Annotated in this window: 61 protein-coding genes and 1 tRNA gene (2 of these 62 only partly in view); 45 read left to right on the top strand and 17 right to left on the bottom strand. The window is 61.7% G+C overall.

Annotated elements, in window-relative coordinates; translation table 11 throughout:
• On the top strand, positions 1-351 hold the 3' portion of the coding sequence (nth, locus tag L5849_RS08755; protein ID WP_115415338.1) for an endonuclease III. Its footprint begins 312 nt before the window's first position; only the last 351 of its 663 coding nucleotides appear in the window; its start codon lies beyond the left edge, outside the window; its stop codon occupies positions 349-351.
• Positions 352-408: 57 nt separating this feature from the next.
• On the opposite strand, the gene L5849_RS08750 is transcribed toward nth, so the two are convergent.
• The 3 genes from L5849_RS08750 to L5849_RS08740 are packed head-to-tail and all read right to left on the bottom strand — an operon-like array spanning position 409 to position 2,612.
• Positions 409-819 (bottom strand): hypothetical protein, encoded by a 411-nt coding sequence (locus tag L5849_RS08750; protein WP_236925278.1) that lies wholly within the window; start codon positions 817-819, stop codon positions 409-411.
• Between the two features lie 58 nt (positions 820-877).
• Entirely contained in the window at positions 878-2,299 is a 1,422-nt protein-coding gene (tldD, locus tag L5849_RS08745) for a metalloprotease TldD (protein ID WP_236925277.1), read from the bottom strand.
• Positions 2,300-2,351: 52 nt separating this feature from the next.
• Complete coding sequence (locus tag L5849_RS08740; protein ID WP_236925276.1) at positions 2,352-2,612, bottom strand: zinc-finger domain-containing protein; 261 nt, start codon at positions 2,610-2,612, stop codon at positions 2,352-2,354.
• A gap of 55 nt (positions 2,613-2,667) precedes the next feature.
• Here L5849_RS08740 and L5849_RS08735 point away from each other — a divergent pair, with 55 nt between their 5' ends.
• Positions 2,668-3,606 carry an ABC transporter ATP-binding protein gene (locus tag L5849_RS08735; protein ID WP_236925275.1) on the top strand — a complete coding sequence of 313 codons (939 nt, stop codon included), beginning with the start codon at positions 2,668-2,670 and terminating at the stop codon, positions 3,604-3,606.
• 4 nt (positions 3,607-3,610) lie between these two features.
• Here L5849_RS08735 and L5849_RS08730 read toward each other — a convergent pair whose 3' ends face one another.
• On the bottom strand, positions 3,611-4,129 hold the full coding sequence (locus L5849_RS08730) for a hypothetical protein (protein WP_236925274.1): 519 nt from the start codon (positions 4,127-4,129) through the stop codon (positions 3,611-3,613).
• A 382-nt stretch (positions 4,130-4,511) separates the two neighbouring features.
• Here L5849_RS08730 and nadB point away from each other — a divergent pair, with 382 nt between their 5' ends.
• Positions 4,512-6,110, top strand: coding sequence for an L-aspartate oxidase (gene nadB, locus L5849_RS08725; protein ID WP_236925273.1), 1,599 nt, complete (start codon positions 4,512-4,514; stop codon positions 6,108-6,110).
• Positions 6,111-6,138: 28 nt separating this feature from the next.
• Here the strand turns inward: nadB and L5849_RS08720 are convergent, their stop codons facing one another.
• Positions 6,139-6,501: a PilZ domain-containing protein gene (locus tag L5849_RS08720; RefSeq protein ID WP_236925272.1), complete on the bottom strand. Its 363-nt coding sequence runs from the start codon at positions 6,499-6,501 to the stop codon at positions 6,139-6,141.
• 121 nt (positions 6,502-6,622) lie between these two features.
• Positions 6,623-6,958 (bottom strand): PilZ domain-containing protein, encoded by a 336-nt coding sequence (locus tag L5849_RS08715; RefSeq protein WP_236925271.1) that lies wholly within the window; start codon positions 6,956-6,958, stop codon positions 6,623-6,625.
• 206 nt (positions 6,959-7,164) lie between these two features.
• On the opposite strand from L5849_RS08715, the gene L5849_RS08710 reads away from it, so the two are divergent.
• On the top strand, positions 7,165-8,046 hold the full coding sequence (locus L5849_RS08710; protein WP_368735732.1) for an alpha/beta fold hydrolase: 882 nt from the start codon (positions 7,165-7,167) through the stop codon (positions 8,044-8,046).
• A gap of 510 nt (positions 8,047-8,556) precedes the next feature.
• Positions 8,557-10,578, top strand: a complete 2,022-nt coding sequence (locus tag L5849_RS08705; RefSeq protein ID WP_115415328.1) for a ribonucleoside-diphosphate reductase subunit alpha — start codon at positions 8,557-8,559, stop codon at positions 10,576-10,578.
• Positions 10,579-10,768: 190 nt separating this feature from the next.
• Here the strand turns inward: L5849_RS08705 and L5849_RS08700 are convergent, their stop codons facing one another.
• The gene (locus L5849_RS08700; RefSeq protein ID WP_236925269.1) at positions 10,769-11,965 is read right to left on the bottom strand and encodes a GGDEF domain-containing protein; all 1,197 of its coding nucleotides are present in this window, start codon (positions 11,963-11,965) and stop codon (positions 10,769-10,771) included.
• Between the two features lie 672 nt (positions 11,966-12,637).
• On the opposite strand from L5849_RS08700, the gene L5849_RS08695 reads away from it, so the two are divergent.
• From L5849_RS08695 to L5849_RS08680, 4 genes are all read left to right on the top strand, one after another.
• The gene (locus L5849_RS08695) at positions 12,638-13,696 is read left to right on the top strand and encodes a ribonucleotide-diphosphate reductase subunit beta (RefSeq protein WP_236925268.1); all 1,059 of its coding nucleotides are present in this window, start codon (positions 12,638-12,640) and stop codon (positions 13,694-13,696) included.
• A 12-nt stretch (positions 13,697-13,708) separates the two neighbouring features.
• On the top strand, positions 13,709-14,314 hold the full coding sequence (locus tag L5849_RS08690) for a hypothetical protein (protein WP_236925267.1): 606 nt from the start codon (positions 13,709-13,711) through the stop codon (positions 14,312-14,314).
• A gap of 308 nt (positions 14,315-14,622) precedes the next feature.
• The gene (locus tag L5849_RS08685) at positions 14,623-14,877 is read left to right on the top strand and encodes a YdcH family protein (protein WP_115415324.1); all 255 of its coding nucleotides are present in this window, start codon (positions 14,623-14,625) and stop codon (positions 14,875-14,877) included.
• A gap of 68 nt (positions 14,878-14,945) precedes the next feature.
• The gene (locus L5849_RS08680; RefSeq protein WP_236925266.1) at positions 14,946-15,185 is read left to right on the top strand and encodes a hypothetical protein; all 240 of its coding nucleotides are present in this window, start codon (positions 14,946-14,948) and stop codon (positions 15,183-15,185) included.
• Between the two features lie 242 nt (positions 15,186-15,427).
• Here L5849_RS08680 and L5849_RS08675 read toward each other — a convergent pair whose 3' ends face one another.
• Complete coding sequence (locus L5849_RS08675; protein WP_236925265.1) at positions 15,428-16,090, bottom strand: hypothetical protein; 663 nt, start codon at positions 16,088-16,090, stop codon at positions 15,428-15,430.
• 99 nt (positions 16,091-16,189) lie between these two features.
• Between L5849_RS08675 and L5849_RS08670 the strand changes: the two genes are divergently transcribed.
• From L5849_RS08670 to L5849_RS08640, 7 genes are all read left to right on the top strand, one after another.
• Positions 16,190-16,759, top strand: a complete 570-nt coding sequence (locus tag L5849_RS08670) for a DUF4440 domain-containing protein (RefSeq protein WP_236925264.1) — start codon at positions 16,190-16,192, stop codon at positions 16,757-16,759.
• A gap of 90 nt (positions 16,760-16,849) precedes the next feature.
• Positions 16,850-17,746 carry an acetylglutamate kinase gene (argB, locus tag L5849_RS08665; protein ID WP_236925263.1) on the top strand — a complete coding sequence of 299 codons (897 nt, stop codon included), beginning with the start codon at positions 16,850-16,852 and terminating at the stop codon, positions 17,744-17,746.
• A gap of 48 nt (positions 17,747-17,794) precedes the next feature.
• Positions 17,795-18,118 (top strand): YggT family protein, encoded by a 324-nt coding sequence (locus L5849_RS08660; RefSeq protein WP_234041501.1) that lies wholly within the window; start codon positions 17,795-17,797, stop codon positions 18,116-18,118.
• The gene (gene folD, locus L5849_RS08655; protein ID WP_115415319.1) at positions 18,118-19,014 is read left to right on the top strand and encodes a bifunctional methylenetetrahydrofolate dehydrogenase/methenyltetrahydrofolate cyclohydrolase FolD; all 897 of its coding nucleotides are present in this window, start codon (positions 18,118-18,120) and stop codon (positions 19,012-19,014) included. The genes L5849_RS08660 and folD overlap by 1 nt, the downstream gene beginning before the upstream one ends.
• A complete protein-coding gene (locus tag L5849_RS08650; RefSeq protein WP_236925262.1) occupies positions 19,011-19,712 on the top strand; it encodes a hypothetical protein in 702 nt (233 codons plus the stop codon). The genes folD and L5849_RS08650 overlap by 4 nt, the downstream gene beginning before the upstream one ends.
• 1 nt (position 19,713) lies before the next feature.
• A complete protein-coding gene (locus tag L5849_RS08645) occupies positions 19,714-20,337 on the top strand; it encodes a MarC family protein (protein ID WP_115415317.1) in 624 nt (207 codons plus the stop codon).
• Between the two features lie 64 nt (positions 20,338-20,401).
• Positions 20,402-21,439 (top strand): serine hydrolase, encoded by a 1,038-nt coding sequence (locus L5849_RS08640; protein ID WP_236925261.1) that lies wholly within the window; start codon positions 20,402-20,404, stop codon positions 21,437-21,439.
• On the opposite strand, the gene L5849_RS08635 is transcribed toward L5849_RS08640, so the two are convergent.
• Both L5849_RS08635 and L5849_RS08630 read right to left on the bottom strand, forming a co-directional pair.
• Positions 21,426-22,037 (bottom strand): LON peptidase substrate-binding domain-containing protein, encoded by a 612-nt coding sequence (locus L5849_RS08635; RefSeq protein WP_236925260.1) that lies wholly within the window; start codon positions 22,035-22,037, stop codon positions 21,426-21,428. The genes L5849_RS08640 and L5849_RS08635 overlap by 14 nt on opposite strands.
• A gap of 8 nt (positions 22,038-22,045) precedes the next feature.
• Positions 22,046-22,972 (bottom strand): tetratricopeptide repeat protein, encoded by a 927-nt coding sequence (locus L5849_RS08630; protein WP_236925483.1) that lies wholly within the window; start codon positions 22,970-22,972, stop codon positions 22,046-22,048.
• 196 nt (positions 22,973-23,168) lie between these two features.
• Between L5849_RS08630 and L5849_RS08625 the strand changes: the two genes are divergently transcribed.
• From L5849_RS08625 to L5849_RS08595, 7 genes are all read left to right on the top strand, one after another.
• Positions 23,169-23,243: transfer RNA gene (locus L5849_RS08625), tRNA-Gly, on the top strand.
• A gap of 758 nt (positions 23,244-24,001) precedes the next feature.
• On the top strand, positions 24,002-24,979 hold the full coding sequence (locus L5849_RS08620; protein WP_236925259.1) for an ArdC family protein: 978 nt from the start codon (positions 24,002-24,004) through the stop codon (positions 24,977-24,979).
• Positions 24,976-25,194 carry a hypothetical protein gene (locus L5849_RS08615; RefSeq protein WP_236925258.1) on the top strand — a complete coding sequence of 73 codons (219 nt, stop codon included), beginning with the start codon at positions 24,976-24,978 and terminating at the stop codon, positions 25,192-25,194. The genes L5849_RS08620 and L5849_RS08615 overlap by 4 nt, the downstream gene beginning before the upstream one ends.
• A 14-nt stretch (positions 25,195-25,208) precedes the next feature.
• On the top strand, positions 25,209-25,610 hold the full coding sequence (locus L5849_RS08610) for a DUF2958 domain-containing protein (protein ID WP_236925257.1): 402 nt from the start codon (positions 25,209-25,211) through the stop codon (positions 25,608-25,610).
• Between the two features lie 136 nt (positions 25,611-25,746).
• Positions 25,747-27,540: a ParB/RepB/Spo0J family partition protein gene (locus L5849_RS08605; RefSeq protein ID WP_236925256.1), complete on the top strand. Its 1,794-nt coding sequence runs from the start codon at positions 25,747-25,749 to the stop codon at positions 27,538-27,540.
• A 151-nt stretch (positions 27,541-27,691) separates the two neighbouring features.
• Positions 27,692-28,132, top strand: coding sequence for a hypothetical protein (locus tag L5849_RS08600; protein ID WP_236925255.1), 441 nt, complete (start codon positions 27,692-27,694; stop codon positions 28,130-28,132).
• 525 nt (positions 28,133-28,657) lie between these two features.
• A complete protein-coding gene (locus L5849_RS08595) occupies positions 28,658-28,981 on the top strand; it encodes a DUF736 domain-containing protein (protein ID WP_236925254.1) in 324 nt (107 codons plus the stop codon).
• A 741-nt stretch (positions 28,982-29,722) separates the two neighbouring features.
• On the opposite strand, the gene L5849_RS08590 is transcribed toward L5849_RS08595, so the two are convergent.
• Positions 29,723-29,953, bottom strand: coding sequence for a helix-turn-helix domain-containing protein (locus L5849_RS08590; RefSeq protein ID WP_236925253.1), 231 nt, complete (start codon positions 29,951-29,953; stop codon positions 29,723-29,725).
• A gap of 272 nt (positions 29,954-30,225) precedes the next feature.
• Here L5849_RS08590 and L5849_RS08585 point away from each other — a divergent pair, with 272 nt between their 5' ends.
• The 14 genes from L5849_RS08585 to L5849_RS08520 all read left to right on the top strand — a co-directional run bounded on the left by L5849_RS08585 (position 30,226) and on the right by L5849_RS08520 (position 40,715).
• Positions 30,226-30,486, top strand: a complete 261-nt coding sequence (locus tag L5849_RS08585; RefSeq protein ID WP_236925252.1) for a DNA -binding domain-containing protein — start codon at positions 30,226-30,228, stop codon at positions 30,484-30,486.
• Positions 30,487-30,646: 160 nt separating this feature from the next.
• Complete coding sequence (locus tag L5849_RS08580) at positions 30,647-30,883, top strand: transcriptional regulator domain-containing protein (RefSeq protein WP_236925251.1); 237 nt, start codon at positions 30,647-30,649, stop codon at positions 30,881-30,883.
• Between the two features lie 22 nt (positions 30,884-30,905).
• A complete protein-coding gene (locus tag L5849_RS08575; RefSeq protein ID WP_236925250.1) occupies positions 30,906-31,433 on the top strand; it encodes a DUF2285 domain-containing protein in 528 nt (175 codons plus the stop codon).
• 121 nt (positions 31,434-31,554) lie between these two features.
• The gene (locus L5849_RS08570) at positions 31,555-31,827 is read left to right on the top strand and encodes an AlpA family transcriptional regulator (protein ID WP_236925249.1); all 273 of its coding nucleotides are present in this window, start codon (positions 31,555-31,557) and stop codon (positions 31,825-31,827) included.
• Between the two features lie 11 nt (positions 31,828-31,838).
• Entirely contained in the window at positions 31,839-32,732 is an 894-nt protein-coding gene (locus tag L5849_RS08565) for a replication initiator protein A (RefSeq protein WP_236925248.1), read from the top strand.
• A 260-nt stretch (positions 32,733-32,992) separates the two neighbouring features.
• The gene (locus tag L5849_RS08560; protein WP_236925247.1) at positions 32,993-33,415 is read left to right on the top strand and encodes a DUF2840 domain-containing protein; all 423 of its coding nucleotides are present in this window, start codon (positions 32,993-32,995) and stop codon (positions 33,413-33,415) included.
• Positions 33,385-34,005, top strand: a complete 621-nt coding sequence (gene traF, locus L5849_RS08555; protein WP_236925246.1) for a conjugative transfer signal peptidase TraF — start codon at positions 33,385-33,387, stop codon at positions 34,003-34,005. The genes L5849_RS08560 and traF overlap by 31 nt, the downstream gene beginning before the upstream one ends.
• Complete coding sequence (locus L5849_RS08550) at positions 34,002-34,334, top strand: DUF736 domain-containing protein (RefSeq protein WP_236925245.1); 333 nt, start codon at positions 34,002-34,004, stop codon at positions 34,332-34,334. The genes traF and L5849_RS08550 overlap by 4 nt, the downstream gene beginning before the upstream one ends.
• Positions 34,335-34,337: 3 nt before the next feature.
• Positions 34,338-35,018, top strand: a complete 681-nt coding sequence (locus L5849_RS08545) for a lytic transglycosylase domain-containing protein (protein WP_236925244.1) — start codon at positions 34,338-34,340, stop codon at positions 35,016-35,018.
• 240 nt (positions 35,019-35,258) lie between these two features.
• Positions 35,259-37,010, top strand: coding sequence for a DUF3363 domain-containing protein (locus L5849_RS08540; RefSeq protein WP_236925243.1), 1,752 nt, complete (start codon positions 35,259-35,261; stop codon positions 37,008-37,010).
• Positions 37,011-37,082: 72 nt separating this feature from the next.
• Positions 37,083-37,514, top strand: a complete 432-nt coding sequence (locus tag L5849_RS08535; protein ID WP_236925242.1) for an antitoxin Xre-like helix-turn-helix domain-containing protein — start codon at positions 37,083-37,085, stop codon at positions 37,512-37,514.
• Between the two features lie 100 nt (positions 37,515-37,614).
• On the top strand, positions 37,615-38,217 hold the full coding sequence (locus tag L5849_RS08530) for an RES family NAD+ phosphorylase (RefSeq protein ID WP_236925241.1): 603 nt from the start codon (positions 37,615-37,617) through the stop codon (positions 38,215-38,217).
• Positions 38,218-38,313: 96 nt separating this feature from the next.
• Positions 38,314-40,305, top strand: a complete 1,992-nt coding sequence (locus L5849_RS08525; protein WP_236925240.1) for a conjugal transfer protein TraG — start codon at positions 38,314-38,316, stop codon at positions 40,303-40,305.
• Positions 40,302-40,715 carry a CopG family transcriptional regulator gene (locus L5849_RS08520; protein ID WP_236925239.1) on the top strand — a complete coding sequence of 138 codons (414 nt, stop codon included), beginning with the start codon at positions 40,302-40,304 and terminating at the stop codon, positions 40,713-40,715. The genes L5849_RS08525 and L5849_RS08520 overlap by 4 nt, the downstream gene beginning before the upstream one ends.
• Positions 40,716-40,791: 76 nt before the next feature.
• Here the strand turns inward: L5849_RS08520 and L5849_RS08515 are convergent, their stop codons facing one another.
• Positions 40,792-41,136, bottom strand: a complete 345-nt coding sequence (locus L5849_RS08515) for a hypothetical protein (RefSeq protein ID WP_236925238.1) — start codon at positions 41,134-41,136, stop codon at positions 40,792-40,794.
• A 47-nt stretch (positions 41,137-41,183) separates the two neighbouring features.
• Here L5849_RS08515 and L5849_RS08510 point away from each other — a divergent pair, with 47 nt between their 5' ends.
• A complete protein-coding gene (locus L5849_RS08510; protein ID WP_236925237.1) occupies positions 41,184-41,675 on the top strand; it encodes an NADAR family protein in 492 nt (163 codons plus the stop codon).
• Between the two features lie 10 nt (positions 41,676-41,685).
• On the opposite strand, the gene L5849_RS08505 is transcribed toward L5849_RS08510, so the two are convergent.
• Genes L5849_RS08505 through L5849_RS08485 form a run of 5 tightly spaced genes read right to left on the bottom strand, consistent with a single transcriptional unit; the run spans position 41,686 to position 48,735 of the window.
• Positions 41,686-42,621, bottom strand: coding sequence for a PfkB family carbohydrate kinase (locus L5849_RS08505; protein ID WP_236925236.1), 936 nt, complete (start codon positions 42,619-42,621; stop codon positions 41,686-41,688).
• 18 nt (positions 42,622-42,639) lie between these two features.
• Positions 42,640-44,580 (bottom strand): HAD hydrolase family protein, encoded by a 1,941-nt coding sequence (locus L5849_RS08500; RefSeq protein WP_236925235.1) that lies wholly within the window; start codon positions 44,578-44,580, stop codon positions 42,640-42,642.
• A complete protein-coding gene (locus tag L5849_RS08495; protein WP_236925234.1) occupies positions 44,577-45,710 on the bottom strand; it encodes a hypothetical protein in 1,134 nt (377 codons plus the stop codon). The genes L5849_RS08500 and L5849_RS08495 overlap by 4 nt, the downstream gene beginning before the upstream one ends.
• Positions 45,707-47,614, bottom strand: coding sequence for a hypothetical protein (locus L5849_RS08490; protein WP_236925233.1), 1,908 nt, complete (start codon positions 47,612-47,614; stop codon positions 45,707-45,709). Before L5849_RS08490 ends, L5849_RS08495 begins: the two co-directional genes overlap by 4 nt.
• 2 nt (positions 47,615-47,616) lie before the next feature.
• On the bottom strand, positions 47,617-48,735 hold the full coding sequence (locus L5849_RS08485; protein WP_236925232.1) for a hypothetical protein: 1,119 nt from the start codon (positions 48,733-48,735) through the stop codon (positions 47,617-47,619).
• Positions 48,736-49,130: 395 nt separating this feature from the next.
• Between L5849_RS08485 and trbB the strand changes: the two genes are divergently transcribed.
• The 7 genes in view from trbB to trbL are tightly spaced (at most 8 nt apart) and all read left to right on the top strand, a layout consistent with a single transcriptional unit that may run on beyond the window.
• Positions 49,131-50,111, top strand: coding sequence for a P-type conjugative transfer ATPase TrbB (trbB, locus tag L5849_RS08480; RefSeq protein ID WP_236925231.1), 981 nt, complete (start codon positions 49,131-49,133; stop codon positions 50,109-50,111).
• An 8-nt stretch (positions 50,112-50,119) separates the two neighbouring features.
• Positions 50,120-50,440, top strand: coding sequence for a TrbC/VirB2 family protein (locus L5849_RS08475; protein ID WP_221227504.1), 321 nt, complete (start codon positions 50,120-50,122; stop codon positions 50,438-50,440).
• Positions 50,440-50,715, top strand: a complete 276-nt coding sequence (locus L5849_RS08470) for a VirB3 family type IV secretion system protein (protein WP_236925230.1) — start codon at positions 50,440-50,442, stop codon at positions 50,713-50,715. Before L5849_RS08475 ends, L5849_RS08470 begins: the two co-directional genes overlap by 1 nt.
• A 3-nt stretch (positions 50,716-50,718) precedes the next feature.
• Positions 50,719-53,181, top strand: a complete 2,463-nt coding sequence (gene trbE / locus L5849_RS08465) for a conjugal transfer protein TrbE (RefSeq protein ID WP_236925229.1) — start codon at positions 50,719-50,721, stop codon at positions 53,179-53,181.
• Positions 53,178-53,924, top strand: a complete 747-nt coding sequence (trbJ, locus tag L5849_RS08460; protein ID WP_236925228.1) for a P-type conjugative transfer protein TrbJ — start codon at positions 53,178-53,180, stop codon at positions 53,922-53,924. Before trbE ends, trbJ begins: the two co-directional genes overlap by 4 nt.
• A gap of 6 nt (positions 53,925-53,930) precedes the next feature.
• Complete coding sequence (trbK-alt, locus tag L5849_RS08455) at positions 53,931-54,278, top strand: putative entry exclusion protein TrbK-alt (RefSeq protein WP_236925227.1); 348 nt, start codon at positions 53,931-53,933, stop codon at positions 54,276-54,278.
• Between the two features lies 1 nt (position 54,279).
• Positions 54,280-55,259: the 5' portion of a P-type conjugative transfer protein TrbL gene (gene trbL, locus L5849_RS08450; RefSeq protein WP_236925226.1), read on the top strand. Its footprint extends 334 nt past the window's final position; 980 of the gene's 1,314 nt are visible here — the first part of the coding sequence; its start codon is at positions 54,280-54,282; its stop codon lies off the right edge, out of view.

Raw genomic sequence — 55,259 nt, 5'->3', positions numbered from 1 at the left:
CTGGCGGACCGTGGCGGGGTGGTGCCCGACACGCGCCAGGGGCTGATGGCGCTGCCCGGCATCGGGCGCAAATGCGCGGATATCGTGCTGAGCTTCACCTTCGGCAAGGACGTGATCGCGGTCGACACCCATGTGCACCGCGTGTGCAACCGGATCGGCCTGACCGACGCCAAAACTGCCGATAAAACGGCTGCGCAGCTCGAACAGCGCTCCCCGCGCTGGACACTTCGCGACGGACATTTCTGGCTGATCCAGTTCGGCAAGCGCATCTGCACTGCGCGCGCGCCGAAATGCGAGACATGCCCCGTCTCGGATATGTGCCTCTCCTACCGCGCAGGGCAGAAGGGCTGAGCCCGGAAGGTTGGCTTGCCGGTGCCGAGGAGGCCCCGCACCGCGACGTCGCGACGCTTAACCTTCGGCATCGACCTTGGTGTAGGGTATGAAGTCGTCGAGCAGGAGCACACCGCTGAAGAATCCGCCCACGCGGTCGACCAGTTCGATCGTGTCTGTGCGGCAAAGCGAGCTGCCGCTAAACCGCTTCAGCACCATCACATCGCTATCGTCGATGCTGTCCGGATTGCGGGTATAATTGACCCAGATCGTCTTGCCGTCGCGATAGACCAGCGCGGTATTGTCGATCTGCATCAGGTTGCGGCTGCCGAACGTGTTGATGCAGCTTTGCGGCTCGCCCGCCACACGCCCTTCGAGCATTTCGGCAAGCTTCTTCTCGCCGCGTGTCATCTCTTCGGATTCTTCCGCCAGAGCGGGAGCGGCCAACAGACCGAGCGCGGCAGTTGCGAGAGCTAGAGGCTTGAGCATGGCGAATCTCCTGTTGAGCGCAGGACTACTAAACCATGATGGCTGAACCTGCGATGAGTTATGCGGTGCCGCCTACCGTGATGCCGTCGATCAGCAGGGTGGGCTGGCCGACGCCCGCTGGCACGCTCTGCCCGCCCTTGCCGCACATGCCGATACCTTCGTCGAGCGCCATGTCGTTACCGATACCGCGAACCTTGGTAAGCACGGTCGGGCCGTCGCCGATCAGTGTCGCGCCCTTGATCGGGGCCACCACTTTGCCCTTTTCGACCTTGTAGGCCTCTGTGCAGGCGAAAACGAATTTGCCCGACACGATATCGACCTGCCCGCCGCCGAAACTGGTGGCATAGATGCCGTCGTCGACGCGGCTGAGCAGCTCCTCCGGATCGTCATGGCCGCCCTGCATGAAAGTGTTGGTCATCCGCGGCATGGGCGCGTGTTCATAGGATTCCCGGCGACCATTGCCGGTCGCCTCGACTCCCATCAGCCGGGCGTTGAGGCGGTCCTGCATGTATCCCTTCAGGATACCGTCCTCGATCAGCACCGTCTCGCGCGTGGGCGTGCCCTCGTCGTCAATGCTCAGCGAGCCGCGACGGTTGGCGATGCTCCCATCGTCGATCACGGTGACTCCGGGCGCGGCCACGCGTTCGCCGATACGTCCGGCAAAGGCGCTGGTGCCCTTGCGGTTGAAATCGCCTTCCAGCCCGTGGCCGACCGCTTCGTGCAGCAAGACGCCGGGCCAGCCGGGGCCGAGCAGCACGGTTTTTTCGCCGGCAGGCGCCTCGATGCTTTCGAGATTCACCAGCGCCTGGCGGACCGCCTCGTCGACCGCATTCATCCAGCGGCCCTCGTCGAACAGATCGTCGTAGAGATAGCGTCCGCCGAAGCCGAAGCTGCCGGTTTCGCGGCGGCCGTTGCTCTCGGCGACGATGCTTACGTTGAGGCGCACCAGCGGGCGGATGTCGCGCGCGGTAAACCCGTCGGCGCGAATGATGTCGATCGCGCTCCAGCTTCCCGCAAGGCTGGCACTGACCTGCGCCACGCGCGGGTCCCTGGCACGCGCGATGGCATCGATCTTCTCGAGCAGGCCGACCTTTTCGGCGAAGGGCATGAGGTCGAGCGGGCTGGCGTCGGTATAGAGATGGCGGTTGGTGCGCTCGGGCGGGGCGGCGTGCGGCGATGTGGTCGCATCGAGCAATTGCAGTGTTTCGCCTGCGCGCGCGATTGCCCTCGCGCTGATCTCATTGGCGTGGGCGAAGCCCGTGGTTTCGCCCGATACCCCGCGCAGGCCGAAGCCCGAATCGCGGCTGTAATCGGCGGTCTTCAGCCGTCCGTCGTCGAAGGCGAAACTCTCGGTCGCCATGAATTGCAGGTAAAGCTCGCCATCGTCGCACGGCGCCAGCAGGCGCGCGGTCAGCGCCTTGGCTTCCTCGGGATCGAGCTGGCTGTGGAGCAGGGCGTGCGGGTCGGTCGCTTGCGTCATGCCCTGCTATGTAGGGGCTGGCAGGTGCGATGGCGAGGGGCCGTGGCAGCCTTTACCGGTGCCCGGGGTCGCCGCCCTCGGAAATATCCATCAGGGTCGATTGGTCGACACCATCTGCGGGGCCGCCTTCGAGCACGAAGCGCCGATCGCAATAGCCGCAATCGACATAGCCATGCTCGTCGATCTCGAGATAGATCTTCGGATGGCCGAGCGCGGCCGCGCGGTAGTTCTTACCCGTGCGGATATCGGTCGCACCGTCGCACCACACGCGGCGGGTGGTGACCATGGACACTTCGGGAGGTGGCAGACTCATGGGAAGGGCCGATAATGGGTTTTTATCCGGCCCTCAAGCGCCTAGGTCACCCGCCATGACAACGCCTCCTGCGATCCGCATCGACAACCTCGTCAAGGAATATGCCTCTCCAGGTCCGGGCGAGCCGCCCAAGCTGGCCCTGAAAGGCGTCAGTTTCGACGTGCCGCAAGGTGGTATCTTCGGCCTGCTTGGTCCGAACGGTGCTGGCAAGTCGACGCTCATCAACATCCTTGCAGGACTTGTGCGCAAGACCGGCGGCAGCGCGGAGCTCTGGGGCTTCGACATCGGCGAAAATCCGCGCAATGCGAAGCGTTCGATCGGGATCGTGCCGCAGGAAATCGTTTTCGACCCGTTCTTTACACCGTTCGAGGTGCTCGAGAATCAGGCAGGTTTCTACGGCATCCCCAAGGCCGAGCGCCGCAGCGAAGAACTGCTCAAGGCGGTGCATCTGTGGGACAAGAAGGACGCCTATGCGCGCACGCTGTCGGGGGGAATGAAGCGCCGCCTGCTGATTGCCAAGGCCATGGTCCATTCGCCCCCGATCCTCGTGCTCGACGAGCCGACGGCGGGCGTCGATGTGGAACTGCGCCGCCAGCTCTGGGAACTCGTCACCGAACTCAATCGCGAAGGCGTGACCGTTGTGCTGACCACGCATTATCTCGAGGAGGCCGAGCAGCTCTGCGACCGGATCGCGATTATCAACCATGGCGAGCTGATCGCCGACAAGCCGACCCGCGAACTGGTCGGCATGGCGCGGGAGAAGATCGTCGCGGTCACCGTCGACAAAGATCTGGGAGGTCCGATCATGGAAGAGGCCTTCACCAAGGCCGAGGTGATCGAACCGCGGCGGCTCGAAATCACCTATGATCGCGACAAGGCGAGCGCGGGTCAGGTGCTCGCGATCGTCCAATCGCATGGCTACGCGATAGAGGATGTCACCACGCGGGAAGCCGATCTGGAAGACGTCTTCGTCCAGCTGACGGGCGCGGGGTAATCCGTCAGGCGAGACCTGCGCGTTCCAGATCGCGGCGCATCTGGCTCTTGCGGAAACCACGACCCGAAAACAGCCGCGTGAAATCGGCCCAGTGGTCGAAATGCTGCAATTGGCGGTGATAGTAATTCACATATTCCAGGGCCGCCAACAGAGCGGCTGCGAAGGCGACCCAGAAATCGCCGCGCGACCGGGCGATGCCGGGCTCGATCAGTGCGCCGATCACTCCCAGAACGGCAAGAATCGTGGCGATGAACAGCGGACGGCGCCATTTTTTCACGGTCCGCAATGTAGGGCGCAGGGTGTCCTGCCCTTGCAACTGGGCCAGCTTGGCGCGCCAGTAGAGCGTGCCGACCAAAAGCAGACCGCACATCGGAACGAGGGCGAAAAGCGCAAGCGGCCCCACCTGCCCGCCCGCGAGCGCAACCATGATCACGGGCAGGATGACGACATTCGCGCCTTCCATTTTCCAATAGCTCGACAAGCGCTTGGCGAGATCGCCCTTGCTGGCGGGATTTTCGACCATCGCCGCGTTCAAGCAAAGCGGACATGAATAGGCAAGGGATTGCCTCGCGGAATCCGGGTTAGAGGAAACCGCGCGGCCCAAGACCTGCATCGTGCACCTGAAGCAATTGCCAATGATGCGGTTCGATTTCTTCCATCGGTGCCTTGCAATTGCGGCAGCGCCCAACCTGCTGGCCGCTAACGCGCTTCACGTTTTTCTCATCTATACGGTGCCTGCCGACAGCGCAGGCAATTCGTCCCAGTCCCATTGACGACCCTTAATTCCCGGTTTTCGTTATCCCCTGCCGATTCGGGCGGTAATGTGGCGAAGCAAAAACCTTAACCGTGCTGCGCCGGAGCGTTCCCTGCTTGCCGCGTAACGATTGCCTCGGCATGACGCGCGCATGACAGACACATCTCACGACGTCCTCGTCATCGGATCGGGCGCTGCCGGACTAACCGCGGCGCTGGCGCTGGCAGAAACCAAAAAAGTGTTGGTACTGGCGAAGGGGCGGCTCGACAGCGGCTCGACTGCCTGGGCGCAGGGCGGGATCGCCGCCGTGCTCGATGCGGGCGATACGTTCGAGAATCACGTTCGCGACACAATGGTCGCCGGTGCCGGTCTCAACGATATCGAGACGGTCGAGTTCGTGATCGAACGCGCGCCGGCCTCGATCGACCGGTTGTGTGAACTTGGCGTGCCTTTCAATCGCGAGGCCATGGATGAAGGGGGCGACCTCCACCTCACGCGCGAGGGCGGTCATTCGCACCGCCGGATCGTCCATGTGAACGACGCGACCGGCTGGGCGGTGCAGGCCGCGCTGCTCAAGGCGGCGGAGGAGAATCCGAACATTACCCTGTTGCCGGGCCAGAGCTGCATCGATCTCGTGACGGGCCGCAACCAGGCCGACTATTCGGGTTCGGGACGGGTGTGGGGCGCCTATGCGCTGGACGAGGAAAGCGGCAAGGTTGTGACCCACCTGGCGCGCGCCACAGTGCTCGCGGCGGGCGGCGCGGGGCGCGTCTATCTGTTCAGCACCTCTCCCCGCGGCGCGACGGGCGACGGGATCGCCATGGCCTGGCGTGCCGGGGCGCGGGTGTCGAACATGGAGATGATGCAGTTCCACCCGACTTGCCTCTACAATCTCGAGGTCAAGAACTTCCTCATTACCGAGGCGGTGCGCGGCGAAGGCGGGCGGCTGTTCAATCCCGTCACCGGCGAGCGCTACATGGAGCAATACGATCCCGAGCGCATGGAGCTGGCGCCGCGCGATATCGTCGCGCGTGCGAATGACGATCAGATCAAGCGATACGGGCTGGACTATGTCCATCTCGACATCAGCCATCGATCGCCCGAATTCGTGGTCGAGCATTTCCCGACAATTCACGAGAAACTTCTCGGGCTCGGGATCGACATGACCAAAGATCCCATCCCAGTCGTCCCCGCACAGCACTACACATGCGGCGGGGTGAAGATCGGGCTCGACGCGAAGACCGATTTACCCGGTCTGTGGGCGGCAGGCGAATGCACCGAAAGCGGCCTGCACGGGGCCAACAGGCTGGCGTCGAACAGCCTGCTCGAATGCTTCGTTTTCGGCGAAGCGGCGGCCAAGGACATTCTCGAATGCTGGGACCAGCTCGACGATCCACCCGCAATCCTGCCATGGGACGAGAGCAGGGTCACCGATTCCGACGAAGAGGTGGTCATCAAGCAGAACTGGACCGAGATCCGGCGGTTCATGTGGAATTATGTCGGCATCGTGCGCACGACCAAGCGGCTCGAACGCGCGGGCAATCGGATCGAGATGCTTCGGCAGGAAGTGGAAGACTATTACGGCAGCTTCCGGGTCACCACCGATCTGATCGAGCTACGCAATCTGCTCGAATGCGCTGCCCTGATCGTGAGGAGCGCGCTGAAGCGGCACGAAAGCCGGGGGCTGCATTTCATCATGGATTATCCGCAGACCGACCCTGTCGCGCGCGATACCGTGCTCGTCCCCTGAGGGCGGTTAGCGTTCGACACGGTTAGGCTTAATCGAAATCTCGGTCGGGCCGCATCGGAGGCATATCGCGCCCGAATTGGTCTGCAAGGGGCTGGCTGTCGCCGAGTGCGATATTGTCGATTTGAAAATAGCGAACGGTCACCGCATCGAGCTTGCGATAGAATGTAACGCCGATCCTGCGATTATTGGCCCATATGATCTCGCCTTCGACACAAACCCTGTCGATCAGCGTGACCGTCACTTTCCGGCCCCTCGATGCGCTCTTGCTGTCGCAAGCGATCATGCAGCCGTCATCCGAAAGGTTCAGCATCCGGCCCCGCATCACGGCATCGTTCACCGAGACCAGAATTTCCTTATTCGTATTGAAGCGTTTGTGCCTACGCCGTTCCATTTGTTGATGACCCCAGCGACCCGAGCATTATGCCCGGTTATCAGGGTCCTCCGGTCACGAGGCTTCGTATTGTAAAAATGCGTCAAATCCGGCCGGGAAAGACGGATTTCCCGCGTGGAACCTAACTTCTCGGCAAGGCCCATCCGCCGAAAGACCAGTCGCCGCGCGGCAACCATTGATCGGATGCGTAATGGCGGACGACATGGGCGTCGATCGGTTCGAGAAAAAAGATGCCGATGCTTTCGCCCAATTGCCAAGCGACTTGGCCCTGAGCGATGTATTCCGGCAGAAGCGCCAGTTCGACCGGCGCCCCGATCCTGGGTGTGAGATCGGGGCATTCGACCATGCAGCCGGACGGCGATAGATTGCGCATGGCGCAGCGCAGGCCGATACCGGCGATGGTGATGCGCACGAATTCCTGTGTGAGCGTGCGCCCTTCGCGTCTACGATCGACCATGGCGTGTCCCGTTGCTGTCGGTTTGCGACCGCAATGAAGATGGACCGCGAACGCCAGGCGCGCTTGTATCCGAACGACATATTCGCGCGCGCTTTTACCCGGCGGTTACCATAGTTTTACCCTTCTCCCGATTCCGCGATGGACAATCCTCGGCAATTCCGGTGAGTTTGCGGGAAACGGGTAGAGGGAGATGCGGTTTGCCCAAGGTGACAGCGAACGGAATCGAGATTCATTACGAGGCCCATGGCGACGAGGCCAATCCGCCGATATTGCTAATCATGGGCTTCGGCGCGCAATTGACATTATGGCCCGACGAGCTGGTGGAGGCGCTTGCCAACCACGGCTTTCGTGTCATTCGCTACGACAATCGCGATATCGGACTCAGTCACAAGTTCGACGGTGTGAAGGCGCCCGGCCTCGTCAAGATGACTCTGCTGTCCAAGATCGGCCTCACGCCCAAAGTGCCTTATACGCTAGCCGATATGGCCGATGACGGGGCGGGCCTGCTCGACGCGCTGGGAATCGCCAAGGCCCATATCGTCGGGGCGAGCATGGGGGGAATGATCGCGCAGCATTTCGCCTCGCGCCACGCGGACAAATGCCTCTCGCTCACCTCGATTTTTTCGTCCACCGGCAATCCCAAGCTGCCGCCCGCGAAACCCGAAGCGCTGAAGGCCCTGGTCACACGGCCCAAAACCACCGAGGAAGAGGCGCTGGTCGAACATGGCATCATGCTCGCCCGCACCATCGGTTCGCCCGGCTATCCAACCGCGGATGAACGCCTGCGCGAACGGACCAGGGCGAGCGTGCGGCGCAGTTTCTATCCCGAAGGGCCGACTCGGCATTTGTCGGCCATCGTCGCCGATGGCGACCGGCGCGACATGCTCGAAACCATTTCCGTGCCGACTTTGGTTCTGCATGGCGAGGACGATCCACTGGTCCCTTGCGAAGGCGGCCGCGATACCGCTGCCTCGATTCGCGGAGCGAAGCTGAAGACGATCCCGGGATGGGGGCATGATCTCCCGCTCGAACTGGTCGACGAGCTTGCCGATGCAATCGCCGACCATGCAAAGGCGAATGCGGGCTAGGTGGGTTCGTCTTCGAGCCGCGACCGAGCGCGGCAGCCTACACCCGCTTCCGGATTCCAAAATTGCGCGTCCGGATTCGAACGAATCTCAACCCGGCACGATCATTTTTGCCCGCAAAATTTTTTTCCCGGATTCATTTTCGCCCTTGCGCTCGCCGCGAGTCCAGCTTCGTCCACGCGTCGCGGCGTTGCAACAAGATAAGTCACCATGCTCCGACCCTGCGTGTCCGCGGTAAATCGCCGCCAACCCCCTTGCGCTGGAGTCCCGGCTGATTCAGTATCTAGTGGTAGAGCGGCTGGGGGTACCCACAAGACCTAGCGATTTGCGGCGGACTTCCCATATTGGAAGATTGGCGCGACCAAGCGGGCCTGTGGGAAAAAAGGGACAAGTTTTTGCCCCGGAGCCGCAAGGAATTGGTAGGCGAGGGCGATGCCCCGGCGAATCGAACACAAGCGGAACATGCGGGGCCTGGAATCAGGCACGCGAATGATACGGACAGCGGGGCAGACGATGGATTTTAAGAGCGGGGACGATACGGCGATGGCACTGGATCTGGATAGGCAGGACACCGTCGAGGAGCCCACTACCGGCAAGAAAGCGGTTGCGATGGACAAGATTGACAAAGGCAGCGAAGAACTCGTCCAGGAAGCGGCGGGCGAGGCGCTGGCCGGTGCTGTGGCGAGTGCGGCTGCAGCAGCAGCCAAGGAAGACAGCAAGAAAGTGCTCGACCGGCGTTTCGACGTGCAGATCGACGAGAGCCGAGACGCCCTGCTGACCGAATTCGGCAAGGAAACGCTAACCGATCGCTACCTGCTGCCGGGTGAGAAATATCAGGACCTGTTCGCGCGTGTCGCTGATTATTTTGCCGACGATGCGGACCATGCGCAGCGCCTCTACGATTATATTTCCAGGCTGTGGTTCATGCCGGCGACGCCGGTTCTGTCGAATGGCGGCACCACGCGCGGCCTGCCGATTTCGTGCTATCTCAACAGCGTGGCCGACAGCCTCGACGGGATCGTCAATACCTGGAACGAGAATGTCTGGCTGGCTTCGAAGGGTGGCGGCATTGGCACCTATTGGGGCAATGTCCGCGGCATCGGCGAACCCGTGGGCCTCAACGGCAAGACCAGCGGCATCATTCCTTTCGTCCGCGTGATGGACAGCCTTACACTGGCAATTAGCCAGGGTTCGCTGCGCCGCGGTTCGGCTGCCTGCTACATCGACGTCTCGCACCCCGAGATCGAGGAGTTCCTCGAAATCCGCAAGCCGAGCGGCGACTTCAACCGCAAGGCGCTGAACTTGCATCACGGCGTGCTGGTCACCGACGCCTTCATGGAGGCGGTTCGCAACGGCGAGGAATTCGATCTTCTAAGCCCCAAGGACGGTTCGGTCCGCAAGACGGTCGACGCGCGTTCGCTGTTTCAGAAGCTGGTCGAAACCCGCCTTGCGACCGGCGAGCCCTATATCGTGTTCTCGGACACGGTGAACCGGATGATGCCCAAGCATCACCGCGAGCTTGGGCTCAAGGTTTCGACCTCGAACCTGTGCGCCGAAATCACGCTGCCGACCGGGATCGACCATCTCGGCAACGATCGCACGGCGGTCTGCTGCCTGTCCTCGCTCAATCTCGAGAAATGGGACGAATGGAACGAGGACAAGACCTTCATCGAGGATGTCATGCGCTTCCTCGACAATGTGCTGCAGGACTATATCGATCGCGCACCCGACGAAATGGCCCGGGCGAAATATTCGGCCATGCGCGAACGCAGCGTCGGCATGGGCGTGATGGGCTTCCACTCCTTCCTCCAGTCCAAGGGCATCGGCTTCGAAAGCCCGATGGCCAAGGTGTGGAACCTCAAGATGTTCAAACATGTCAGCGCCAAGGCCGAAGAGGCTTCGCTGGTGCTCGCTCAGGAACGCGGCCCATGCCCCGATGCCGCCGAAACCGGCGCGATGGAGCGCTTCAGTTGCAAGATGGCGATCGCGCCGACCGCGTCGATCAGCATCATCTGCGGCGGCACCAGCGCCTGCATCGAACCGATCCCGGCCAATATCTACACGCACAAGACGCTGTCGGGCTCGTTCATCGTCAAGAACCCCTATCTCGAGAAGATCCTCGACAAGAAGAGCAAGAATTCGACCAATGTCTGGAACTCGATCCTCGAGCAGGGCGGCAGCGTCCAGCATCTCGATTTCCTGACGGCGGAAGAAAAGGCCGCCTTCAAGACCAGCTTCGAGATCGACCAGCGCTGGCTGCTCGAATTCGCGGCCGACCGCGCGCCCTTTATCGATCAGGCGCAATCGCTGAACCTGTTCATTCCGGCCGATGTCGACAAATGGGACCTGATGATGCTGCACTTCCAGGCGTGGGAGAAGGGCATCAAATCGCTCTATTACTTGCGCTCGAAGAGCGTGCAGCGCGCCGGTTTTGCAGGCGGTGTGGAAGCCGACAATACCGCGGATGCGGCCAAATACGAACTGGCCGCCGGCGGTGAGCAGACCGATTACGAGGAATGCCTCGCCTGCCAGTAAGCGAACGAAAGCCCGCATAAGACGCCCCGAGGCCGCCGACCGTCAGGATCGGCGGCCTCGAGCTTGCGTTATCGCGCGCTCGATCGTCCTCTGGCTTACCGGAATGGCACCGATTGAAGGACATTCGGCCATCGACCGATGGCCACGGGTCCGGGCTCCGTCGCAAGCCGTGCCGCGCGCAGAAGAGGTTTCAGGCGGCCATCAAGCTGCGGTTCCGCCCTTCGGCCTTGGCGCGATAGAGCGCGGCATCGGCTCTTGCCAGCATATCGGCGAGTTCCGGCACATTGGGGCCTTTGTGCAGCGCGATACCGATACTGGTGGTGCAGCTTACGGTGGTGGCGCTGGCAGGGTGATCGATCTCTATCCGCTCTATCGCAACGCGCAATTCCTCGGCGATCGCATGGGCCTGGGTGGCATCGTCGGCGCGCAGGAAGACCACGAACTCTTCGCCGCCGAAGCGCGCGGCAAGCCCGCCATGACGGCTGGCCGAATGCCGCATCACTTCGGCCACCGCGCGCAGGCAGGCGTCACCCGCCTGATGGCCCCAGTGATCGTTGAACGCCTTGAAATGGTCCAGATCGACCATGAACAGCGCGGTACCGGCCTGCCCCACCGTCACCGGAGTCGCATAATGCTCGGCGAAAGTGTCTTCCGCCCGGCGACGGTTCGCGAGCCCGGTGAGCGGGTCGTTCATCGACAGCTCGGTCAGTCGCGCGTTGCTTTCCTCCAGAGCCTTGGCGCGTTCGTCCGCCTGGAGTGTCAGCAACAGGTTCCGCCGTTCGATCCAGTGGATGCGGTGGGCCAGAACGGTGGCCGCGCCCATGGTGAGCATCATGATCGGGATGAATGTCTTGGCGTAATCGACAATGGCCCCATGGAGGAGCAGGAACCCTCCCACCGCCAGCCCATACAGCAAGGCGAAACCGATCATCTGCCACCGGCGAAACGGTAGCACCGGCAGGGCAAGCCCGAACAATGTCACGACCCCGAGAGCCAGGAGGGCATTGTCAGGCGAGGGAACGAAGGCGCTTGCATAGGCCATACTCACCCCGAAGCCGATGAGCGACAGGCCCATCAACAGCTTTTGCAGGGCGAGCAGCCGTCGGGGAAGCAGCAGCGCGGATAGGGTGAAGGGCAGTACCGCCCCCAACCTGACCGCGGCGATTTTCGTGAAATGATCGGACGCGATCAGCGCGTCCACCGCCAGCGATAAAACGGCCACCACCGTGCCGAGCGCCATGAGGAACCGCCCTTCGCGATAGTGCAGATCGCCGAGCGATTCCGCGATCGCGGCATGCAGTCTGTGGTCCCACCCGCGCGGGGGCTTTTTGCCGGCCAGGGCGGCATGCGCCGCAGCGGCGAGGTCGAAGTCTTGCGCCCGGTCCATTTGCACTCGCGACTGTACCGGAATACCGCAATCTTGCAACGACTTGCACATTATCCCACGCCTTATATACCAAGCCGGCTTCGGGCTTCCCCGGGGCGGGCTGTGTGCGATCCGCGGCGGGACCGCAAGCGATGGATGCGCATATGCGTTTTCTGTCACAGCTTTGGTGCCGAGGCTCGTGGAATGCGCGCACCGTCTTCCAGACAGCCGGGCCGGTGCCGACTTTCCCAATAGGCGGATCTTCTCCGGTCGCAGGTTGCAGGTGCGCCTCGCTGCGAACCTTCTCGACCGCGTGGAGTGCCTTTATTTTGCGTGGCTTACGCCTTGTCGGCGGAGGATCGGGAAAGTCGGTCCATGCTTCGTGGAAGGCCCGGGCTGCGGAACCGATGGCGCCCCGCCCTCGATGTCGAGGAGCGGGGCGCCGGGGTTTACGGACATCGCCCGCAAAAGGGGAAACCGGACGATGCCGCTGTTCCCCGTGTTGCATATCGAATATCCTACCAACGGATTTTGCCTCGAGCGTGTTCCGCAGTTCGTCGCACAGGTGAAGCGGCGAGGCGCAGGGCGGGCCTTTTTCCATCTTATCCCCGCCGAATCATTGCCGCTTGCCTTCGAATCCAAGCTCTGATTCACTATATGAGTCGTTCACGCGAAAAACCGGAGATCCACAACATGTCGTTGCTCGAAGCCCGCAAGACCTACAAGCCCTTCGAGTACCCCTGGGCCTACGATTTCTGGAAGCGGCAGCAGCAGGTGCACTGGCTGCCGGAAGAAGTGCCGCTGGGCGAGGACTGCCGCGACTGGGCGCAGAAGCTCACCGATCACGAGCGCAATCTGCTCACCCAGATCTTCCGCTTCTTCACCCAGGCCGATGTCGAGGTGCAGGATTGCTACCACGACAAATATGGCCGCGTGTTCAAGCCGACCGAGATCAAGATGATGCTGACCGCGTTCAGCAATATGGAGACGGTGCACATCGCCGCCTACAGCCATCTGCTCGACACGATCGGCATGCCCGAAAGCGAATATGGCATGTTCCTCGAATATGAGGAAATGAAGGACAAGCACGACTATTTGCAGGAATTCGGGGTCGACACGGACGAGGATATCGCCCGCACACTGGCCATGTTCGGCGGCTTCACCGAAGGTCTGCAACTGTTCGCCAGCTTCGCCATGCTGATGAATTTCCCGCGCTTCAACAAGATGAAGGGCATGGGCCAGATCGTTAGCTGGTCGGTCCGCGACGAAAGCCTGCATTGCGAAGGCATTACCCGCCTGTTCCATGAATTCGCTCGCGAGCGCGACTGCCTGACCAAGGCGGTCAAGGAAGACATCATGGATATGTGCCAGAAGACGGTGCGGCTGGAAGATGCCTTCATCGACCTCGCCTTCGAGGATGGCCCGGTGCCGGGCATGACCGCGAAGGAAATCAAGAAGTATATCCGCTACATCGCCGACTGGCGCCTCAGTCAGCTTGGCCTGCAGCCGATCTACATGGTCGACGACCACCCGCTGCCCTGGCTCGCCCCGCTGCTTAACGGCGTGGAGCACGCCAACTTCTTCGAAACCCGCGCGACCGAATATTCGAAGGGCGCCACCCGCGGCGACTGGAACACCGTCTGGTCGAGCTTCGACAAGCGCAACAAGGCCAAGGCCGCGAACGAGGAAGAAGCCGAGGATGACGGCCCGGGCCTGTTCGGCGAGGAAAGTGGGAGCGTGGCGGCGGAGTGATTTGAAGCGACAATGAACGGGGACCAGTTGCTTGCGCTGACAATCTCAGGCTTGGCGCTTGCGGTTTCCGTGGCGACGCTCTGGTTGACCTACTTTCGTAAAGGGTCAGTCCGGATGACACGGCCCACGCAGGTTTTCCTTGGCTCCGATGGCTCTCCGTCTTCCGGCCCAAATGGTCGGCCAAAGGTATTCTTGCGAGCGTTGTTGCTAGCAGAGGCGAAGCGCGGTCGAGTGATCGAAACCCTTTACGCAACACTGACACGAGACGAGTCCCGACAGAATTTCAATATCTGGGTCCACGGCGACGATCAGCTTGTGAGAGGGGGTGGCCTTTTTGTCGGTGATACCGGGGTGGTCGTTAATCATCATTTTTTGCTGCCCGCTGATCATTCCGAATTCCGCTGGAAGGGCGGGAATTACAAACTTGAGGTTTTTGCAAATATTCTAGGTGACACCAAGCCAGTCAGGCTTATCTCACTGGACCTCATGATGAGCGAGGCAGAAGCCAGCAGCGTCAATACGATGATGTGCGGAATGTACTATGATTGGGGTCCGCAAGCTGGGCGTTATATCTCGCACTTAGAGGCTCCCGGATTGCCTGCGGAGGCGAGCGGTTAATGATCCTTCGTGGGAGGCTTAGTCTAAAGACCTGTCGCAGATTTAGTCGCATTGATTTCTAAGCTGTTCTGTTTGTTGACCTTCCACTGCCCCGTCCCTCGCGGCAGAAGCAGCCGCGATAATCTTCGGGCGCTGAACCCGAGGCGCAGGCTGCTACCGTGCAGGTCGTGTGTAGCCACTCTGACTATTGCCGGTGGATAGGCCCACTCGTGCGCGGCCCACCGCCCTCCGCCGCAAATTTGATCCAGCTCAATGATTGTTCGGCCGCCCCTGCTAGGGTTGTCGCCAACATTACGGAAAGGACCCGCATGTCGCAGCACACGCCCAATGAACTGACTCAAATCTTCGCCCGAGATCGCGAACTGATTACGCGGCTCAAGCAGGACGATGCGCATTACGCGCGGCTCGCCGACGAATATCACGAGGTGAACCGCGAAGTGCACCGGATCGAGGCGGAGACCGAGGCGGCGAGCGACGAGCGCACCGAAGAGCTCAAGAGGAAGCGCCTCACCCTGCTCGACGAAATTACCGCCATCGTCGCCAAGGCGCGCGAAGCGGCCTGATCGCTTGCCGGGGGATCGCCGCTCTCGTGCGGGCCTCCCGGCATAGGTCTCACCACAGGAGAATTGCCATGAACAGCCGTCTTGTCGCCGCAACCCTGCCGCTGGCAGCCGCCTTCGCGCTTGCCGCCTGCGGCGCCGAGCCCGAGGAGACCGCTTACGAGGTCGACGCGACCGATGAAGGTGGCGGCGAACTGATCGTGACCCAGCCGGATCCCGATGCGGTGCCCGTCGACACGCCCGATACGCCGATGACCAATGTGCCCGAAGAGGGCGCGCCTGCGGATAACGGTCAGGCCGACACCGAGTAATCCGCGCAAGCGAAACGGGTGTGCCCGATCAGGCTCGCGGGGGCGGACGGCGTTTTCCTGCTGCGGTCACCGCGAGGCATGATGGCGTTCGTGTGCCGTTCCGATTATCCCCCCTCCTTGCGATGCGTCGCTAAGGGGGCGCGCGGCGGATACGGTCGTTTATCCAAGCCCGCGATCGGTGCGGCCCATATCTCGGGTATCGCCTGGGAACGGGGAGGCCCCGCGCCGGGGTTTTGCCGCCGTCACCAACCCCAGGCGGGCGGGGGCGGCTCCACCGGCGCGCTCGCGTCGAATTCCACGCGGAACAGCCGCGTCGGATCGTTGCGGCGGGTGAGTTGATAAGCGAAGGCGGCGTCCGGCATGCCTGCCGGGTCGACCTCGATGCGCCAGACATTGGTCAGCGAGGCATCGAGCCCCTCGCGTGAAAACAGCGCGATGCTTTCATCGTCAACGGGAAAGTCCTGGCCCCGCACGCCCCCTGCGTCGGCGGAGGCTCCTCCATAGAAGGTCACGGCATCGGCTTCGCCATCGGCGTGGCGGTGATCGTGCTTCAACGTGAAGCGAGCGTCCGCCCCCGCGCCCTGGCGAGTCACGATCCAGGTCCGGCTACGGTCCCAGACGGGCTCGTCCGCCGCGCCGAAGTGCATCGCGTGAAACGCAATCGCAATCCGCTCCTCGTCGCATTGCGCCCAATGCGCCACCAGCCGCCGCTGCGGGAAATTCGCATCGCGCGCATCGCTGCTTGCCAGGCGCCCGTCATAAGCCCGGCCGCAATGGCTCGACAGGGCCTGCCAGAAGGCCTCTTGCGGATAGGCCGCAATGTCCGTCGGCGGCTTGGATGTGTGGGCGCAGGCCCCAAGCGTCAGCGCCGCGACCAGGGCGGGTAGAATGCGAGCGGAAACCATCCCCTATCCCTAACCCCTTGGCGCAAGATTGAAAGCCGGTTGCCCTGGAGTGCTCTCACTGTATTATATCGACAATACACAAAGGGAAAGGGATTTTCCATGCTGCCCAGCCTCGTCGCCGCGCTGCTCCTCGCTCAGGCTCCCGCCGCCGCCGCCGTACCCGCGCCGCAACCCATGCCGACCGGCGATGCACTGGAGAAACGGATCGTCGCCAATGACGCGCGGCTCTTCTGGGGGTTTTTCGAGGGCTGCGATCCCGATGCGGTTTCCGATCTGATCCATCCGGACTTTCGCATGCTGCACGATCTTGTCGGCATGCCGCTTTCGAGCGGGGCGCAGATGATCGAGCAATCCCGCAGGAATTGCGCCGATCGCGCCCCGGGCGGCAAGAACGAAGGGTATCGCAACCGCCGCCTGCCGGTGCCGGGATCGCGCCGCATCCAGAAGCTCGGCGATTGGGGGGTGCTGGAGGAAGGGCACCACACCTTCCACGAATGGCGCGCCTCGCTCGAGGGCGGGCAGGGCGGCTGGGAGATGACCGGTGGCGGGCGCTACATCCATTCCTGGCAGTGGATGCCGCAGGAAGGCCGCTTCCGTCTGCTCGAAAGCCTCAGCATCGATCATGGTCCGGCCGTGCCCTACCCGCCACAGACCGCTGCGCATCCCTAGCCCGACCGATAGCCGGGCGTATCCGCCTGTGGCAGGCAGGCATGGCGGAAACCTTTGCCTCGCGCGCATGGCGGCGCTAACTCGCCCGCCATGACCCAGAGACCCGACATCCATGCGAAGGCCGAAACCCTTATCGAGGCGCTGCCCTATTTCCAGCGCTATGCGGGCAGAAGCTTCGTCGTCAAATATGGCGGCAATGCCATGGGCGACGATCGCGCCGCGCGCGAATTCGCCGAGGATGTGGTGTTGCTGAAGGCGGTCGGTATCAATCCGGTGGTGGTACATGGGGGCGGCCCGCAGATCGGGGCCATGCTCGAAAAACTCGGCGTCGAGACCCAATTCATCGACGGTCTTCGAGTGACCGACAAACAGACCGCCGAGATCGCCGAAATGGTCCTCTCCGGCGCGATCAACAAGGCGATCGTCGGCTCGATCGCGCATGCGGGTGGCAAGGCGATCGGCATTTCGGGCAAGGATGGCGGACTGGTCACGGCGACCAAGCTGCAGCGCACGCAGAAGGACCCGGACAGCAATATCGAAAAAGCGCTCGATCTCGGCTTCGTCGGCGAGCCATCGAAGGTCGATACCACGATCATCGAAACCGTGACCGGGGCGGGGATGATTCCGGTGGTCGCGCCGATCGGCGTGGGCGAGGACGGCCACACTTACAACATCAATGCCGACACCATGGCCGGGGCACTGGCCGCGGCGCTGGGCGCTGCCAGACTACTCTTGCTGACCGACGTATCGGGCGTGCTCGACAAGCAGGGCAATCTCCTCACCGACCTGACCCCCGCCGACATCCGGCGCTTGCGCGAGGACGGGACGATTTCGGGCGGGATGATCCCCAAGCTGGAAACCTGCGTGCAGGCCGTGGAATCGGGCTGCGAGGCGGCGGTCGTGCTCGATGGGCGCGTGGCGCACGCCATGCTGCTCGAATTCTTCACCGCGCGCGGTGCCGGTACGCTGGTCGCAAAGGGTCGGTAACCGGCCCGACAGGGGTGGCGCGGCCCGTGTCGCTCTTGTAGGACGCGTATGACGGCCAAACCCAAGGGAACGCTCGACGAAATGCAGGCGCTCAGTACCATTTACCAGATCATCGCCATGCTCACCAACGTGCTGGTGATGCTGATTATCATTCAGTTCATCATCGGGCTGCTGTTTGCCTTCAACGTGGTGAATTCGCGCAACGAGTTCCTGGGCGCCTTCTACATGTCGATCAACCGCCTGCTCGAACCGGTGCTCGGCCCGATCCGGCGGGTGATGCCCAATACCGGTTCGATCGACTTTTCGCCTCTGGTGCTGATCATCCTGCTCAACATCATCCTCATCGTTCTCGGCAATGTGATCTACGGCTGATGACGGCGCAGGTAATCGACGGGAAGGCATTCGCCGCCAAGCTGCGCGAACGCGTGGGCGAATTCGCCGCGACATTCGCCGAAAAGGCGGGGCGCAAGGCCGGGCTTGCGGTGGTGCTGGTGGGCGAGGACCCGGCGAGCCAGGTCTATGTGCGCAGCAAGGGCAAGGCGACCGTGGCTGCGGGTATGGAAAGCTTCGAATACCGTCTTCCCGCCGACACGCCGCAGGACGAACTCGTCGCGCTGGTGCGCAAGCTCAATGCCGATCGCGCTGTCGATGGCATCCTGGTCCAGTTGCCGCTACCCGGACATCTCGACGAGAAGGCGGTGATCGCCGAGATCGATCCGGACAAGGATGTCGACGGCATAACGCCGGCCAATGCCGGACGGCTCGTGCTGGGAATGGATGCTCTGGTTTCCTGTACGCCGCTCGGCTGCACGATGATTCTCAAGGACATGCTCGGCGATCTCAGCGGTCTCGACGCGGTCGTGGTCGGGCGTTCGATCCTGTTCGGAAAGCCGATGGCGCAGTTGCTGCTGGCCGAGAATTGCACCGTGACGATGGCGCATAGCCGCACGCGCGATCTGCCCGATGTGCTGCGCCGCGCGGACATCGTCGTCGCGGCGGTCGGCGTGCCGCTTCTCATCAAGGGCGATTGGCTCAAGCCCGGAGCGATCGTGCTCGATGGCGGGATCAATCGCCTCGCCCCCGAACCGGGCGAGGAGAAGGGAAGGATCGTCGGCGATGTCGCCTATGACGAGGCACTCGGCCACGTCCGTGCGATCACGCCCGTTCCGGGCGGTGTCGGTGCGACGACCATTGCCGTGCTGCTACGCAATGCGATCGTCGCCGCCTATCGCAACGAAGGGCTCGAGCTAGCGGAAGGCGCGCTGTGAGATTCGCGGTCGCATTGCTCGCGCTGGCCGTCGCGGCCTGCGCGGCGGGACCAAGCGCGCGCGATCGCTATGCGCGTGTTCTCACCCCCACCGCCAGTCCGTCGCGCGTTGTCGCCACCGAACTCGCCTTCGCGCGGTTGGCGCAGGAAGACGGGCAGTGGACCGCCTTTCGCGAATATGCCGCCGAAGGGTCCGTCATGTTCGTGCCCGAGCCCGTCGACGCCCGTGACTGGCTGAAAAATCGCGCAAACCCGGCGCAGGCGGTGGCATGGCAGCCGCACCATGTCTGGTCGAGCTGCGATGGTACGCTGGCGGTCACACGCGGGGCGTGGCAGCGGGCCGATGGTTCAGTGGGCTATTTCACCACTGTCTGGCAGCGCCAGCGCGATGGCGAATATCGCTGGATGCTCGACCAGGGCGATGTGCTCGAAAGCCCGCTCGAGGAACCGGAATTCGTGCGCACCGATGTCGCCGATTGCCCGCAGCGCGATGTCGCCGCCGAGTTGCGCGCCCAGGCCGAACGATCGCGCCCCGCCGCGGGTGGCACGTATTTCGATCAGGTCAGTGCCGATAGCAGCCTGTTCCTGACGTTCGTCGTTTCACCCGATCTGTCCCGTCACTGGAAGCTGATGCTCAACCGGGACGGCAAAATGATCGATGCGATGTCGGGCAGCGTCGCTGCTCCGGGGGGCGAGTGACATGACCGCGCTCTTTTTCTCGGCCTTCATCACACTGTTCGTGGTGATCGATCCGCCGGGCTGCGCCCCGATCTATGCCGGGCTGACCAAGGGCGCGACCTCGGCGCAGCGCCGCAACATGGCAATCCGGGCGAGCGGTATAGCGTTGGTCATTCTGCTGGTATTTGCGCTGTTCGGCGAGGACTTGCTCGGGGCGCTGCATATCGAGCTCGACAGCTTCCGCATCGCGGGCGGCCTGATGTTGTTCTGGATCGCCTTCGAAATGGTTTTCGAGAAGCGTACCCAGCGCCGCGAGGAACGCGCCGAAAAGGTCGCGGCCACGCCCGAGGTGGAAGATGTGTCGGTCTTCCCCATGGCCATCCCGATGCTTGCCGGCCCCGGCGCCATTGCGGCCATCATGCTGCTGATGAACGAGGCACAGGGTCTGGATCAGACCCTTGTCGTGCTGGGCGCCTTGGTGGCCGTGCTTGTCATCACGATGCTCGCCCTGATGGCGGCAGGCCCGATCATGCGCCTGTTCGGCGACAAGGTGGAGGCGGCGATAACCCGCGTTCTCGGCGTGCTTCTGGCCGCCCTGGCCGCGCAATATGTCATCGATGGTCTGCGCAACAGTTTCAGCATCTGAGGCTGCGGCATCCGTGGGCGTTCGGGGGGCGTTCACCAGACCGCTATACGTTTCCAGGATGCGTATGGCCCTGCTCTGCTGCGTCTCGGCTCTCATGGGTCTGGGCAACCCGGCTTTCGCGCAACCGTTGCCGCAATACACGATCCCCGAACTGGCGGCGGCGATTGGCGAAGGGCAACTCGGCCGGATCGCCGTTCTGGCCGCAGAACAGCGGGGCGAGCGTGTTTATCTGGAACGCTTCGATGGCGAGACGGCCGACAGTCCTGTCGATATCCGGTCCGCCGGCAAATCCATCACCGCGCTGGCGGTAGGTGCGGCCATTGCCGATGGCGCGCTTGCGGACACGAACGTCCCGGTGTGGCCTTATCTCGGTTCCCCGCGCGGGGAACCGTGGGATGCCATCACCGTCGGCGATCTGCTGGGCATGTCCTCCGCTATCGATTGCAATGATTGGGAACGCAATTCGCCGGGGCAGGAAGAACGGATGTACCGCAAACGCGAATGGCGCGAATTCGTGCTGTCTCTTCCTGCCCGCGAATATGTCCGGGACGGGCGTGGCGAAGGGCCTTTTTCCTACTGTACCGCAGGGGTCTTTCTTTTGGGCCAAGTGGTGGAGAAGGCGACCGGCGAGCGCTTCGACGCCTATGTACAGCGCCGGCTATTCGATCCGCTGGGTATCGACGGGGTCGTCTGGCGGCGCTCGCGCAGCGGCGAGATCCAGTCGGGTGGGCAATTGACGATCGATGCGAAGGCGCTGCTGAAAATCGGCCGCATGGTACTCGACGGCGGGCGCTGGCAAGGCGAGGAAATCCTGCCCGAAAGCTGGATCGAGAGCATGCTTGTCCCGCGCCACAGGCTGGGCGAGCATGTGTATTACGGCAACCTCTGGTGGGCCGTGCCGATCCGGTCGCCGCGCGGATATGAAAGCGCCTGGATGATGAAGGGCAATGGCGGGAACATCGTCGCCCTGGTCCCGGCCTATGATGCCGTGCTCGTGGTGCAGGCGCGAAACTACAACCACAAGGATGCCGATCGCCACGCCTTCACCGCTCTTGCGGCCATGCTGACGAACCTCGACGAGCCCGCGCCTATTGCAGAGTGACGATTTCGTCCCCGTCGTCACGCAGGGCGAAGAACTGCATGAGCTGGATCATCAACTCGCATCGCTCGCGCAAATTGCTCGCTTCGAGGAGCGCCTGCTTCGAAGCTGCATCGAAGGGCGCTATCTGCGAAACGCCGTTGATAAGCGTTTCGTCATCGAGCCGCGAGACCGAATCCCAGTCGACCGAATAGCCTTGCATATCGGCAAAGCGCCGCGCCTCGAATTCGAAACCCGCGCGCTCGACGCTCGACAGCGTTTGTCCTTCGCGATCCTCGATCAGTTCCGCCTCGACCTGTCGGAAGGTCGTGGTGACATCGAGTTCGCGCAGCACACGGAAACGGGCTTCGCCGTCCAGGACGATATTGTACCGCCCATCTTCCAGCGCCTCGACATCGCCGATCCGCCCCAGGCAGCCCATTGCGTAGAGCGGGGCACGGTCCTTCGAGGTCTGCGGCTGGATAATCCCGATCAGCCGGTCTTTCGCCAGCGCGCTGCCGACCAGGTCGCGATAGCGCGGCTCGAAAATGTGCAACGGCAGTTGCAGGCCGGGAAACAGGATTGCGCCGGGCAGAGGGAAGATGGGGATCCGGGTACTCAAGACGCTCCCTAACCGAACAGGATTTTGGACAAGCGCCGCCGGGTGGCGACCACCCACGAATCTTCGAGCCCGACCGCGCCGAAAATATCGATCAGGCGGGTGCGTGCGGCGCCCTCGTTCCACTCGCGGTCTTTCTCGACCAGAGCGAGAAGCTCGTCGGCGGCGGCATCGCGATCGCCGGCGGCGAAGGCGGCCTCCGCATAATCGTAGCGAGCCTGAAGGTTCTCGGGGTCGGCCCCGGCCTTTTCGCGCAGGGCGGCGAGTTCGCCGTCATCCACCTTGTTGCCGGCCAGCTCCAGCGCATTGCGTGCCTGGTCTAGCTGTGGATCGTCCGCGACAGAAGGAATGCCTTCCGCCGCCGCGAGCGCCGATTTCGCCTCGTCGATCCGCTCTGCCTGCACGAGTGCCCGAACCAGACCGGCATGGGCCGCGGCGTTGTCGGGCGCCATCTGAACGACCTGCATGAACACACCCGCTGCGCGTTCGGCATCGCCATCGGCCAGAACCTTTTCGGCCATATCGACGAACTGGCCGACATCCTGCTGCCCCTGAGCGTTTTCCGCGGACTGATCGGCGCCGGGTTTGATCGGCAATTGCCCGAGAATTTGATCGAGCGTCTGCTTCATCTGGGATTCGCTGCGCGCATTGGTCAGATCGGCAACCGGCTGCCCCTGGAAAAGCGCGTAAATGGTCGGGATCGATTGAACCTGAAACTGCGCCGCGATGAACTTTTCCTCGTCGACATCGATCTTCTTCAGCACCACACCCTTATCGGCATATTCGGCAGCGACCTTCTCCAGCATCGGCGCGATGGCTTTGCACGGCCCGCACCAGTCGGCGTAGAAATCGAGGATGACGAGCTTCGTCATCGACGGCTCGACGACGTCGGTCTTGAAGCGCTCGACCGCTTTCTGTTCATCCATGCTCAGGCCCATGCTCGCCACGTAAATCCACCTTTCGTCCGAAAAATCGTGCCCGCATCATGTGGGCATTGTCGCGCGAATGTGAAGGAGGGCGGGCGCCGCTGCAAGGGCATCGAAAAATCTGCAATTTTCGACTTGCGAGACTCGAGAGCCGCTGCTAGTTGGCCGCCTCCCCACCGGGGCCAAGCGGTTTCGGTAGCGCCAGTGAGCGGGCGTAGCTCAGGGGTAGAGCACAACCTTGCCAAGGTTGGGGTCGGGCGTTCGAATCGCCTCGCCCGCTCCATTATTCCGATAGTATATCAAAGCTTTCTGGCGCCTATCGCTTTGGGCGATCAGGCGAGATTGGCTTTGGTCAACACCTGGTCAACACGCTCAACGAGGCGTGTTGACCACAGTTCTCTTTGATTCTGACCTTGAAGGGGAAAGCCTTCCCCTGAGCCGGAGCCGCTGTGCTGTCTCCGGCTACCCCTACTGCGGGGACACCCCGCAACGCCCCGTGAAGTGGAGCGGAGCTGTTGACGCGCTCTATCCCGCATGCTTTTCGGCCTGCTCCTGAGGGCACGGCGTTTCTGTTTTGGGCCCCGCACGCACTCTGATTACAGCTTGCATTGTCGAAAAGATCGGCCTGCCGGACGACAGGCCCCGCCGGGGCGGCCGATCCTGAGACTGGCACCACACGCCTCCATTCAGGGTGCGCATTTCTGTCTTTTGCACCTCGCTGGTCGCTCGGCCCCGATTCGCGGCATGAGCAGGTTGCTGTGGACGACGCGCTGCTCGCGCGCCGGCGTTGTTGGTGTCGGCCCGCGAAAGCGGCGGGGTGGGCGGCGCTTCCGTCTGGGCACGGTTCGGCCAGCCGCAACCCGGCCCTGAAGGGACCGGGTCTTCCATTGCATTGCAGCCCTTACCGCACTGGCTGAACAGGCAGCCATTCGCGTCATACGGGTGCGGCTGTCCGCCCCGCACCTTTCTGGTCGCTGTCACCGCCCACCCCGCCCCTTCCGGGGGCCGGTGTGCGGATTTGGGCAGTTCGGGAGAAGGGCGATGGCGCGTAAAGTTTCAAAAGGCAGTGCAGGTGGCAAGCGTAGAGGGGCGGCGCGCAGCGCCGCGCGCGGGGATGGTTCCCGCGCATCGCTTTATGACGAGGTCACGCAAAAAATCATCGCCCAGCTTGAGGACGGGGTGTTTCCTTGGGTCAGGCCGTGGAGCAAGGCCAAGGCCTCGCTCGGCCTGCCCTGCAATGCGGTGACCAAGCGGGCTTACTCTGGAATCAATGTGCTGGTCCTGTGGGGCGCGGTGATCGAGGGCGGCTATCCTTCGCAGGACTGGCTGACCTTTCGCCAAGCGCTGGCCGCTGGCGGCTGCGTTCGCAAGGGCGAGCGCGGGCGCACGGTGTTCTATGCCGACCGCTTCACTCCTGCAGGCGACCGCGACGGGCAAGGGCGCGAGCAGGTCGAGAGCGGCGAGGAGGCGCGCTCGATACCGTTCCTCAAGCGCTTTACCGTGTTCAATGCCGCGCAGTGCGATGGCTTGCCCGAAGGGTTGGTGTCGCAGCCAGCGCCGCTGCCCGAGCGCGAGTTGCACCGCGCTGCCGAAGACCTCATTGCCGCAACGGGCGCGGATTTCCGCATTGGCGGGGCGAAGGCCTTCTATTCGCCATTCGGCGATTTTGTGATGGTGCCGCCGCAACCCGCCTTTCATCACCAGATCGACTATTACCGCACCGCCTTGCATGAGCTGGGCCACTGGACCGGTCACGGCTCGCGGTTGGGCCGCGACCAGACCGGACGGTTCGGCACCGCGCCCTATGCGCGCGAAGAACTGGTTGCCGAACTGGCCTCGGCCTTTCTGTGCGCCGCGCTCGGCATCGAACCCACGGTGCGCCACGCCGATTATCTCGGCAGTTGGCTGGAAGTGCTGCGCGCAGACAATCGCGCAATCTTCCGTGCGGCCAGTCAGGCGAGCAAGTCAGCCGAGTTCCTGCTGCATTGTCAATCCATCGAACAGGAGCAGGCGGCATGAGCAGGAAGCCTGAAAGCAGCAGCGCGCCGCGAGCCTTCGAGGCCGAGGACACCGAGGCCGGTGCCCAGACGCTTGTGCCCGGCGTTGCGCCGGTCACGCTGGGCGAGCGGCTTGGCGTTCTCGCCAATGCGCCACTGCTTCCCCGCAAGGGCCAGCGGCTCGCCAATCACGGGCTGTTCGATACAAACGCCCGCAACCAGCTCGAAATGTTCTGACGGGAGGGGATGCAATGGACCTTCTTACCCATTCCCTTCGCGAGCGGCTGCTGACCAACGGAGCCTGCAAGGCCGACCATGTGCCGCTCGTCAAATTCTTCAATCCGGTTGGCGCAGCGACCTGGCTGTTTTCCGAACTCGACAGCGATGGCGATACGCTATTCGGCCTGTGCGATCTCGGTTTCGGTTTTCCCGAACTGGGCTGTGCGAGCCTCTCGGAAATCGCCTCGGTGCGGCTACCTCTGGGCCTCACAATCGAGCGCGATCTGCATTTTGCCGCCGAACATCCGCTCTCGGTCTATGCCGATGCTGCGCGGCATTGCGGCCAGATCACCGAACATCCCGACCATTTGACCCGCGCGGCAGCGGTGCTGGCGCGGGCCAGAAAGAGCGAGCGGAGCCTTTCACCGCCGTAGCCCCAAACGGCGGATGAAGCCCGCATCGGACCCGTCCCTTCGATGCGGGACACACCGGCCCCGCCTTCCGCCTCTCAAGCCCCCGACCGGAGGGCGGGGCCACCCTATCCATGAGATTATTCAAGGAGTCACTATCATGCAGATCGAACATATTCCGCTGGGCCGTCTTTCGGTCTCCGCCATCAATATGCGGCGCGGGCGCAAGGCCCCCGATGTCCGCGACATATTGCCTTCGGTGAAGGCGCGCGGCGTGTTGTCGCCGCTTTTCGTTCGGGCAAACGGAAAGCCCGATCATTTCGAGATATTGGCGGGCAAGCGCCGCTATTTCGCCAGCATTGAAGCCGCCAAGGAAAGCGGCGAGGAGCGCAGCCTGCCCTGTATCGTCATCGGCGAAGGAGACGATGCCGAAGCGCTCGAAATCTCGATGATCGAGAACCTGCTGCGGCAGGACCCTGACGAGGTCACCCAATGGGAGAGCTTCACCCGCCTCGTGAAAGAAGGCCGCAGCGTCGAGGACATCGCTGCGACCTTCGCGCTTACCGAATTGCAAGTGAAGCGCATCCTTGCGCTCGGCAATCTCTTGCCCCGCATCCGCGAGGCCTACCGCGCCGAGGAAGTTGATGCCGCGACGGTGCGCCATCTGACGCTCGCCAGCAAGGCGCAGCAGAAGGCATGGCTGGCATTGTTCGAGGATTCGGAGGCCTATGCTCCGCGCGGCAGTCAGCTCAAAGGCTGGCTGTTTGGCGGCGCATCGATTTCGACCAACGTCGCGCTGTTCGACCTCGACAGCCATTCCGGCCAGATCGTTGCCGATCTGTTCGGCGAGGATGGCTATTTTGCGGACACCGATGCTTTCTGGGAAGCGCAGATGGCCGAAGTCGAGGCGCGCAAGGCCGCTTACCTTGAAGCAGGCTGGGCCGATGTCGTGATCGTCCCGCCCAACGAGCATTTCGCCAGTTGGGAGTATGAACATGCTTCCAAGCGCAAGGGCGGGCGCGTCTATATCCAGTGCCGCGCCAATGGCGAGGCGGTGTTCCACGAAGGCTTTATCAGCCGCCGCGAGGCGCAGGCGGCAGTGCGCCGAGCGCGCGGCGAAGACGGGGACACTAAGCCCGCGCGGCCCGAACTGACCTCGACGCTGGCAAGCTATATCGACCTTCACCGCCATGCGGCGGTGAGCGAGCGGCTCTCGACCGAACCGTCGCTGGCGCTGCGCGTCATCGTCGCCCATGCCATTGCCGGTTCGCCGCTGTGGAGCATCCGGCCCGCCGACACGGCGAGCCGTAACGAGGCGATTGCAGCCAGTCTTGCCGCAAGCCCCGCGACCAAGGTTTTGGCCGAACGCCGCCGCACGATACTTGATCTACTGGGCTTCGAGGAAAGCCGCGAGGCGCTGTGTCAGGACCGCTACGGCAGCGACCTTGTTCCGATCCTGCACCGGCTGCTCAAGCTGGAAGATGGCGAGGTCATGCAGGTGGTAGCACTGGTCATGGCCGAGACGCTCGCCATTGGCAGCGAGGCCGTCGATTATCTTGGCCAGCACATGGACATCGAGATGGCCGATCACTGGCAGGCCGACGATGCATTTTTTGGTTTGCTGCGCGACAAGGAAGTGATGGCTGCGCTGCTTGGCGAGGTCGGCGGCGAGGCGGTGGCCAGCGCCAATGCGACCGAGAAAAGCGCGACCCTCAAAGGCCTCATCTCCGATCATCTGACCGGCGCAAACGAGCGGCGCAAGGTCGAACGCTGGGTGCCGCTCTGGATGGCCTTCCCGCCTGCTGCCTATACATCGCGTGGCGGAGTGCCGTGCGTTTCGGCTGCGAAGCGCGCGGCCTGGCTGGTCGAAGGCGAGGAGGACGAACCGGAATGCGCGGAGGCTGCTTCGGAAGACCATCAAGACACGCCGGAGGCCGAGCCGCTCGCGGCCTGACCTTGCGTTTTGCGATGCGGGCGGCGGGATGATTCCCCGCCGCCCGCATTGTGTATCGGGGCGCTTGGTTGTATTGGTTGGCCATCAAAAAAGCACCGTGGAGGAGGTCGGGAGGTGCGTCCGGCGAATGTTCGCCATGAAAGGACGCCCCATGATTGTCATTGCCGCCCTCACCGTGCTCGTCGCTGCCGTTCTGGTAGCGCGCTTGCTCTATTCGCTCTCACTCTACGCCCTGCCGCTCTGGTGCGGCGGCACAGCTGCGTGGTGGACTTTTGCCAGCGGGGCGGGCTGGACGCTTGCAGCATGTGCCGGACTGGCTGCTGCCACACTGCTGCTGGTTGCCGCCCATCTGCTCGCCGGTGCGCACTCCCCTGTTTTGCGACTTGTGCCGATTGCAGGCTTCGGCCTGTGCGGCGGAGCGGCGGGCTATCATGCGGCGCATGGTCTTGCCCTTGCTTTGCTTCCCGATGGCCTGTTTGTCCAAGGGCTGAGCCTCGCGGCGGCAATGCTGATCGGAAGCGCTGCGGCCCTCCGCTGGCTCGCCGTTCGCAGTGGCGCTCCCGCATCGCCGAACCCGCCATCATGGGTGTAAGTCGCTTGCTGGACTGGGCGATTGTCGGAAACGGCTCGTCCTCGATTGTGCGCAGGCATGACCCAGCTGGCTGTCAGCACCGAAGGTCGCTGATCCGAAACGCGGACGGGGCAGCTTGCGAGCACAAAGTTCGCTGACTTCAATGCCCCGGATTGTGCGGCAACGCAAATGGCGCCCTCCCCTGACCGATGAGTACCCGCTCTAGGCAAGGAGGCCGATTGGTGTCCTGATCCACCATGTTCGCATGGCGTCACCTGCCCCACCTGCTGCCTCGTGCATGGCCTTTCTGGCGGCGGACGGGCTTCGCCCTTGCGGGGCTTCGGGGCGCAACGGCGCGGAAATGGCTATTTTCCGCCGGGCACCGGGGTGCCCTTTGCATCGCGAAACAAAATAGCCGCTCCCGCTGCCGTCCTTCGCTGTCGCTGCGGTCCCTGACGGGATGCGCCCGCCCCGCACAACCGCCCTCGTCTGGCCATCGAGGCTGCGATGGGCGCAGGTTCGAACCAAAGCGAAAGGAATTTCATCATGGCCAATATCGGCAACTTCACCACCACGGGCACCGGCTACAAGGGCGAGATCGTCACCATGAGCGTGCAGCAGAAGAATGTGCGCATCGTCGCCGAAACCGAACAGGCAAGCGAGAACGCTCCCTCACACCGGGTCTTCGTCGGCCGCGCCGAAATCGGTGCCGCATGGAGCAAGCAGAGCCAGGAAGGCCGCGACTATCTCTCGGTCAAGCTGGACGATCCAAGCTTCGTCGCTCCGATCTACGCGAACCTCTTCGCCGAAGATGATGGCGAGAATTTCAGCCTGATCTGGACCCGCAGCCGCAAAGCAAACGGCGAATAATCGCCGCAAGGCTGCCCCGCCCGGCACATGCCGGGCGGGGCTTCATTCGTAAGTAGTCCACTTTGGACCCTACAGGGCAGAAAGGCGACATTCGGTTTGCGACCCAATTGCGGACATTGCCCGAATTGGCCGATTGATACAGGGTGTGCCCATGCTCTCGCTAGACGATCCCCAATGGTCAACCCTGTCACATGCATATGGGAACGCTACCGACATTCCCGGTCTGCTGCACACATTGGCTTCCTCCAGCGGACCATCGTCTGGCTACGAGGCCGAGCCTTGGTTCACCCTCTGGTCGAGCCTTTGTCATCAAGGCGAAGCCTACGACGCTTCATACGCCGCAGTCCCACACATCGTATCAATTGCTGCGATGGCTCCAGGGCCAATTGATTTCGGCTTCTTTCAACTTCCCGCCACCATTGAGATAGCGCGTCAAAATGGCCGAGCGCCGGAAATCCCGGCGGATCTTAAGTCAGCTTACGTGTCAGCCTTAGCTAACTTGTCCGATTGCGTAGCCGCTCACTGAGCCGAGCAATGGGATGAATCGACGCTTCTTTCGGCGTGTGCAGCGCTAGCAGTCTCGAAGAGTCATTTCCGTGCCGCTGAGGCCATTATGAACTTGGACGACGACCTGATTGCGAAGCTAATTGAGCTGGATTTTGACTGCATATGGATGCCCGCTATCCACCCAATATCTGCCATTGAGAACGCCATTTGCGCAGCCCCAAAGCGGACACCCCGCTAAGTTGCCAGTTTGTCGCCTTCCGCAGTTGCAAGCAATTCCGCGGGCTCGATACCTAACTCGACTGCCAGCTTTTCGATCACATCAAGCGTTGCGGCATACTGACAGCGCTCAAGGCTGCTGACATAGGTCCGGTCGATCTGCGCGCGATGGGCAAGTTCTTCCTGCGACAGGCCGACCGCTTTTCGATAGCGGCGCAAATTGGCAGCAAAGGTCTCGCGCAGGGTCATGCTGGCGAGTGAGCGGGATTGCAGAGTATTTAACCACGGAGTATACTCTGAATGTAAGTAGGTGTGTGCTGATTTCGCGAAAAGCTTTGAAACTCAGCGGCTTTTGTCGTGCGCCACGTTAGCCTCAACTGGAATATCGCATTACCTGTTTGGGGATAAGCGGCATAGCTAAGAGTGGCGAAGGATTTCGTGCTAAAAGCAAGCCCGAAAGCAAGCCCGAAAGCAAGCCCGAAAGCAAGCCCGAAAGCAAGCGAGTCGAAACCGAGCTGACCATGACCGAGACCCCTGCCTTCCAGGACGTTCCGCCGCAGTCCGAACATGTCACGGACTATGATGAAGCGCATTTCGTCACCTATCTGCGCCTGCTTGATGCCGCTGCGGAAGGCGCGGATTGGCGCGAAGTTGTCCGACTTGTGTTTGGCCTCGATCCCGCTGACGACCCAGACGCAGCGCGCGCGATGCACGCGGCGCATCTCGAGCGCGCACGATGGATGGCGCGTAGTGGCTACAGGCAATTGATCGCGAAGGATTAATTGCGAGCCAATTTCGACTTTGTGCAATTCTAGGTAATTTCACGCGTCTACTTGTGCCGGCGCGAAGAGCAACAATCAGAAGATTCGGATACTTGCCGATTCTTCAATTCTCTCAAACGTTTCAGTCTGGCCAAGCTGCCCTCTGCCATAGGAGGTTGCAATGTCGGGAGAAGGCTCCTGGCGCTCAGCTGACTATGCCGAGCGCTTTAAGACCCATGACCATGCGGATTTCGCGCAGGAATTCCTGCGCCGCAACCCCGACTATGCCCGCGAATACAGTCAGACAGAGCAACGAGCCCTCGCCGATCCGGCAAAGGCACAGGAAGAAAGGGAGGGCCTGGCTCGGCGATGGGGCCTGAGCTTTCCCCTGCGATCCGGCAAAATCGGCGACGGATGAACCGGCGCATTGGTCGCCCGAGGTGCTTGGCACCACTATCATCCAGACAGGAACCGAACCTACCGGACGCTTGCTCTCGGACCTTTCCTGGAAGGCGGTTCAAAGCTGCGCTTGTTCGGACGGACTGCACTATGTTCTAACCAGCACATTTGGCCGCTTTCGGCTGTGGCGATCCAATCTGGCAGCCGGTCTTTCACCCGCCTTCCTTATCCCGGACGACGCGCTCGCATCCTTGCGATCCGAGGCCCTTTATCGCCTCCAGCTTGCCTGCGCAGGTCAACGGGCGGCGTTCCAAACCTCCAATTTCTCGCCAAGCGAGTACCAGCGCCGCAGGCTGGCCAACATGTTGGCGATGCTCGATGCGCGCGAAGCCGGTGCCACCATTCGTGAGCTTGCCTTCACTCTCGTCTATCCCAATTCCCGCCTTCTTAGAGGCGCTGAATGGAAGGCCTCGGGCGAAAAGCGCCATGTGCTGCGCCTGCTGCGAGCAGCGCTGAAATTGCGCGACGGCGGCTACCGCGGCTTTCCCGGTTTTGATCGCTCCATTTGATCGGGGTGACCGCTTAAGCCGCCTTCCTTTGGTCACTCCCTTCGCCGCGCTGCCCTGCGCCATCTCACTCCGCAACCAGCAGCCCTGCGCTGCAGCAACCTGTCTCAAGCGGAGATTTTCCATGGACGCCGTTCCCGCCCCGATCCGCCCCCGCTATCTGCGCACACCCGATGCCGCTGTCCATCTGGGTCTTTCGCCGCGTACACTCGAAAAGCATCGCTGCTTTGGCACTGGCCCTGTCTATCGCAAGCTGGGTGGTCGGATCGTCTACCACCTCGACGACCTCGACAGCTGGGCCGAGTTAGGCCTGCGCCGTTCAACCAGCGATCCGGGCAAGGGGGTGGTCCATCCCGCCAAGCGGATCGACGGCTATTCCGGTCCCGTCCGGCGCTGAAGGTCAGGCCAATGCCCACCCGCCAAACTTTTGCCCCGTCTCTCTCCAGCGCGGCGCAGCAGCTCGACCTGTTCGTCGGAGCCGGCGGCGACATCGCGGCGCGCGATGCGCAGGACCTGATGGCCTGGCCTTTCTTCAGCCTCGCCAAGTCGAAGCGCGTCAAACCAATCGATTTTCGCATGGGCGAGGTTGCGATCCTCGTTGAAGCCACCGCCGAACATGGCATGGCAACGATATGGGATGCCGATGTGCTGATCTGGGTAGCTAGCCAGATCGTTGAGGCGCGCGATGCCGGTAGACCAACCTCGCGGCTCATTGCTGCCACGCCGCATGAAATCCTTGCCTTCACGCGGCGCGGGACCGGCAAGGCGGGCTATGACCGATTGAAGGCCGCGCTCGACCGGCTGCAATCGACTACCGTTGCGACCTCGATCCGACAACTTGGTGCCCGCCGCCGTCACCGCTTCTCCTGGATCAACGAATGGCGCGAGCGCCTCGATGCCAATGGCCGCGCGCTCGGTATCGAGATGATCGTGCCCGACTGGTTCTATGAAGGCGTGCTCGACCGGGCGCTCGTGCTGACGATCGACCCGGCCTATTTCCAGCTGACCGGCGGGCTCGAACGCTGGCTGTATCGCATCGTGCGCAAGCATGGCGGCAGACAAAAGAGCGGGTGGAGCTTCGATATTGCGCACCTCCACCTCAAATCCGGGGCGCTCTCGCCGCTAAAGCGCTTCGCCTTCGAGATGCGCGATATCGTCCGGCGTCAGCCGCTGCCGGGCTACACCCTGACCCTCGAGCATCAGTTAGGCCGCGAGCGACTGAATTTCGCCCGCCTCCCCGTCGATCCTTTCGATGCCGCCATGCGGCGGATCAGCATGCCCCCTGTGGACAAGTCGGTGTGATGTTCGGACTATCAGGAACCCACGCGCTCGGTCTATCAGGAACCGAAAGTTCGGACTATCGGGAACCGGAATCGAGCCCAAACCCGCAGAAATGCTGGGCTGCTGCGCCCCTTAACTATCCTAACAAGGAATCTTCCAGATTCCTGCTAACGGCGCAGCGCCTGTGCACAGAGGGCGCGGCGGAGCCTCCTTCCGCCACTCTCGGTGCGCAAGCAGGCAATCCGCCACTCACCCATGTCACACTGGTGTGGCAGCAAGGCGTGCGCGAAGACTGGCTGCGCTTTGGCAAGCCGGTTGCCGAACGGATCATTGACCGGCGAACCCGCATCGAGAGTTATGCGCCGGGGCAGATGTTCGCCTTGGTGCGGTGGGCGTCCAATGATTACGGCACCATTCGTTCAACGCTCGATATCGTGCGCGCAGTCGCCAGCGGCGAAACCTATACGACATTGCCCCAGGTCGACCCTGGCGGCGAAATCCTGCTGTCGGTTCGAAGCTGGCCGAAGGTTCGCCAGACCTTTGAACTGATCGACGTCATCGAACAGGCGGGCCACGATCCGCGCGAAGTCGCACCCGATCACTGGCGGCATATGCACAACAGGCTGGCAGGGGGCATGCTGCCGCGCTGCTATGCACAGAGCCGCCACCTTGCATGGCTGCGTCGCCGCAAACTGCAATCATGAAGCGGCGAACGATCCTTCTGGCAGGCACAGTTGCGGCGGCGGCACTGCTCAGTGCTGCTCTGCCTATGTCGCGCATTCTCCTCTGGAACGCTACCGCCAGCGTGCCGACCGGCCTCTATCATATTCGCGGGAAAGCCAGCCTCCACGTCGGCGAGCGAGTGGCCATCGATCCGCCGCCCATTCTGCGCACCTATCTCGCTGAGCGCGGCTATCTGCCCTCCGGCGTGCCGCTGCTGAAGGAGGTCGCGGCGCTGCGCGGTGACACCGTTTGCCGCCGTGGCCTCGTCATAACGATCAATGGCAAACCGGCAGGCGAGGCGCGTGCGCTCGACAGCCGGGCGCGCCCACTACCCGACTGGCAGGGCTGCGAAATTATCGGCGCTGATGAAATTTTCGTCATGAACAGGAGCGCGCCCGGCAGCTTTGACGGGCGCTACTTTGGGCCGATTGCGCGCGCACAGGTGATCGGACGCGCAAACCCCGTCTGGACCGACGAAGCGGGCGACGGCGAACATATCTGGTTCGCCCGTCCGCATTTGATCTCAATCGCCAACACCAACCCTCACGACACCAAGGAGACCAAACCATGACCTGTATCGGCACATTCACCGCGCGCCCCGATGGCTTCGAAGGACGCCTGCAAACGCTGACGATCGACAGCGCCTTGACCCTTGTCCCTGCTGAGCCCGGCGAAGCCGAGAACGCGCCGGACTACCGTATCATGGCTGGCGAGGGCGATGCCACCTTCGAGGTCGGAGCAGGCTGGAAGCGCGTCGGCGACAAGGCGGGCGCTTATGTCGTGGTCCTGATTGACGATCCGGCGCTCGTGCAGCCGCTGCGCGCGAATCTGTTCCAGTCGGACCCGCGCACCCATGTGCTGATGTGGTCACGCCCCTCGCGCCGCGAAGCGAAGGACTGAGCGATGCGCCACCATCCACTGGTCTTTGCGGCCTTGGCCGCACTGGCCTCGGCCTACCCGGCTTCCGTTCATGCGCAGGCAGGCGCAACCGCTTCGCAAACACAGCGCATCGATATTGACGTCCACGTGCGCGAAGCGGCGCAGCGCTTCGGGATTCCTGAGAACTGGATCTATGCGGTGATCCGCATCGAAAGTGCGGGCCGGACGCGCGCCGTGTCATCCGCCGGTGCCATGGGCTTGATGCAGCTCATGCCCGGAACCTGGGCGCGCCAGCGCGACCGGTTTGCGCTCGGCAGCGATCCCTTCGATCCGCGTGACAACATCATGGCAGGAACATCTTACCTGCGGGAAATGTATGATCGCTTTGGCGCACCGGGTTTCCTTGCGGCCTATAATGCTGGACCGGGACGGTATGAGGCATGGCGTACAGGACGGCGTTCGCTCCCGCTCGAAACGCGTCGGTATGTCGCCAAGATTGCGCCCATGCTTCAGGCGGAACGCATTTTCGTTGCAGCGACCCAGCCACCGATGAGCGAAGCGTTGCCCGCATTTACTGTCCAAACGGCTGCACCATTAATCCCAACAGAAGCCAACGAACAGCAAGCTCCAACCAATCCATTCGCGCGTGCCGATCAGCGTTCGCACGACCTCTTCGCACCTGTCTCCACAGTCAGGGATCAGTGATGCCCGCAATCATGCTCTCGCGCCCGGCTTCGTCCTTTGGCGAAGCTGGGCGAAGGATGGCGGGAAGCATCAGAAAGGGGAAAGGAGGATGGCGAGATAAAAGCACCGCCGTCGGTCGGGGTGCAGGTGGTTGGTTTTATTGGGGAATATGCGCCGTCTTTGTTCAGGCCCTACCGTCGCTCTTGGCGAATTCTCTCGCAATTTCAACGGCCGAACCGCCGTCGCCCGGTTTCCTTACACATGGCTGATGATGAATTCGACGTGCGCCCGGGCCGCTCGCGGGACAGCGGTGTCCGCGCCTACAGCAAGGCCAACACACTAGTCGGCCGCGTGCTCCAGGTCTCGCGCCGGGCAGGCTACACGCCGCTCGGTCACGGAAGATCGGGCCGCGGCACCGGACACCTCGGGCGCGGCAAGCGCGCTGCGCTCCAACGCCGCCGCAGTGCTTCGCAGCGGCGCGTCGTCATCAAAGCGCGCGTTGTCCGCCATAGAGGCACGTCGTTTCGTTCGGCCCCGCTTGCCCGCCACATCACCTATCTCGAACGAGACGGTGTCACCCGCGACGGATCGGACGGTCAGATGTTCGATGCCGGGTCCGATCAGGCCGATGGCGAAGCCTTTGCCGAGCGCTGCGAGGAGGACCGGCACCACTTCCGCTTCATCGTATCGCCTGAGGATGCGAGCGAGATGGCGGACCTGCGCGCCTTCACCCGCGAGATGATGGGGGATATGTCAAACGATCTGGATATTGACCCTGACACTGGGCTCGACTGGGTCGCGGTTGATCACTGGAACACCGGCAATCCGCATATCCATGTGTTGGTGCGGGGTGTGGCCAGCGATGGCAAGGATCTGGTGATCGACCGCGCCTATATCAGCGAAGGGCTCCGCGCCCGCGCCGAAAAGCGGGTAACGGTGGAACTCGGCCCGCGCAGGGAGCGCGATATTCAGAACTCGCTGCGGCGCGAAGTCGATGCCGAACGCTGGACTTCGCTTGACCGCCGATTGCAGCGGCAACGAGACGATCTTGGTGTGGTCGACCTGCGCCCCAAGGCATCAGGCGCGCGAAAGGATCGAAGCTTGCTGCTTGGCCGTGCGCAGACACTCGAACGTATGGGTCTGGCCCAGCGTGTCGGTCCGGCCAGTTGGACGCTGGCTGCGGATGTCGAGCCGACACTGCGCGAGCTGGGTGATCGCGGCGACATCATCAAGACCATGCACCGCGCCATGACCGGCCATGGTCTGACCATCGCCCCCGAGCGCCTCGCCTTGCATGGACGAACTGATGGCGAGCGCGTCATCGGCAGGCTCATAGAACGCGGGTTGCATAATGAACTGACCGGCGAGGCCTATGCGATCGTCGATGGGGTGGATGGCCGCACACATCATCTGCGTTTTCCCGATATCGATCGGACCACTGACGCTGCGCCGGGCGCGATCGTCGAGGCCAGCAGCTGGACTGATCGCAAAGGTCGGCAGCAGGCCAGCCTGCTGGTCCGGTCCGACCTTTCCATCGAGGCACAGATCCGTGCGCGCGGCGCGACATGGCTCGACCGGCAACTGGTATCGCCGCGATCCGAAACGCTGCCGGACGGGTTTGGGTCGGAGGTTCGCGATGCACTGGACCAGCGGGCGGAGGCTCTGATCGATGAGGGGCTCGCCAAGCGGCAGGGGCAGCGCATCGTCTTTGCGCGCGGTCTGCTCGTTACGCTGCGAGACCGCGAACTGGCCGACGCAGGCGAGGCCCTGGCCGCACGTCACGGCGGCATCGCTCAGCCCGTCAGTGTTGGCGACCATGTCGCTGGCATCTACCGCGAGCGAGTGACGCTCGCGTCTGGTCGCTTCGCCATGATCGACAATGGCTTGGGGTTCCAGCTCGTCCCCTGGCGGCAGGATATGGACCGCCACCTCGGGCAGGCCGTGACCGGCAGGATCAACCAGCGCGGAGGCGTCGACTGGAGCTTTGCCCGCTCGCGCGGCCCAGCAATCTGAGGAGGCAAGCCCATGATACAAATCTTGACAAAAGCACCACATGATGCTTATCTACGCATCAGGAGAAGCGATATGGCGAGTGCAGCTTTTGAACCAGTCGAAGCCCCGCGCGGACTTCAAACCTTTGCGGGCGATGATGATCGCCGCCGCCTGACCGGCGCGGCGGTCAAGGCCGTGCTCCGGCTTGTCGATGCCTGGGGTGGCAGCAATGCAGAGGGCGCGGCGCTGCTCGGTGTGTCTGAGAGCACCTGGGACCGGATTAAGGCCGGGACATGGGAAGGTACGCTCAGCCAGGACCAGCTGACCCGCGCTTCGGCGCTGATTGGTCTTTTCAAGGGACTCCACCTGCTCTTCGCCAACGACATGGCCGATCGCTGGCCGAAGCTTGCAAACAAGGCGCCGGTATTCGACCGGTTGTCACCTGTTCAAGCAATGATCGATGGTGGCATCCCGCGCATGCTGGAAACCCGGCAATATATCGACTCGCTTCGTGGCGGGCTCTGAGGGCGAGGCCGGTCTTCCACCAGCCGAGCTTCCAACAATACGCGAAGCCTTCGAGCGGACTATCAGGCTCGTGCCCAGCGCGCGTTTGCGTGACCAGGTCATGGCGCCGCTTGCTGACGATGACGCCGATCTGGCTCTCCTTGCAGAGATCGAAGGGGGCACAAGCGGCCGACTGATTGCCGAGGAGCGGGGACTTGGCAGTCTGACAGCCGACGAACTGGTTCACGGTGTGCCCCATGCGCATTTCATCAATGCCAGCTTCGCTTATGCCAAGCCGCGCGAACCCAACCGCTTCAATCCCGCTGAACGCGGCGCCTGGTATGCAGCGCTCGCCGTCGAAACCTGTATCGCCGAAGTCGGCCATCACCTGACCAAAGCGCTGTCCGATGCGGGTGATTTCAACGCTGTCGTTGAATATGGCGAGATGATTGCCAGCATGTCGGGTGTCTTCATCGATCTGCGCGAACAGCCTGATCATCCCAGCCTCGACCCCGAAGCTGCCAAAGGCTATCCGGCAGGCAATGCTCTGGCGGCTCAGGCACGCGGTGAAGGGCACAACGGGATCATCTATCCCTCGGTGCGCCATCAAGGCGGAACCTGCATTGCCGCGCTCTGGCCCAATGTCGTGCAGTCGGTCGTACAAGGGGCCATGTATCGGCTCACATGGTCCGGCGAACCTGACTTCGCTTGGGAAGCCATCTAGCCGCCCGTTTCTTTGCCTGCGCCAGACTGCGCTTCCCAAGCGCAGCGCTTGAATTGCAGCCTTCGTTCGGCCTCCTGCCTCCCGAAAGGAGGCACCATGTCGGCAACCAGAATATTGTGGGGCCAGATCCTCGCCGTGTTCGCCCTGACGCTGGCAGGCATCTGGGCCAGCACGCAATGGACAGCGACAGCACTTGGCTTCCAGCCCGAGCTGGGACCGGCATGGTTCGAGGCTTTCGGTGTGCCCGTCTATCCGCCCTATGCGATCTTCTGGTGGTGGTTCAGCTTTGAAGCCTATGCGCCGCGTATCTTCGAAACAGGCGGCATGATCGCGGCATCGGGCGGCCTCGCCTCGGTAGTGGTGGCGATTGCCATGTCAGTCTGGCGCGCCCGCGAGATCAGGAACAGCGCGACCTATGGGTCGGCACGCTGGGCCACTCGACCAGAGATTGCTAAAGCAGGCCTTCTCGCTGGCAAGGGCGTGGTTATCGGCCAGCACGCCAATCTCTATCTGCGTCACGACGGTCCCGAACATGTGCTGTGCTTCGCACCGACCCGCAGCGGTAAGGGTGTGGGACTGGTTATCCCGACGCTGCTGACGTGGCCGCACTCGGCCATCGTGCACGACATCAAGGGCGAAAACTGGGACCTGACCGCAGGTTTTCGTTCGCACTTCAGCCGTGTCCTGCTGTTCGATCCAACCAACGAGGCGTCGGCAGCCTACAATCCGCTGATGGAGGTACGGCGCGGAATCAATGAGGTCCGCGATGTCCAGAATATCGCCGACGTGCTGGTCGATCCCGAGGGCTCGCTCGAGCGCCGCAACCATTGGGAAAAGACCAGCCATGCGCTGCTGGTCGGGGCCATTCTGCATGTGCTCTATGCCGAAGCCGACAAGACCTTGGCAGGCGTCGCGGCCTTCCTGTCCGATCCCAAGCGCTCGATCGAAGCAACACTCGCCGCCATGATGATGACCCCGCATCTGGGCGATGGTGGCGTGCACCCGGTCGTTGCGAGCGCTGCTCGCGAATTGCTCAATAAGTCCGAGAATGAGCGCTCGGGCGTGCTGTCGACAGCCATGTCCTTCCTCGGCCTCTACCGCGACCCGGTCATCGCGAAAGTCACGAGGCAATGCGACTGGCGCATTGCCGATCTGGTTGATGCCTCGCGCCCGGTCACGCTCTACCTTGTCGTGCCGCCCTCCGATATTAGCCGGACCAAGCCGCTTATTCGCCTGATCCTCAACCAGTTGGGACGGCGCCTGACAGAGGATCTTGCTGACGGCGCTCAGCGGCAGCGGCTGCTCCTGATGCTTGACGAATTTCCGGCGCTTGGCCGCCTCGACTTCTTCGAAAGCGCGCTCGCCTTTATGGCAGGCTACGGGATCAAGTCCTTCCTGATCGCGCAATCACTCAACCAGATCGAGAAGGCTTACGGCCAGAACAACGCGATCCTCGACAACTGCCATGTCCGGGTCTGCTTTGCTACCAACGACGAGCGGACCGCCAAGCGTGTCTCGGAATCTCTCGGCACCGCCACTGAAATGCGGGCGATGAAAAATTATGCCGGACATAGGCTGTCGCCCTGGCTTGGCCATTTGATGGTCTCGCGTTCCGAAACCGCTCGTGCTCTGCTCACCCAGGGCGAGATCATGCAACTGCCCGACACCGATGAAATCGTCATGCTGGCAGGAAGCCATCCGGTCCGTGCGGAAAAGGCGCGTTACTATGCCGATCCGCGGCTCAAAAAGCGGATCGAAGCGCCACCGACCCCGCAGCAGTCAGTCGACACGGGAGCTGCCGGTGACTGGGAGGGCACGATTGTTAAAGCGGTGCAGCGAAGGGGAAGATCCGGCACCAAGTCCGAGTGCCAAGATGATCAGGCCGATGCCGAAGGCGGGATTCGTCGCGAGCCGGAACTGCCTGAGCACGAAGACATTGCGCCAGCAGCTGCACCCGTGCGCAATGAATTTGATTTTGAGGAGAGGAGCGATGCTGACATCGCGAGCACCGCTCGCGGATTGACCGATCAGATGCGCGCCAACGCCAGGCGCGCGGCGCTCGATCCGAATGACGGGATCGAACTGTGAGCAAGGGCAATCGCATCAAGCACACTTTTCGGCTGCCTCCAGACCTCTCGCGGCAACTGGCAGACTACGCCGGGCGCAAGCGGGTCTCGCAGGCATCGGTGGTCGAAGCAGCGGTTGCGTCGTTTCTCTCGCCGGATGGTTCCGAGAGGATGGAGGCTGCATTCAGTCGCCGTCTGGATCGGATCTCGCGGCAAATGGACAAGCTCGACTATCACGTCGAGGTAGGAAATGAGGCTGTCGCCTTGTTTGTGCGCTTTTGGCTCGGATTGACGCCCTCGATGCCAGACGGCGAGTCTGGTCCGGCCATGGCTGCTGGTGAACAACGGTTCCAACGCTTTATCGAGGCTCTGGCGCAACGTGTAGAGCGCGGACAGAGGCTTGCAAATGAAATCACTCAGAACAGCAGCTAAGCGTTTCGGTTGAGGTCGCTAGAAGCAAAGATGACATATGCGAGACGCAGCCTTCGCTGCGTCACACCTCTTTCCGCTAACGTTGCCGGAGTGCGCCAATAGTATCGAGAACCTTTACGATCTTCTCGGCCCCTTCCGGAGTATCGTCCCATAGACTCCGAAGGCTTGCCTCGAGGCGGAGCCAAGCGGCGTTCTCCTGAGAAACGTTTCGCGGCGCACTTTCCAACGCAATTCCAAGAGCCTTGCAAACTTGCACAACATTGAAGCTGATAGTCTTGAATTCGCCACGGACAATCCGACCGACTTGGCTAGGATGAACACCTGAAATTTCGCCAATCCCGGTATCCGTAAGCGCAGTGCGCGCGCGCGCAGCAGCAATCTGCTCTTGCAGCGTTGCGATTTGCTGAGCTGTTGCTTTCATGCAAATTTGCATGTATCTATTTGTGCGAATTTGCAAGAGAGAACCCAATGACCGAAGAAATCCGCTTTTACCGTGCGAGCGAGAAACCCTATGGTGCGTTCAGCAATCTTTACAGGCGTGAGATCGAATTCGAGGGGGAGCGGTTTCCAACCAGCGAGCACGCTTATCAGGCGGGCAAGCCTCGTAAGCCTGAAGTGCGCGAATGGCTGATGAATGCGCCCTCCCCAGCACTCTTGGCCATGGCAGCGCATGGTCTCTATTATTGGGACGTGGCGCCCGGATGGTCAAAGACCAAGTTCGATCGGATGCGCGATGTTTTGCGGGTGAAATTCGAGCAGCACGAGGATTTAAAAGCGCTGTTGCTTTCAACTGGCAATGCCCGGCTCGTTGAAAGCGCCACGGTCGACAATGAAGTGAACCGCCTCTGGGGTGAGGTGGATGGGGTCGGTAAGAATATGCTCGGCGTTTTACTAATGGAGCTTCGCGATTCCTTGCGTGCTAAAGTCAGCTTGCAAGCAAAGGTAGCCGCAGCGGCTTGAGGTAGGGCTGTCAGTAATCGCGATATGACTGCGCCAGCACCGAGCGTATAAATGCGACATCATGGTGGCGGAATATGCCGCGCGCGCCCGCGAATTCGCAATTCACAGCGGCCAAGCGCTGTCCCGCCACGACGCCCTGTACCAGATCGTGAATGCCTAAGGCTCCCTGCTGACGGTCGGCCCTCGCCAGGAGCCAGTCGATGATTCCGACGCTAACCATGTCCCCCGAACCGCAAGTATCGGTAATATGGCTAGCTGGAATGGCCGCACTCCAGATACGCTCATAGCCATGGCGGATTTCTAGGCCGTCAGCGCCAAAGGTCACGATTGCCACGGTAGCGCTGGACGCGACCTGACCGTCGATTTCCGGTCCCAGGCGGTCAGCTGAATATTTGAGGATAGTTGTCAGCGCGAGTGCCTCTTCGAACAATTCACTCTCGATGTCAGATGGTTCGAAAAAAACGATCGCCCCCGCTGCATGAGCCCATTCCATGGCGCGCAGGATCGTCGGCGACAGGCGGTCGGCATAGAAAATTGTACAGCCGCCCAAGGCTGATGTCGCGGACTGCACTTCTTCAAACCCGATCGGCTCAAACCGAGGAAATTCCTCGGAAGTCTCGCGGCACGTAAAACTGAAGCTATGTTGCCCCGACAGGGTGTCTAGCTCCTGACGCAGGACCGGTGAACGCCTGCCCTCGCACTTGTAGATATAACTTGTTAAGGCACCAGCCAGCCGGAACTCGTGAATTAGCTGCTCGCCTATATCATCGCAGCCGAGCGAGAGCATTGGTGCAACTTGGCGATGTAGCATCGCCAGAGAAACCAGGACGTTGCCGCACGATCCCCCGAGTGCTTCAGCAGCAAAATCGCCGTTCGCGTAAATACGGTCGAGCACCGTAAAACCGGTGCCGACAACATCAACCGAATCAGCTTGCGCTTGCATCATGTTCTCTATTTGTACTCATTATGCGAGCCTGTCGAGATAAAGCGAATTAACGTCAATTCGAACGCTCCCGTCGGCAGCACCTTGTAGGGCCTGAAGCAGTTTGAGCAAGGCTTCTGGTCCAGTGAGTTGCGTGCCGAATAGTGCCCAGCAACCATCGTGGCGCCCGCACACTGTACCTACACTGATACCAAGTTCGCATGACAAAAGTTCGTTGTCATTGCCGGACCGCGCGCCACTATCCCCAACGCATAGGACCTCATTTCGATTTGCAAGGGATTCCTGCACTTGGCGCACTACATTTCGCTTCGAGGTGCCAGCCCCAAAGAAATCGATGCTGTGTCCGGAAGCAGCGAATCGCACGGTGCCGGAGGCGATTGCCGGACAATCTTGCACGTCGGTTGTGAATGCGTCCTGGTCGACCAGATTTTCAAGCTTGACCGAAATTTGCACGTCGCTGAATCGCCCCTCGAACGGACCGGAAAATAGATGCGGCTGCTGTTCGAGCCAAGCAAAGGTTTCGGCGAGCGCGGCATCAACCGCAGGCCGCGCCTGATCGATGTCGACCTCGAGTGGTTGAATGTAGGCCCCGTTATAATAGCCGATCATTAGCCGTCTATGAAGCGCGGTCGGCAGGGCTTCGCGCAAGGCGGCCCCAGCCGACCCGCCGCGCCCGGTCGCGATCGCAAGCCGCACATCGAGAGCGTCGAGCCTCACCATTTCGTCGATAAGAGCCTGACGCGGAAGACCGTAACGCTCGGAATCTGATACAAGCGTACCGTCATAGTCTAGGACAATGCCGCCAATGATCGCATTAGTGAGTTGGGACTGTCGCTCATCTTGTGTGAGACATAGTGGCTGATGGCAGGCCGCCAGATCATCGCGGGCGAATACTGCCGCACGCTTCTGACGGATTGAGGGCCCCAGTCGGTCGGCTAGCACAAGCAGGCCGTCGTTGTCATAGAGATTGCGGCCGAATTCGCCAACTCCGGGCTTTCCAGGATCAATTCCTACCGCCTTGCCCATCGCCTCAATGATAAGGAGACCTTCGACGATACCGATGGCGTTTCGAAGTCTTCCGCCATCGCCAAAGTCGAGGTGCTGAATACGCACAGAAGCTGGCAGATTGGATGCCACCATGTCCCACATGCGGCTTGTATCATGGCCAGTTAGTGCCAGCACAAATGTCTTTTCGGCGCGGTGGTGCAGCCACGTATGGCGGCCATGGGCAAAATTTCTGATGTCAGTTCGCTGGACCGCGCAGATTGCCGCTTCCCAGACTGAGGTTTCGATTAGATCGGCAACGGACCGAACTTGCGGATCGGAAATGAGCAGAAGAAGATCGTCGGGCCGCAACTCCGAGAAGCGTTCCGCCATGGCGGCTCGGAAAGGATCCCGGACGATCTCTTCGAGGCCCGAGATAAGCTGGTCACCCGGTCCTTCTTCAAGTGGGTCCTCACTCACCCGATTGGCGGCAAGCACTAGTGCGACCACAGCGCTCACTAGGGAATGGGTTGCTAGGAAACTGTCTTTGGAATCGGCAACGGGCAAGACGACTAGGCGCGAATTGGGTTTCTCGGCCATTGATAGCGCCGCCGCTCCAGACGCATTGCGCGTAACAACGTTTACAGCAGCAGCATTGCGGGACCGGGCCGCAAGGACAGCAGCGACACTGTCAGCATTGTCGGCGCCAGCACTGAACAACCAGACGTCCTCCCCCTCCAAGCTCCGGTTGGCGAGAACTAGTTCGGCAGGCGTGACGACCTCGGTTCGATCGCCTGATAGTGTTTCCCGACAGCGCGCGAAGAATTGAGCCGCAATCATCGACCCGCCTGATCCGACCGCAACCGCCCCGCGCCCTCGATTGTCGGCCAGAGCCGAGACAAGCGCATCGAGGTTGGCGTTCCGAACCAGCTCAACAGTGCTCAACAACACGTCCAATTTCTCGCCAAACCGGGTCATTCAGAGGCACCGGAGTAAGGCGTTTGAGAAACTTGCGAGGCGGGCGTTTGGAACTGGCTATACGCAGGCCCCGATAGGAGCAGATGAACGATCATATCCTGCGATGGTTCTGCAGCGGGTTGTGTAGGGTCGAAAGCATAGCGAACTGTCTCAATATATTGGACCGGGAGGTCGTGTTCGAGAGCCGCCATGAGCGCACCGGCCGCCATCACCCGGCTTCCGATCGGAGAAAGAATAATGGCAGGCTCGAAGATATCGGCAACTGTCTGATCGTAACGCGCTTTCAATGTACTCAGAGTTCGATAGCAGTCGAGCGGATTGCGCTCCGAGACATAGACAAGATCACGGGGATCAACTTGCCACTCATCGACGAGTTGGGTTTGATATTCGGCGACAAGGGCGTCTGCTCGCCGGGGGTCGCGTGCTGGAAAAGGAACAACCGGACAAATTTTGTATGTCTCGCCGACCGATCGCCCAATTTCGGTCAGCGCGGCTGATCGCCCTCTAGCGAGCTGGGGTATCCAGATCTTCGCTATTTCGAGCGGGCTGGCCGACTGATCCGCACCCGCAAATCCCCGCACTGCAATAGGCCGGTCACCAGGCTCGCTGGCTATTTCGTCATCGAGCTCTGGATTCGATGCGATCATGATGTGAAAAGCAAGATCGTTCTCTTCGCAATAATGAAGCAGCAACTTCGCGGCGGGAAAACCGATCCCTATGGAGAGAGCAGTCATATCCAGCACGACGTCGGTTACTTCCGAAGGGATTGTGTAGTTGGAAATGACCGAAGCTATGCGTGCACCGGCCACTGGCGCGTTATCGACACCGAAGATGTCGACTGACTCGATGTGACAACCGGAGACCATTTCGCTCAGTGCCTGTGCATTTTCGGTCGCTGCAGCAATCAGGCCAGCGTCCGGGGTACCCCGTTCCTCGCGGACGAAGAGCCCCGAAAGCCTGCCGCCCAACGCTTCAGACAGCAGAGTCGGGATGCGCAGCGAGCGGGGATCGAAGCCGGCCGCCGCTACGACAAGGCAACGGCGACTGGAGTCGCCGAAGTAATCGGCCGCGAAGCTCCCAACGGCATCATCAAAATGGGCAATACATCTATCCCAATGCGGCCGGGTCATTCAGCCCCCGCTTCTCTAAGATAGTCGAGATCGCGCTCGAGAAAACCACCTCTACGCAGAGTGAGACCGCGTGCGAGACAAACGACCCCGCTCAATTCGATCAAGCACCAGCTTTTTCCACCCTGACCGTATTCGCGTTCAACATCGATTGCGCCGTGCGCGACCGCATACTTCAAGACCAGCGCAAGTTCGTCACCTGACGTAAGCAGGCCGACGATGTCGTCTTCGAGAATACCGACTGCATTGGCACCGTAGCCAAGCCGCGCGTTTGGGGTAAGCGACACTTCGCGGCATTCATTCCCGATGTGGTCAACCAGAGCGCGCACGCGCCGCGCGAACGGGAAGGCCCAGCCGTCCATGATCTCGTTTGCCTTTGCTCGCAATACGTCCTGCTGTGCGCCTGCCGACAGGACAAGAGGTCGCCCGCGAATAGCCTGTGTCTCCATGCGAGCGACCAGGGCGCCCGCCAATTGCAGGAAGAGTTCGGCATTCTCGTTGCTGGCATCGCAGACAGCATCGAAACCGTAATGGAATGGCCGCCCCGCCAATTCGTTCAAATGCAACCGAGCAGCTTCGGCGACCGTCGCGTCCGCCTTGAGCGGTATCTTGGGATCGGGATCGAAGTCTTCGAACAGCGACTCCTGCTTCCCGCTAATCCGATTGGCGTAGCGCGCCATCAATATACGACACATCGCGAGTGCGACTTCGGGTTGGCGATCACCCGATTGAGTGCTGTCAAGATAGGCTGCGATCAGGTCTTCAATGACCTTCCTACGAGCGGAAGCCACCTCGTATCGCTGCTGGTCGCGGCCAACGGTGGCCGATAAATCTCGCATCTTGGCGTCTGTAATTCTCGGCGGTTCGTCCGGGACCAGGCGGCGGAACTGCCTGGCGTTACGGTTTCGAAACGCAGAGACTCTCGGCAGATAACGATCGGCCATATCTGCGGCCATGCCGCGAAACCGCTTCCGCTCTTTTGCCCTTTTTTCGCCGCCCTGCATGAAGACGTCGATAAAATCGCGGTCGGGTTGGAGGTTATGGGTTGCAAGGCTCTTGGCAGATCGAAAAACGGCACCTGGACTCAGGGCATCGAGCCGCATCATCATCCAGCGCCCGAACTTGATCTCTCGTCGGGCGAGCGCTGTAAAGATATGCTCGAACTGATCGGGATGAAGGGCATGGACATCGTCGAGCATGGCAACCGGCGTGAGGCGATGGCGTTCGCCCATCCAATCAATCTCGATCTCACGAATACACTCAAACGGCTGATAAGGTTCGGTCGCGTCGCTTGGGAGGTCCTCGATTTTGGGGGGAAGCAGGCTTGCGCCAACGGAATAGATGGCCCGTTGGACAGCTAGGGCGCGATCGCGGATACCTGTTGCGGCTAAACCGCCAATTTGTTCCAATTGAGCTTCGGAAGCATCCCGCGCGATGAAGGTGATATCTTCGAGCTTACGCAAACCGCCATTGGTCAATCCTCGCAGTAGGGCGAGCATTGTTCTGGCTTGGACGAGCCAAAGCGCTAACTTGGTCTTCACTGCATCGTCGTAGGGCAGCTCCCAAAAGTCACGATACTCCGATTCCATGGGAATACGAACGGCGGCCACCTTGGGCTTGCCGTCTTCCAGGAAGCCAGCTCCGGCAAGTGCTTGCGCAAGATCACGGTTTGTGTCGCTAGTCTGATCGCGAAGGATTGCTTCGACCAGCTGAAACTCGGCGAGCATGGCGAGCATGGTCTTACCGCTTCCCGGCGCGCCCAGAATACGAACTGGTAGGTCGAAAAGATCTGGCTTTCGCTGATGGTCTGCCAAGAAGGTGGTGAGCGGAGCTGGGCTGACGATCTCGAGAAAGGTGGTGTCGTCGCGAATATATTCCGTTGCACGCCGCAGGAAAGGATTTGCCATGGTTAGCCGTGCCTGTCGCGACGGCGAAAGAGAGGACGCATCGCCGGGCCGTGTTCGCCGCCGACCGTTTCAGCCCATAGTAGCGGGACGCTGTTGTTCGGGGTGTTGTGCTCGAGCACGAGCGGAAGTGCGCAATCAGCATAACCCATTTTCAGATCCGTTTGCTCCGCCTCGCCGGCATGTTCGGCCAAGCGAAGAAAGAGCGCGTGGTCGTAATACTTCTCACACAGGGCGATAATAGAATCGTCATGGCCTTCTCGTAGCTTCAGCGACGCTGGAAGCAACACGCCCTCGGTTATGTCGATCGAGCTGTAAGACCGGTCGGCCCAAGCTTGGTGGGCCTCCTCTGTGCGTTCAAGGAGCGCTTCACGCGCTTGGGACGTCGACACGTAATGATGAACATGCAGCGCATAGTTATCCGCGATTGGAAAATCATCGACATTCGCTCGGGCCCGGCAAATCATATCATTGAATTTCTGAAGCTTTCCCTTCCATTTGTCGTCCGTGAAACGAATGAACGTCGTGCCGGACGCGGTGAAGTCGTCGATTAGGTACACATGTTCGAAGCGTTGGTCTTCAAGGTTGCGTTCGCGTAATTTCTTGGCAAGGTCCTGCCATTTTTCGTTGCCGATGTTCATCATCGGGACAACTTGTTCCTGCGAGATTCGCCCCGCATTCGCTCGCCGCAACGTATCAATCCTGCTGCCGTCGCTAAGTCCGATAAACAATGAACGACGCAGAAGTTGGTCGAACGCTTCAGTTCCTAGCGCACTTCCCCAAACCTCGTGTGGTTTCACGCCGGTTTGCTCGGCGGCCAGCCGGCGCAGATGGGGTGTGACGGTTTCAGGAAAGAAAGCTTCGATCGAGCGCTGCATCTCGGCGCCAGATAGATAGACAAGGCGATGTTTTACGAACCCGTAGGCAGTTGGGCGATCATCTGGATCGAACTGCTTGAGCCAAATGGCAAGATTCTCGACAAAACGTGATCCAGCGCGGAAGTCACTGTAACCATCATATTTGGCGGAGGATATGAGGCGAAGCCAACTATATTCAGCGGTCGCGACACCATCGTCCTCCCACCCCATGATATTCGCGATTAACCTCAGGCCAAGTAAGTTCATCTTTGATTCGATCCGATACCCATTGTGCTGCTTAATCGCAAAGTCTGCCTGTATTGATTACAGAATGCCTTTTCTTGCTAATTGAAAGATACGTCTACCCCACTTTGTTAGGAAAGCTGCTTTGAAATGCACAGAGTTTTCCACATGTGTGGGGAAAAGCAAAAAGAAGCAAACTCGCTTGCACAGGCGAAACTCGACACTTTGCCCGCAGCCCATTTCTCCAAAACCTCTCCATGGACGAAAGACCATTTTCTGTGCGGCTTCCGCCGTCCCTTTCTCTATCTGCGCCAATCTACGCTTGTCGTAAATCCTTGTTGCCTGACGGCATTCTGATGTCCTTTTGATCTGCCCCGTAAGCGCAGGCGGTGGTCGGCTGCTGCAAATAGGGGCAGCCCATGAGTGTCATTCCAATCCGGTCCGAAGCATCATCGCGCGGTGCGCGCATGTTGCGTACGGCTTTGGGCGCAGAGATTGCGCGCTGGCTGGAAGAGCCTGCTGTAATCGAGGTCATGCTCAATCCGGACGGTCGGCTCTGGGTTGATCGTCTGGGCGAAGGTCTTGCCGCAACCGGATGCCTGATGGGTGCCGCCGATGGTGAGCGGATCATTCGGTTGGTCGCGCATCATGTCGGTGCTGAAGTTCATGCAGGTTCGCCGCGCGTTTCGGCGGAGCTGCCCGAGGGCGGAGAGCGCTTCGAAGGGCTGTTGCCGCCTGTGGTTGCCGCACCCAGCTTTGCCATTCGCAAGCCCGCCGTCGCGGTGTTCACGCTGACCGACTACGTCGCGGCGGGCATCATGGCAGACTGGCAGGCCGATTTGATGGCCGATGCCGTTGTGTCGCGGAAGAACATTCTGGTCGCTGGCGGCACTTCCACCGGCAAGACCACGCTTACCAATGCGCTGCTGGCAGTGGTTGCGCCCAGCTCTGACCGCGTCGTTCTGATCGAGGATACGCGCGAACTGCAATGCGCCGCTCCCAATCTCGTATCGCTGCGGACCAAGGATGGCGTGGCCACTCTGTCAGACCTCGTCCGCTCGGCCTTGCGCCTGCGGCCTGACCGCATTCCGATTGGCGAGGTGCGCGGCGCAGAAGCGCTCGATCTGCTCAAAGCCTGGGGCACCGGCCATCCGGGCGGGATCGGCACGATCCATGCCGGGACTGCGCTGGGCACGCTGCGGCGGCTCGAACAGCTGATCCAGGAGAGCGTGGTCACCGTGCCGCGCGCGCTGATCGCCGAGACCATCAATGTGATTGCTGTGCTTGTTCGCGATGGCACCGGCCGACGGTTATCCGAACTGGCCGAGGTCCGCGGGCTCGATGCGGCGGGCGAATACGTCCTCGCACCCCTTTCCACCACTCAAGGAGACCCTTCGTGATCCACATTCTGTCGCGCGCGCGTTCGCGCCTGTCAGCTCTCATTCTTGGCGGCTTTGTCGCACTGGTGGTTGCCACGCCTGCCCATGCTGCTGGCTCATCCATGCCCTGGGAAGCGCCTCTGCAGGCGATCCTTGAATCGATCCAAGGGCCAGTTGCCAAGATCGTCGCGGTGATCATCATCATCGCCACCGGGCTGGCGCTGGCTTTTGGAGACACATCGGGCGGGTTTCGGCGGCTGATCCAGATCGTCTTCGGTTTGTCGATCGCCTTTGCCGCATCATCTTTCTTCCTGTCCTTCTTTTCCTTCGGCGGCGGAGCGCTGGTCTGATGGAGGGCGGCGCATCCGGCCTGCCTAACGGCTTCGTGGTTCCGGTCCACCGCGCGCTGACCGAGCATATCTTGCTGGGCGGCGCACCGCGCGGGCTCGCGATCGCCAATGCAACGCTGGCCGGAGCCATTGGTCTGGGCCTGCAGTTGTGGATCGCTGGGCTCGTTTTCTTCGCGCTCGGTCACATGGTGGCGGTCTGGGCAGCGCGGCGCGATCCGCAATTCGTGGACGTCGCACGGCGGCACCTGCGCTTTCCTGCCCATTGCGGGGTGTGAGGAATGTTCTCGCTGCGCGAATATCGGAACAAAGCCGACCGGCTCGCGGACTTCCTGCCATGGGCAGCACTCGTTGCGCTGGGCGTGGTGCTCAACAAGGATGGCAGTTTTCAGCGCAGTGCCGGCTTTCGCGGGCCCGACCTCGACAGCGCAACGCCGTCCGAACTGATCGCCACCACCGCACGTCTCAACAGCGCGCTGCGGCGGTTGGGATCTGGCTGGGCGATCTTCGTCGAAGCCGTGCGCCGTCCGGCGCTGGACTATCCGGTTTGCGCCTTCCCCGATCCGGCATCGGCACTTGTCGAGCGCGAACGCGCCGCACAATTCGCGGAGGAAGGCGCGCATTTCGAGAGCCGGTATTTTCTCACCTTCCTATGGATGCCGCCCGCAGAGGAGGCGGCACGCGCCGAAAGCTGGCTCTACGAGGGTAAGGCCGAGAAAGGCATTGTCCCACGTGAATTGCAGGACGGCTTCGTGGATCGGACTGACCGGCTGCTGCGCCTGTTCGAAGGCTTCTTTCCGGAGGCTCATTGGCTAGATGATGGCGAAACGCTGACCTATCTGCACAGCTGCATTTCGACGCGGGCACAGCCCGTCCGCGTTCCTGAAACCCCGATGCATTTGGATGCGCTGCTCGCCGACGAGCCGCTCACTGGCGGGCTCGAACCGCGTCTGGGCTCTGCGCATCTGCGCACGCTCAGCGTGATCGGCTTTCCGAGCGCGACCTTTCCCGGCCTGCTCGATGAATTGAACGCACAAGGCTTCGTCTATCGCTGGTCAACCCGAGCGATCATGCTCGACAAGAGCGACGCAACCAGGCTGCTCTCCAAGATCCGTCGCCAATGGTTCGCCAAGCGCAAATCGGTCGCAGCGATCCTCAAAGAGGTGATGACCAACGAGGCTTCGGTACTGGTCGACAGCGATGCGGCCAACAAGGCGGAAGATGCGGATACTGCGCTGCAGGAATTGGGCGCAGACCATGTCGGTCTGGCGCTGGTCACCGCGACCATCACCGTCTGGGATGAGGATGCAACGCTTGCTGCTGAAAAGCTGCGCCTTGTCGAGAAGGTCATCCAGGGGCGCGATTTCACCTGCGTGACCGAAGGCATGAACGCGATCGAGGCGTGGCTCGGATCGCTGCCCGGCCATGTCTATGCCAATGTCCGCCAGCCTCCCATCTCCACGCTGAACCTGGCACATATGATGCCGCTTTCGGCGGTCTGGGCTGGGCCGGAATGCGATGCGCATTTCGATGCACCGCCGCTCTTCTATGCGAAGACCGAAGGCTCGACCCCGTTCCGCTTTTCGCTTCATGTTGGCGATGTCGGGCACAGCCTCGTCGTTGGCCCAACCGGAGCGGGCAAGTCAGTGCTGCTGGCCATGATGGCGCTGCAGTTCCGCCGGTATGCTGGCTCACAAATCTTCGCCTTCGATTTTGGCGGCTCGATCCGCGCGGCGGCGCTCGCCTGCGGCGGTGACTGGCAGGATCTGGGATCGAGTCTTTCCGAGGACAACGACGAGTCGGTCCTGCTGCAACCTCTGGCGCGGATCGATGAGCCGGGTGAGCGCAACTGGGCCTCAGAATGGCTCCAGTCGATCCTCGCTGCGGAGGGCGTCACAATCGATCCGGAGACCAAGGACCATCTGTGGTCGGCGCTGAGCTCGCTGGCGAGCGCGCCGGTTGCCGAACGCACGCTCACCGGGCTCGCTGTTCTCTTGCAATCACAGGCATTGAAGCAGGCCCTCGCGCCCTATTGCATCGGCGGCCCGTTCGGGCGCCTGCTCGATGCCGAAAGCGAGCGACTTGGCGAAGCGAGTTTTCAGGCCTTCGAAACCGAAGGGTTGACCGGATCGGCAGCGGCACCGGCGGTGCTCTCCTATCTCTTCCACCGGATCGAAGGCCGGCTCGACGGGTCGCCCACGCTGATCATCATCGATGAAGGCTGGCTGGTGCTCGACAGCCCGGCCTTTGCCGCGCAATTGCGCGAATGGCTCAAGACCCTGCGCAAGAAGAACGCGAGCGTCGTCTTCGCCACGCAGAGCCTTGCCGATATCGAGACATCGGCGATTGCGCCAGCGATCATTGAAAGCTGCCCGACCCGCATCTTCCTGCCCAATGAGCGCGCGGTCGAACCGCAAATCCTCGCCATCTATCGCCGCTTCGGCCTCAACGATCGTCAGATCGAAATCCTCAGCCGGGCAACCCCCAAGCGCGACTATTACTGTCAGTCAGCGCGCGGCAACCGCCTGTTCGAGCTGGGTCTGGGCGAGGTCGCGCTCGCCTTCACTGCCGCCTCGTCCAAGCGCGACCAGCTCGCCATAGCGCGGATCATCGAGAATTCTGGCCGCAAAGGCTTTGCCGCCGCTTGGCTCAGACATCGCGGCCTCGACTGGGCTGCCGACCTGCTCGGCACTCCCGAGCCAACATCCCTTACCCCCAGCCCCCAACAAGGAGACCTCCCATGATCCCCCGTAAATACGTCCGCAGCCTTCTGACCGGTGTCGTGCTTGCCTGTGCTGGCTCCGGCGCCCTCGTGTCCGCGCCTGCCCACGCGCAGTTCGGCGGCATTGTCTATGATCCGTCGAACTATGCCCAGAACGTGCTGACGGCTGCGCGCACGCTTGAGCAAATTAACAACCAGATCCGCATGCTGCAGAACCAAGCCAACTCGCTCGTCAACGAGGCGCGCAATTTGCAGAGCTTGCCGCTGACAGTTCTGCAGCCCCTGCAGGACCAGATTCGGCAGACGCAGCAATTGCTCCAGCAGGCGCAGCGCATCGCTTATGATGTGCGCGAAATCGAAGCGACCTTCGATGCGCAGTATAAGAATATCCCGCTCAATGCCTCGCAGCAGACGATGGTCAATGGCGCCGAGGCGCGCTGGCAAAACAGCGTCGCTGGTTTCGAAGACGCACTAAAGGTCCAGGCGGGCGCGGTCGCCAATATCGAAGGCTCGCGCGAAGCGGTGGGCAATCTGGTCAGCGCCAGCCAGTCCGCCACTGGTGCCTTGCAGGCCGCGCAGGCGGGCAACCAATTGCTGGCCGTGCAAGCGGGCCAACTGGCCGATCTCACCGCCACGCTTGCAGCAATGAGCCGGGCACAGGCCCTCGATGCTGCCGAAAGCGCGGCGGCCAAGGCGCAGGCGCGCGAACAGTTGCGGCGCTTCCTCGCCAACCGGCCGCGTTACCTGCCAAGCGGTTCGAAGTAATCGGCCATGGATAGCAAGCTCCTCGCGCGCGTCGGTGCCGCCGTCTTCGTCGGCCTCGCCTTCGCCATGACACTCGTGCAGATGCGCGAGGAGCCTGCCACGCGGCCCGACTCCGTGCCAATCGCATGGGTGCCCGACGGCGACCCGCTGCCGTTACAGATCAAGGCCTGCGCAGAAATGGGCGAGTTGGCGCTGTCCTCACCCGATTGCCGTGAGGCATGGGCCGAAAAGCGCCGTCGCTTTCTGGGCGTCGATCATCCCGAGGCCTATTCCGGGCTCGCTGATCCTGCGCCGCCGGACACGCCTGACCTCCCGGTGCCAGCCCCAGTTGGCAAACAGCGAGGGGAGGACTGACATGGGCGGCACTGGCGTCGTCGATCGCTTTCTGGCGATCTTTTCCCAATATATCGACAGCGGCTTCGGACTGCTGTCGGGCGAGGTCGCCTTCATCGCGACCACACTGATCGTAATCGATGTGACGCTGGCAGCCCTGTTCTGGAGCTGGAGCGAGAATGACGACATCATCGCCCGGCTCGTCAAGAAGACGCTGTTTGTGGGCATCTTTGCCTATATTATCGGCAATTGGAGCGCGCTCGCCAACATCATCTTCAACAGCTTTGCCGGTCTCGGCCTCAAAGCCAGCGGTTCGGGGCTGGGTGCCGCCGACTTATTGCAGCCAGGGCGCGTAGCCCAAGTCGGGATCGATGCTGCCTGGCCGCTGATCGAATCCATGGCCGACCTGCTTGGCTATGTGAGCTTCTTCGAGAACTTCCTGCAGATCGTCATTTTGCTGATCGCCTGGGCGGTTGTGGTGATCGCGTTCTTCATTCTCTCGATCCAGCTCTTCGTCACTCTGATCGAGTTCAAGCTGACGACGCTCGCAGGCTTTGTGCTCATTCCGTTCGGCCTGTTCGGCAAGACCGCCTTTATGGCCGAACGCGTGCTCGGCAATGTGGTCTCGTCGGGCATCAAGGTGCTCGTGCTCGCCGTCATCATCGGCATCGGCTCGACTCTGTTCGCAGAGTTCACCAGCGCCATTCCCGGCGAACCTACCATCGAAGATGCACTCGCCATCGTCCTCGCCAGTCTGACGCTGCTCGGCCTTGGCATTTTTGGTCCGGGTATCGCCAATGGCATCGTGGCGGGCGGGCCGCAGCTCGGAGCAGGCGCCGCTGCAGGCACCGCCTTGCTCGCAGGTGGTGCTGCCGTTGGCGGTGTTGCCGGAGCCAAGCTGGCCGGCGGCGCTGTCGCCAGCGCTGCCTCGTCGGTCGCGCAAGGCACATCGCGCGCTGCGGGCGGGGCAAGCATGGCCTACGCCACAGGCTCCGCAGGCAA

This window comes from Erythrobacter sp. SN021, assembly GCF_021864455.1.
The sequence above is the reverse complement of the archived record's forward strand: the minus strand, read 5'-3'. Positions and strand labels throughout refer to the sequence as shown.

Coding starts and splice junctions, on each gene's coding strand:
- L5849_RS08750 (WP_236925278.1), bottom strand. CDS start 819: ATGCTCAAGCCTCTAGCTCTCGCAACTGCCGCGCTCGGTCTGTTGGCC.
- tldD (WP_236925277.1), bottom strand. CDS start 2,299: ATGACGCAAGCGACCGACCCGCACGCCCTGCTCCACAGCCAGCTCGAT.
- L5849_RS08740 (WP_236925276.1), bottom strand. CDS start 2,612: ATGAGTCTGCCACCTCCCGAAGTGTCCATGGTCACCACCCGCCGCGTG.
- L5849_RS08735 (WP_236925275.1), top strand. CDS start 2,668: ATGACAACGCCTCCTGCGATCCGCATCGACAACCTCGTCAAGGAATAT.
- L5849_RS08730 (WP_236925274.1), bottom strand. CDS start 4,129: ATGGTCGAAAATCCCGCCAGCAAGGGCGATCTCGCCAAGCGCTTGTCG.
- nadB (WP_236925273.1), top strand. CDS start 4,512: ATGACAGACACATCTCACGACGTCCTCGTCATCGGATCGGGCGCTGCC.
- L5849_RS08720 (WP_236925272.1), bottom strand. CDS start 6,501: ATGGAACGGCGTAGGCACAAACGCTTCAATACGAATAAGGAAATTCTG.
- L5849_RS08715 (WP_236925271.1), bottom strand. CDS start 6,958: ATGGTCGATCGTAGACGCGAAGGGCGCACGCTCACACAGGAATTCGTG.
- L5849_RS08705 (WP_115415328.1), top strand. CDS start 8,557: ATGGATTTTAAGAGCGGGGACGATACGGCGATGGCACTGGATCTGGAT.
- L5849_RS08700 (WP_236925269.1), bottom strand. CDS start 11,965: ATGGACCGGGCGCAAGACTTCGACCTCGCCGCTGCGGCGCATGCCGCC.
- L5849_RS08695 (WP_236925268.1), top strand. CDS start 12,638: ATGTCGTTGCTCGAAGCCCGCAAGACCTACAAGCCCTTCGAGTACCCC.
- L5849_RS08690 (WP_236925267.1), top strand. CDS start 13,709: ATGAACGGGGACCAGTTGCTTGCGCTGACAATCTCAGGCTTGGCGCTT.
- L5849_RS08685 (WP_115415324.1), top strand. CDS start 14,623: ATGTCGCAGCACACGCCCAATGAACTGACTCAAATCTTCGCCCGAGAT.
- L5849_RS08680 (WP_236925266.1), top strand. CDS start 14,946: ATGAACAGCCGTCTTGTCGCCGCAACCCTGCCGCTGGCAGCCGCCTTC.
- L5849_RS08675 (WP_236925265.1), bottom strand. CDS start 16,090: ATGGTTTCCGCTCGCATTCTACCCGCCCTGGTCGCGGCGCTGACGCTT.
- L5849_RS08670 (WP_236925264.1), top strand. CDS start 16,190: ATGCTGCCCAGCCTCGTCGCCGCGCTGCTCCTCGCTCAGGCTCCCGCC.
- argB (WP_236925263.1), top strand. CDS start 16,850: ATGACCCAGAGACCCGACATCCATGCGAAGGCCGAAACCCTTATCGAG.
- L5849_RS08660 (WP_234041501.1), top strand. CDS start 17,795: ATGACGGCCAAACCCAAGGGAACGCTCGACGAAATGCAGGCGCTCAGT.
- folD (WP_115415319.1), top strand. CDS start 18,118: ATGACGGCGCAGGTAATCGACGGGAAGGCATTCGCCGCCAAGCTGCGC.
- L5849_RS08645 (WP_115415317.1), top strand. CDS start 19,714: ATGACCGCGCTCTTTTTCTCGGCCTTCATCACACTGTTCGTGGTGATC.
- L5849_RS08640 (WP_236925261.1), top strand. CDS start 20,402: ATGGCCCTGCTCTGCTGCGTCTCGGCTCTCATGGGTCTGGGCAACCCG.
- L5849_RS08630 (WP_236925483.1), bottom strand. CDS start 22,972: ATGGGCCTGAGCATGGATGAACAGAAAGCGGTCGAGCGCTTCAAGACC.
- L5849_RS08620 (WP_236925259.1), top strand. CDS start 24,002: ATGGCGCGTAAAGTTTCAAAAGGCAGTGCAGGTGGCAAGCGTAGAGGG.
- L5849_RS08615 (WP_236925258.1), top strand. CDS start 24,976: ATGAGCAGGAAGCCTGAAAGCAGCAGCGCGCCGCGAGCCTTCGAGGCC.
- L5849_RS08610 (WP_236925257.1), top strand. CDS start 25,209: ATGGACCTTCTTACCCATTCCCTTCGCGAGCGGCTGCTGACCAACGGA.
- L5849_RS08605 (WP_236925256.1), top strand. CDS start 25,747: ATGCAGATCGAACATATTCCGCTGGGCCGTCTTTCGGTCTCCGCCATC.
- L5849_RS08600 (WP_236925255.1), top strand. CDS start 27,692: ATGATTGTCATTGCCGCCCTCACCGTGCTCGTCGCTGCCGTTCTGGTA.
- L5849_RS08595 (WP_236925254.1), top strand. CDS start 28,658: ATGGCCAATATCGGCAACTTCACCACCACGGGCACCGGCTACAAGGGC.
- L5849_RS08590 (WP_236925253.1), bottom strand. CDS start 29,953: ATGACCCTGCGCGAGACCTTTGCTGCCAATTTGCGCCGCTATCGAAAA.
- L5849_RS08585 (WP_236925252.1), top strand. CDS start 30,226: ATGACCGAGACCCCTGCCTTCCAGGACGTTCCGCCGCAGTCCGAACAT.
- L5849_RS08580 (WP_236925251.1), top strand. CDS start 30,647: ATGTCGGGAGAAGGCTCCTGGCGCTCAGCTGACTATGCCGAGCGCTTT.
- L5849_RS08570 (WP_236925249.1), top strand. CDS start 31,555: ATGGACGCCGTTCCCGCCCCGATCCGCCCCCGCTATCTGCGCACACCC.
- L5849_RS08565 (WP_236925248.1), top strand. CDS start 31,839: ATGCCCACCCGCCAAACTTTTGCCCCGTCTCTCTCCAGCGCGGCGCAG.
- traF (WP_236925246.1), top strand. CDS start 33,385: ATGGCTGCGTCGCCGCAAACTGCAATCATGAAGCGGCGAACGATCCTT.
- L5849_RS08550 (WP_236925245.1), top strand. CDS start 34,002: ATGACCTGTATCGGCACATTCACCGCGCGCCCCGATGGCTTCGAAGGA.
- L5849_RS08545 (WP_236925244.1), top strand. CDS start 34,338: ATGCGCCACCATCCACTGGTCTTTGCGGCCTTGGCCGCACTGGCCTCG.
- L5849_RS08540 (WP_236925243.1), top strand. CDS start 35,259: ATGGCTGATGATGAATTCGACGTGCGCCCGGGCCGCTCGCGGGACAGC.
- L5849_RS08535 (WP_236925242.1), top strand. CDS start 37,083: ATGGCGAGTGCAGCTTTTGAACCAGTCGAAGCCCCGCGCGGACTTCAA.
- L5849_RS08530 (WP_236925241.1), top strand. CDS start 37,615: ATGGCGCCGCTTGCTGACGATGACGCCGATCTGGCTCTCCTTGCAGAG.
- L5849_RS08525 (WP_236925240.1), top strand. CDS start 38,314: ATGTCGGCAACCAGAATATTGTGGGGCCAGATCCTCGCCGTGTTCGCC.
- L5849_RS08515 (WP_236925238.1), bottom strand. CDS start 41,136: ATGAAAGCAACAGCTCAGCAAATCGCAACGCTGCAAGAGCAGATTGCT.
- L5849_RS08510 (WP_236925237.1), top strand. CDS start 41,184: ATGACCGAAGAAATCCGCTTTTACCGTGCGAGCGAGAAACCCTATGGT.
- L5849_RS08505 (WP_236925236.1), bottom strand. CDS start 42,621: ATGATGCAAGCGCAAGCTGATTCGGTTGATGTTGTCGGCACCGGTTTT.
- L5849_RS08500 (WP_236925235.1), bottom strand. CDS start 44,580: ATGACCCGGTTTGGCGAGAAATTGGACGTGTTGTTGAGCACTGTTGAG.
- L5849_RS08495 (WP_236925234.1), bottom strand. CDS start 45,710: ATGACCCGGCCGCATTGGGATAGATGTATTGCCCATTTTGATGATGCC.
- L5849_RS08490 (WP_236925233.1), bottom strand. CDS start 47,614: ATGGCAAATCCTTTCCTGCGGCGTGCAACGGAATATATTCGCGACGAC.
- L5849_RS08485 (WP_236925232.1), bottom strand. CDS start 48,735: ATGAACTTACTTGGCCTGAGGTTAATCGCGAATATCATGGGGTGGGAG.
- trbB (WP_236925231.1), top strand. CDS start 49,131: ATGAGTGTCATTCCAATCCGGTCCGAAGCATCATCGCGCGGTGCGCGC.
- L5849_RS08470 (WP_236925230.1), top strand. CDS start 50,440: ATGGAGGGCGGCGCATCCGGCCTGCCTAACGGCTTCGTGGTTCCGGTC.
- trbE (WP_236925229.1), top strand. CDS start 50,719: ATGTTCTCGCTGCGCGAATATCGGAACAAAGCCGACCGGCTCGCGGAC.
- trbJ (WP_236925228.1), top strand. CDS start 53,178: ATGATCCCCCGTAAATACGTCCGCAGCCTTCTGACCGGTGTCGTGCTT.
- trbK-alt (WP_236925227.1), top strand. CDS start 53,931: ATGGATAGCAAGCTCCTCGCGCGCGTCGGTGCCGCCGTCTTCGTCGGC.